The organism is Streptomyces sp. CT34 (genome assembly GCF_000805335.1).
Lineage (GTDB): Bacteria > Actinomycetota > Actinomycetes > Streptomycetales > Streptomycetaceae > Streptomyces.
Window position 1 is genome coordinate 643,591 of the sequence record NZ_KN708638.1, and the last position, 52,322, is coordinate 695,912.

General features: G+C 71.3%; 46 protein-coding genes and 1 pseudogene. 29 read left to right on the plus strand and 18 right to left on the minus strand.

Going from position 1 to position 52,322, the window contains the following annotated elements; translation table 11 throughout:
* Positions 1 to 264: pseudogene (locus tag RZ84_RS40470) on the minus strand (DNA-binding response regulator); the annotation flags it as partial.
* A 288-nt stretch (positions 265 to 552) separates the two neighbouring features.
* Between RZ84_RS40470 and RZ84_RS02830 the strand changes: the two are divergent.
* Complete coding sequence (locus tag RZ84_RS02830; RefSeq protein WP_043262960.1) at positions 553 to 1,191, plus strand: choice-of-anchor C family protein; 639 nt, start codon at positions 553 to 555, stop codon at positions 1,189 to 1,191.
* Positions 1,192 to 1,327: 136 nt separating this feature from the next.
* On the opposite strand, the gene RZ84_RS02835 is transcribed toward RZ84_RS02830, so the two are convergent.
* The 5 genes from RZ84_RS02835 to RZ84_RS02855 form a co-directional block, all read right to left on the minus strand.
* Positions 1,328 to 2,242 carry an MOSC domain-containing protein gene (locus RZ84_RS02835; RefSeq protein ID WP_043262961.1) on the minus strand — a complete coding sequence of 305 codons (915 nt, stop codon included), beginning with the start codon at positions 2,240 to 2,242 and terminating at the stop codon, positions 1,328 to 1,330.
* Positions 2,243 to 2,521: 279 nt separating this feature from the next.
* Positions 2,522 to 3,124, minus strand: a complete 603-nt coding sequence (locus tag RZ84_RS02840; protein WP_241777531.1) for a GNAT family N-acetyltransferase — start codon at positions 3,122 to 3,124, stop codon at positions 2,522 to 2,524.
* Positions 3,125 to 3,240: 116 nt separating this feature from the next.
* Positions 3,241 to 4,632, minus strand: a complete 1,392-nt coding sequence (locus tag RZ84_RS02845) for an LLM class flavin-dependent oxidoreductase (protein WP_052229733.1) — start codon at positions 4,630 to 4,632, stop codon at positions 3,241 to 3,243.
* A gap of 439 nt (positions 4,633 to 5,071) precedes the next feature.
* Positions 5,072 to 5,992, minus strand: a complete 921-nt coding sequence (locus tag RZ84_RS02850; protein ID WP_043262963.1) for an NADP-dependent oxidoreductase — start codon at positions 5,990 to 5,992, stop codon at positions 5,072 to 5,074.
* Positions 5,993 to 6,702: 710 nt separating this feature from the next.
* Positions 6,703 to 7,887, minus strand: a complete 1,185-nt coding sequence (locus tag RZ84_RS02855; protein WP_043262964.1) for an erythromycin esterase family protein — start codon at positions 7,885 to 7,887, stop codon at positions 6,703 to 6,705.
* A gap of 77 nt (positions 7,888 to 7,964) precedes the next feature.
* On the opposite strand from RZ84_RS02855, the gene RZ84_RS02860 reads away from it, so the two are divergent.
* Entirely contained in the window at positions 7,965 to 8,663 is a 699-nt protein-coding gene (locus RZ84_RS02860; RefSeq protein ID WP_043262965.1) for a MerR family transcriptional regulator, read from the plus strand.
* A gap of 67 nt (positions 8,664 to 8,730) precedes the next feature.
* Here the strand turns inward: RZ84_RS02860 and RZ84_RS02865 are convergent, their stop codons facing one another.
* Positions 8,731 to 9,492 carry a DeoR/GlpR family DNA-binding transcription regulator gene (locus RZ84_RS02865; protein WP_241777532.1) on the minus strand — a complete coding sequence of 254 codons (762 nt, stop codon included), beginning with the start codon at positions 9,490 to 9,492 and terminating at the stop codon, positions 8,731 to 8,733.
* Between the two features lie 290 nt (positions 9,493 to 9,782).
* Here RZ84_RS02865 and RZ84_RS02870 point away from each other — a divergent pair, with 290 nt between their 5' ends.
* The 8 genes from RZ84_RS02870 (at position 9,783) to RZ84_RS02905 (ending at position 18,651) form a co-directional block, all read left to right on the plus strand.
* The gene (locus RZ84_RS02870) at positions 9,783 to 11,153 is read left to right on the plus strand and encodes an ABC transporter substrate-binding protein (protein WP_107068062.1); all 1,371 of its coding nucleotides are present in this window, start codon (positions 9,783 to 9,785) and stop codon (positions 11,151 to 11,153) included.
* 31 nt (positions 11,154 to 11,184) lie between these two features.
* Positions 11,185 to 12,129, plus strand: a complete 945-nt coding sequence (locus RZ84_RS02875; RefSeq protein WP_107068063.1) for a carbohydrate ABC transporter permease — start codon at positions 11,185 to 11,187, stop codon at positions 12,127 to 12,129.
* Positions 12,129 to 13,007, plus strand: coding sequence for a carbohydrate ABC transporter permease (locus RZ84_RS02880; protein ID WP_043262967.1), 879 nt, complete (start codon positions 12,129 to 12,131; stop codon positions 13,005 to 13,007). The genes RZ84_RS02875 and RZ84_RS02880 overlap by 1 nt, the downstream gene beginning before the upstream one ends.
* Positions 13,008 to 13,062: 55 nt before the next feature.
* Complete coding sequence (ugpC, locus tag RZ84_RS02885) at positions 13,063 to 14,145, plus strand: ABC transporter ATP-binding protein (RefSeq protein ID WP_043262968.1); 1,083 nt, start codon at positions 13,063 to 13,065, stop codon at positions 14,143 to 14,145.
* A gap of 332 nt (positions 14,146 to 14,477) precedes the next feature.
* A complete protein-coding gene (locus RZ84_RS02890) occupies positions 14,478 to 14,948 on the plus strand; it encodes an ATP-binding protein (protein ID WP_052229734.1) in 471 nt (156 codons plus the stop codon).
* A gap of 128 nt (positions 14,949 to 15,076) precedes the next feature.
* A complete protein-coding gene (locus RZ84_RS02895; protein WP_052230405.1) occupies positions 15,077 to 15,982 on the plus strand; it encodes a sugar-binding transcriptional regulator in 906 nt (301 codons plus the stop codon).
* Between the two features lie 272 nt (positions 15,983 to 16,254).
* Positions 16,255 to 17,709: an erythromycin esterase family protein gene (locus RZ84_RS02900; protein ID WP_052229735.1), complete on the plus strand. Its 1,455-nt coding sequence runs from the start codon at positions 16,255 to 16,257 to the stop codon at positions 17,707 to 17,709.
* Between the two features lie 195 nt (positions 17,710 to 17,904).
* Complete coding sequence (locus tag RZ84_RS02905) at positions 17,905 to 18,651, plus strand: helix-turn-helix domain-containing protein (RefSeq protein WP_052229736.1); 747 nt, start codon at positions 17,905 to 17,907, stop codon at positions 18,649 to 18,651.
* Position 18,652: 1 nt separating this feature from the next.
* Here the strand turns inward: RZ84_RS02905 and RZ84_RS02910 are convergent, their stop codons facing one another.
* Positions 18,653 to 19,069, minus strand: a complete 417-nt coding sequence (locus tag RZ84_RS02910; RefSeq protein WP_043262969.1) for a VOC family protein — start codon at positions 19,067 to 19,069, stop codon at positions 18,653 to 18,655.
* A gap of 112 nt (positions 19,070 to 19,181) precedes the next feature.
* Positions 19,182 to 20,552: a hypothetical protein gene (locus RZ84_RS02915; protein WP_043262970.1), complete on the minus strand. Its 1,371-nt coding sequence runs from the start codon at positions 20,550 to 20,552 to the stop codon at positions 19,182 to 19,184.
* 401 nt (positions 20,553 to 20,953) lie between these two features.
* Here RZ84_RS02915 and RZ84_RS36040 point away from each other — a divergent pair, with 401 nt between their 5' ends.
* The 3 genes from RZ84_RS36040 (at position 20,954) to RZ84_RS02930 (ending at position 24,450) form a co-directional block, all read left to right on the plus strand.
* The gene (locus tag RZ84_RS36040) at positions 20,954 to 21,619 is read left to right on the plus strand and encodes a helix-turn-helix domain-containing protein (RefSeq protein ID WP_052229737.1); all 666 of its coding nucleotides are present in this window, start codon (positions 20,954 to 20,956) and stop codon (positions 21,617 to 21,619) included.
* Positions 21,620 to 21,948: 329 nt separating this feature from the next.
* Complete coding sequence (locus RZ84_RS02925) at positions 21,949 to 22,422, plus strand: ATP-binding protein (protein ID WP_063772652.1); 474 nt, start codon at positions 21,949 to 21,951, stop codon at positions 22,420 to 22,422.
* A 96-nt stretch (positions 22,423 to 22,518) separates the two neighbouring features.
* Positions 22,519 to 24,450, plus strand: coding sequence for an AMP-dependent synthetase/ligase (locus RZ84_RS02930; RefSeq protein ID WP_078893540.1), 1,932 nt, complete (start codon positions 22,519 to 22,521; stop codon positions 24,448 to 24,450).
* Positions 24,451 to 24,536: 86 nt separating this feature from the next.
* Here RZ84_RS02930 and asnB read toward each other — a convergent pair whose 3' ends face one another.
* The 7 genes from asnB to RZ84_RS02965 form a co-directional block, all read right to left on the minus strand.
* Positions 24,537 to 26,384, minus strand: coding sequence for an asparagine synthase (glutamine-hydrolyzing) (gene asnB / locus RZ84_RS02935; protein ID WP_043262971.1), 1,848 nt, complete (start codon positions 26,382 to 26,384; stop codon positions 24,537 to 24,539).
* A gap of 43 nt (positions 26,385 to 26,427) precedes the next feature.
* Positions 26,428 to 26,847, minus strand: a complete 420-nt coding sequence (gene panD, locus RZ84_RS02940; RefSeq protein ID WP_043262972.1) for an aspartate 1-decarboxylase — start codon at positions 26,845 to 26,847, stop codon at positions 26,428 to 26,430.
* A 47-nt stretch (positions 26,848 to 26,894) separates the two neighbouring features.
* Positions 26,895 to 28,328, minus strand: a complete 1,434-nt coding sequence (locus RZ84_RS02945) for an aldehyde dehydrogenase family protein (RefSeq protein WP_043262973.1) — start codon at positions 28,326 to 28,328, stop codon at positions 26,895 to 26,897.
* A 61-nt stretch (positions 28,329 to 28,389) separates the two neighbouring features.
* Positions 28,390 to 29,343 (minus strand): alpha/beta hydrolase, encoded by a 954-nt coding sequence (locus RZ84_RS02950; RefSeq protein ID WP_043268981.1) that lies wholly within the window; start codon positions 29,341 to 29,343, stop codon positions 28,390 to 28,392.
* A gap of 26 nt (positions 29,344 to 29,369) precedes the next feature.
* Entirely contained in the window at positions 29,370 to 30,929 is a 1,560-nt protein-coding gene (locus RZ84_RS02955; protein ID WP_206743088.1) for a flavin-containing monooxygenase, read from the minus strand.
* Positions 30,926 to 32,326, minus strand: coding sequence for an FAD-binding oxidoreductase (locus RZ84_RS02960; protein ID WP_043262974.1), 1,401 nt, complete (start codon positions 32,324 to 32,326; stop codon positions 30,926 to 30,928). The genes RZ84_RS02955 and RZ84_RS02960 overlap by 4 nt, the downstream gene beginning before the upstream one ends.
* A gap of 66 nt (positions 32,327 to 32,392) precedes the next feature.
* Entirely contained in the window at positions 32,393 to 32,857 is a 465-nt protein-coding gene (locus RZ84_RS02965; RefSeq protein WP_043262975.1) for an acyl-CoA thioesterase, read from the minus strand.
* A 419-nt stretch (positions 32,858 to 33,276) separates the two neighbouring features.
* On the opposite strand from RZ84_RS02965, the gene RZ84_RS02970 reads away from it, so the two are divergent.
* The 13 genes from RZ84_RS02970 to RZ84_RS03030 all read left to right on the plus strand — a co-directional run bounded on the left by RZ84_RS02970 (position 33,277) and on the right by RZ84_RS03030 (position 44,395).
* Positions 33,277 to 33,738 (plus strand): 4'-phosphopantetheinyl transferase superfamily protein, encoded by a 462-nt coding sequence (locus RZ84_RS02970; RefSeq protein ID WP_043262976.1) that lies wholly within the window; start codon positions 33,277 to 33,279, stop codon positions 33,736 to 33,738.
* Positions 33,735 to 34,763 carry an ACP S-malonyltransferase gene (locus RZ84_RS02975; protein ID WP_063772653.1) on the plus strand — a complete coding sequence of 343 codons (1,029 nt, stop codon included), beginning with the start codon at positions 33,735 to 33,737 and terminating at the stop codon, positions 34,761 to 34,763. The genes RZ84_RS02970 and RZ84_RS02975 overlap by 4 nt, the downstream gene beginning before the upstream one ends.
* Positions 34,760 to 35,506, plus strand: coding sequence for an SDR family NAD(P)-dependent oxidoreductase (gene fabG / locus RZ84_RS02980; protein ID WP_043262977.1), 747 nt, complete (start codon positions 34,760 to 34,762; stop codon positions 35,504 to 35,506). The genes RZ84_RS02975 and fabG overlap by 4 nt, the downstream gene beginning before the upstream one ends.
* A gap of 65 nt (positions 35,507 to 35,571) precedes the next feature.
* Positions 35,572 to 35,859 (plus strand): phosphopantetheine-binding protein, encoded by a 288-nt coding sequence (locus tag RZ84_RS02985; RefSeq protein WP_043262978.1) that lies wholly within the window; start codon positions 35,572 to 35,574, stop codon positions 35,857 to 35,859.
* A complete protein-coding gene (gene fabZ, locus RZ84_RS02990; protein WP_052229739.1) occupies positions 35,856 to 36,350 on the plus strand; it encodes a 3-hydroxyacyl-ACP dehydratase FabZ in 495 nt (164 codons plus the stop codon). Before RZ84_RS02985 ends, fabZ begins: the two co-directional genes overlap by 4 nt.
* 85 nt (positions 36,351 to 36,435) lie before the next feature.
* Entirely contained in the window at positions 36,436 to 37,449 is a 1,014-nt protein-coding gene (locus RZ84_RS02995) for a glycine cleavage T C-terminal barrel domain-containing protein (RefSeq protein WP_043262979.1), read from the plus strand.
* Positions 37,450 to 37,509: 60 nt separating this feature from the next.
* Complete coding sequence (locus RZ84_RS03000; RefSeq protein WP_052229740.1) at positions 37,510 to 40,020, plus strand: beta-ketoacyl-[acyl-carrier-protein] synthase family protein; 2,511 nt, start codon at positions 37,510 to 37,512, stop codon at positions 40,018 to 40,020.
* On the plus strand, positions 40,017 to 40,424 hold the full coding sequence (locus RZ84_RS03005) for a holo-ACP synthase (protein WP_043262980.1): 408 nt from the start codon (positions 40,017 to 40,019) through the stop codon (positions 40,422 to 40,424). Before RZ84_RS03000 ends, RZ84_RS03005 begins: the two co-directional genes overlap by 4 nt.
* A gap of 73 nt (positions 40,425 to 40,497) precedes the next feature.
* On the plus strand, positions 40,498 to 41,253 hold the full coding sequence (locus tag RZ84_RS03010; RefSeq protein WP_043262981.1) for an SDR family NAD(P)-dependent oxidoreductase: 756 nt from the start codon (positions 40,498 to 40,500) through the stop codon (positions 41,251 to 41,253).
* Positions 41,254 to 41,354: 101 nt separating this feature from the next.
* Positions 41,355 to 43,022 (plus strand): DHA2 family efflux MFS transporter permease subunit, encoded by a 1,668-nt coding sequence (locus RZ84_RS03015; RefSeq protein ID WP_052229741.1) that lies wholly within the window; start codon positions 41,355 to 41,357, stop codon positions 43,020 to 43,022.
* On the plus strand, positions 43,019 to 43,213 hold the full coding sequence (locus RZ84_RS03020) for an acyl-CoA carboxylase epsilon subunit (RefSeq protein ID WP_043262982.1): 195 nt from the start codon (positions 43,019 to 43,021) through the stop codon (positions 43,211 to 43,213). The genes RZ84_RS03015 and RZ84_RS03020 overlap by 4 nt, the downstream gene beginning before the upstream one ends.
* Before the next feature lie 248 nt (positions 43,214 to 43,461).
* Positions 43,462 to 43,794, plus strand: coding sequence for a hypothetical protein (locus RZ84_RS03025; RefSeq protein ID WP_043262983.1), 333 nt, complete (start codon positions 43,462 to 43,464; stop codon positions 43,792 to 43,794).
* Positions 43,795 to 44,053: 259 nt separating this feature from the next.
* Positions 44,054 to 44,395, plus strand: coding sequence for a hypothetical protein (locus RZ84_RS03030; protein ID WP_043262984.1), 342 nt, complete (start codon positions 44,054 to 44,056; stop codon positions 44,393 to 44,395).
* Between the two features lie 83 nt (positions 44,396 to 44,478).
* Here RZ84_RS03030 and RZ84_RS03035 read toward each other — a convergent pair whose 3' ends face one another.
* Positions 44,479 to 46,740: an MMPL family transporter gene (locus RZ84_RS03035; protein ID WP_043262985.1), complete on the minus strand. Its 2,262-nt coding sequence runs from the start codon at positions 46,738 to 46,740 to the stop codon at positions 44,479 to 44,481.
* Positions 46,741 to 46,867: 127 nt separating this feature from the next.
* Between RZ84_RS03035 and RZ84_RS03040 the strand changes: the two genes are divergently transcribed.
* The 3 genes from RZ84_RS03040 (at position 46,868) to RZ84_RS03050 (ending at position 50,901) form a co-directional block, all read left to right on the plus strand.
* The gene (locus RZ84_RS03040) at positions 46,868 to 47,551 is read left to right on the plus strand and encodes a TetR/AcrR family transcriptional regulator (protein ID WP_043262986.1); all 684 of its coding nucleotides are present in this window, start codon (positions 46,868 to 46,870) and stop codon (positions 47,549 to 47,551) included.
* Between the two features lie 105 nt (positions 47,552 to 47,656).
* Entirely contained in the window at positions 47,657 to 49,387 is a 1,731-nt protein-coding gene (gene polX, locus RZ84_RS03045) for a DNA polymerase/3'-5' exonuclease PolX (RefSeq protein ID WP_043262987.1), read from the plus strand.
* Between the two features lie 185 nt (positions 49,388 to 49,572).
* On the plus strand, positions 49,573 to 50,901 hold the full coding sequence (locus RZ84_RS03050) for a hypothetical protein (protein WP_043262988.1): 1,329 nt from the start codon (positions 49,573 to 49,575) through the stop codon (positions 50,899 to 50,901).
* Positions 50,902 to 51,046: 145 nt separating this feature from the next.
* Here the strand turns inward: RZ84_RS03050 and RZ84_RS03055 are convergent, their stop codons facing one another.
* Positions 51,047 to 52,273 carry a hypothetical protein gene (locus tag RZ84_RS03055; RefSeq protein ID WP_043262989.1) on the minus strand — a complete coding sequence of 409 codons (1,227 nt, stop codon included), beginning with the start codon at positions 52,271 to 52,273 and terminating at the stop codon, positions 51,047 to 51,049.
* Positions 52,274 to 52,322 lie beyond the last annotated feature (49 nt).

Below are 52,322 nucleotides of genomic sequence, written 5' to 3' on the forward strand. Positions count from 1 at the left end.
CCCCACCTCCGCCGCGGTCACCAGCTCGGATTCGTCGATCTCCGTGGTGACCAGTACCAGCCTCGCCTTGCTCGCCTGGCCGACCGATCGCAGCACCTTCAGGCTGTGTTCGCTCACTCCGGCCGTGACGACAAGCGCCACCTTCGCCTCGTCCAGGTCCGTGTCGGCTACCACCTGCACCTCTGGCCGCGGTCTGAGTGCGCCGACCACGCCGACGTGTGAAATCGGGTCGTCCGCGCGGACACATACCGGAATCCGATCCATCCATGCTCCTCAACGCGCGCCTCGACGCCGACGTTGGTGCGGCGCCCCGTGACACAAGGATCCGGAACCCGCTGACCCACCACTCAACGTGGACTTAACACGCGGTCGCCGCAGCCGGGCCGCACAAAAGTGGGCGCGGATCGCCCAAAGCACCGCCCTGGTAGCCATGTTGGGCGACGATCAACCCGGCCGACCCTTGGGCGAGTGAGCTGGCGCTGTCACCCGGCAGCGGCCATCCGCACCGACGTTCAGGCACATCGCCGCAACGCGATCATCCGAGAGGATCCCATGCGAACCTTGCGCATCCATGTCACCGCCCTGACTGCCGTCGCTCTTCTTGCCGGTACCGGCAGCGCGTTGGCGGCCCCGGCGCACAGCAGCACCCAGGCGAGCCGCCTGCCCGCGCCACCGGCCGCCGTGAGCCACTTCGACGACGGCAGCTTCGAATACCCGACGGTGAAGCCGAAGACCTTCGACGAGTACGCGGCAGGGCAGTTCATCGGCCCGTGGAAGGTCACCAGCGGCACGGTCGACCTGATCGGCGCCGGATACTGGGACGCGGCCGAAGGAGACCAGTCCCTCGACCTCAACGGCAACAACCCGGGGTCCGTGGCCCAGACGTTCGCCACCACCCCCGGCACCACGTACACGGTCAGCTATTCACTCGCCGGCAATCCCCAACTCGACCGCCGCCCGGCCGTGAAGACGGGCAAGGTCCTCATCGACGGACAGGACTTCCAGCACTTCTCCTTCGACGTCACCGGCAAGTCGGAGACGAACATGGGCTACGTGCGGCGGCAGGTGACCTTCGTCGCCCGCGGCAGGTCCACGACCCTGGGCTTCGCCAGCACCACTCGCCACAGCGCGACCGGACCGGTCATCGACGACGTCACGGTCGAGCACTGCAGGCCCTCCTGCTGTAACTGACGTTGAACCGGGCGCCGGGCCTCGCGAGGACCGGCGCCCGCCGTCGACGGGACAGCGGAGTCAGGAGAGGCAGAACAGAGGAGCATCCGCACGACCGTTCAGGACGTGGCAGACCAGTCAATCGCGGTAGCGGCCCCTACAGTTCGGCCTCGCCCCACTCCTCGACGACCACCTCGTCGCCGACCGACAGCTTCCCAGGCCGCACCACGGAGAACTTCGCGCCGAACACCACGCCACCACTCGCCGCCCGCCGGTAGCTCGCGAGCGTACGCAGCGGCTCCTTGCCCTGCCGCGCCCCGGCCTCCTGGTCGACCAGGGTGACCGCACAGCGCACCGCGAGTTTGGCATAGCCCAGTTCGGTCCCGCCGATGCCGATGCGGCGTGCGCGGTCCTCGGCGTGTGGTTCGGCCGCCCAGTCGCCGCCGTCGCCCTCACTGTCGCTGTCGCTGTCATGGCTTTGGCGGGGGCCGGTGTCGACGACGATGTTCGGCCGGAAGCGGTTCATCAACAGGGCCGGGGAGCCCTGCTCAGACATCCGCCGATTGAGGAGGGTGAGGGAGGACCGGGTCAGCAGATGTATGGCGCTGCTGTCGGCGTAGCCGGAGGGGCCGGGGGTCAGACCGTCGGCGATCCGGTCGTGCTCCGGCGGCACGCGGACCAGGCGACTGGGGGTGCCGAGGAACTCCGAGAGCCAGCCGGCGGCGTCATCGCCCTGGTCGATCCCCTGGAAGGCGGCGCCGAACAGATCGACCTCGCGGCGCGGCGCGGACGTGGTGACGTCGAGACGCACCGTGCCGAAACGTCCGCAACATCCGTAACGTCCCGTTGAGTCGGCCGAGTCGAGCGTGAGCCGGCTGCCATCGGAACTGACCGCGGGCCGGATCAGGGCGAGGCGGGGGTGGCGGCGCTGGGTGCGATAGACCCCGTCCTCGCTGATGACCATGAAGCTGCGGTCGTGCGCGAGCCCCGCCGGCGTGAGGAGCGCATCGCTCATGGACGTACCCGCGCATCCCTTGATGGGGTAGCAGATCAGCTCTGCGACATCGGCCATGCGCCGCCTCCTTCGATCAAGGGCCACACTAGGACGTCAGTGCTGAGAACGTGAGGTGATCAGCCCCGAAGTGATCCAACTATCCCGAAGGCCCGTTCGCGGGAGTTCTCATGCGTCAGGAGTTCTCGGTCCAGGGGTTTGCGAACGGCGGCCGGAATGGCCCCGCTGTCGGCGCCGAGACAACGTGTCGCGATCAGTCCTCGCGATCAGTCCTTGTGCCGACCACGTGCTACAAGTCGAGATGAGCCCCTGGCCGACGCAACCGCAACACGCCGCCATTCACCACAACTTGTCGATCTCCCCGGGATACAGCGCAATACGGCTGCCGTGGAACGATGCCTCTGCCTCCCGGGCAACGGACGAGAAGAAGTCGGCCATGGTGACCTTCTCGAAGCCGGGCTGATCGCTGGGAAAGGGATTCTGCGGCGTCCCCCCGATCAGCACAGCCCCGGGCAGAATCCGCCAGCCCGCACTCTCATAGAACGCCTGGAGCGGGCGGTCGCAGGTGTACAACCCCAGGTCCAGTTTCCGCGCGATCATCGCCTCCCGGGCCGCGGCCACCAGACGCCGGCCATGCCCGCGGCCACGGGTCTCGCGCCGTGTGACCACCGTACTCAGCCCGCCGGCGGCAAAACGTCCACCTGCGTGGACGATCTCCTTGGACAGGACCTCCAAGGCGGCCAGCACCGTCCCGTCATCGACGAGCACCATCGACAACGGCCGCAACGCAGGATCGTGGACCGGAGCATCGGGAGAAACGTCCGCCCCAGGCGGGGACGGCCACGCCTGTTCCTGGATCTCCCGCACCTGCACACGCAGTTCGGACGGAATGGCTTCTTCGGGGAAGGACAAGATTTGCACGCGCCGATTCTCTTCATCCACCGCACAAACGCAAGGGAGTTTACCCGGCACTCAGCACCGGCCCGCAGCGACGACGGAGAGGTAAGTCGAGTTCCAATCCCGCTCGGAACTCGCCATGTATGAAGGGGAGTTCACGGTTAGCACGCGGCGGCGCTGCGCGCGCGGAGTTGACCGACGGTCCGGTGTTGACCGACGGTCCGGTCGAGTTGATCCGCCTGTCCTCGTTGGGTACCCATGCCGTACGCCGGCGGCTGCCGGCGGAGGGGCGCAGCGCCCCCCTCGTCGGTGAACTGGGCAGGCCCTGCCGCCGGGCTGCCGCGGTTCAGGACGCCACGACGGCGTTCAGCGGTGGCAGCACCTCCTCCATGAGGAGCTTCACGGAGCGTTGCCAGGTCTCCTGCTGGTCGGCGGTGTCGTAGCAGGTGAGCAAGAGGGTGCCGAAGCCGCCGGTGTCCTGCTGGAGCCGGCTGATCCGGTCGCGGACGGTGTGGGGGGGAGCCGACCAGCCACAGGTGGTCGATCAGGTGGTCGATGTCGATGCGGTCCTCGGGCACGGTGCGGCCGTCCGGGAGGGCGCCCAGGAGCGGGCCGAGTCCCAGGTGCAGGTAGAGCGGGAGCAGGAACTCCTGCCAGCATCGGGCCATCGGGCTGTTGCGGGCCAGGTGGCGGGCTTCGTCGTCGGTGGGGGCGATCAGTACGTCCCGGATGATCCGCCAGGTGGCGCGGTCGGCGGTGCGGCCGGAGCCGGCGGCGCCTTCGGCCACGGTCGTGAAGTGCTGGGCCAGTTGGGTGTGGTCCGGGGTGACGCAGAGGCTGACGGGCAGGTAGCCGCGCGCACCGGCGAGGCGGTGGTTGGCCGAACCGGCGGTGAGGCCCGCGAGGGCGATGGGCGGGTGCGGCTGCTGATACGGCCGCAGGTGGTAGCCGAGACCGGGCAACGGGCTGTCGGGCACGCCGTGGGTCCAGAAGCGGCCTGTGTGAGGTTGCGGGCCCCGGGTCCACAGGCGGTCGATGATGTCGAGTGCTTCGAAGGTCATCTCGCGGTTGAGGCCGGGTTCACCGTCGATCGCGAAGAGCCGGCGATCGGTGGGCAGGGCGCTGATGGCGGCACCGAACTGGTAGCGGCCACCGCTGAGGTGGTCGAGGTGGGCGGCGCGGTGGGCCAGTTCGACGGGGTGGTGGTAGGGCAGCAGATGGCCCAGCGGGCCCAGCCTGATCCGCGAGGTCTGCGGCAACGCCTGGGCGATGAGCAGCACGTCCGCCAGGGCCAGCACGTCCCGCACGCTCAGCCCGGACTCGTGGGGCAGTGTCATCCGCGCCCCGCGGGAGAACACCAGATGGGTCGGTACACCCGCCGCGCGCAGCGCCTGGAGTATCCGGATCCCGTAGACGATCCCGGTGCCGCCGCTGATGCCCACCACGACCGGTTCCGTTGCGGCGCCGGGATGCGGACGCAGGGCCCTGCCGGTGCCCGCGAGCACGCCGTCCGGTGACGGTGCGTGCTCTCCCGCCACGGCGTCATCGGCCATGCGCGTCTCCCGCCGCGGCGGACCGGGTGCGGGGCGTGCCATGGGCCGAGGCTGGTTGCCCGTCGTGCCACAGCTCCAGCACTCGCCGCTGGACATCGGCGGAGAAGTTCTCGGTGAACGCGGTGCTGCGGGGACGGTGGCCGGTCCGCGGCCACGGCAACCGACGCTGCGCGGTGGACAGCAGGAGCCCTCGGCAGCCCGGCAGGCTGCGATGGACACCAGCCGCCGGCTGCCGGCAGCCGGCAGCAGTCGTACCGGTCATGCGGGCGCATCCCCGCGGAGCGTGGCCGGGCCGACCTGACACCTCCAGACTGAGGGTGCGTCGGCACTGACGAAAGATGCGTATGGGCCGACCTTTCGTGCACCGGTTCCCGCCCGACGGGGCAGCGCGTGCGGCGCCGCGGTCACGCTGCCCCCGCGCACATCACCGCGGGCGATGTCAGACCGTCAGGACGATCTTTCCGCGGGTGCGGCCCGCCTGGCTGAGGCGCCATGCTTCGGCCGCCTCGGCCAGCGGCAGCGTGTGCTCCACGGACACCGTGAACTTCCCCGCGTCCGCGAGGTCGGCGAGGGCCGCCAGATCGGCCGTGTCCGGGCGTACCCACACATAGTGGCCGCCCTTCGCCGCCACCTCGGCGTCGGTGATCGACGCGACCCGGTCGCGCTGTTTCAGCAGCTGCTGCGACACGTCGACCGCTCCCTGGCCGACGAAGTCGAGAGCCGCGTCCACACCGTCGGGCGCCAGTTCCCGCACCCGGTCGACGAGCCCGTCCCCGTAGGTCACCGGCTCCGCGCCGAGCTCGCGGAGGAAGCCGTGGTTGCGTTCGCTGGCGGTGCCGATCACCCGCGCGCCGAGCGCGACGGCGATCTGCACACCGAGCGAGCCGACACCACCCGCCGCGGCGTGGATCAGCACCGTCTCGCCCTTCCTGAGGCCGACCCGCTTGATGCTCTGGTAGGCGGTGAGCCCGGCGAGCGGCGCCCCCGCGGCCTGCTCCCAGGTGAGCGCGGCGGGCTTCTTGGCCAGGGTGCGGACGGGAGCGGAGACCATCTCGGCATACGCCCCGTTCTGCGCCCAGTCCTTGCGGACGTAGCCGAAGACCTCGTCCCCCACGGCGAACTCTCCGGCGTCGAACCCCACCCGTTCCACGACGCCTGCCACGTCCCAGCCGGAGATCAGCGGGAAGCGGACCTCCATGATCGGATCCAGGTAGCCGGCGGCGAGCTTCCAGTCGACCGGATTGACCCCGGCCGCCTTCACCCGGACCAGGACCTCACCGGGCGCCACCTTGGGTTCGGGCAGGTCCATCAGTCGCAGGTCGTCGGGCGAGCCGTACTTTTCGAGCGCGATTGCCTTCATGATTCACGACAACTTTCCGGACGGTGAGCGCCTGCCGGCGCAGTGGGCGGGAGGTCCAGCACGTGTGGGGTCGGATGCGGCCGGTACTGGGCCCAGGATCCACACGGATGCGCGAGGCGGGCAACTCCAGGACACGGGGGAGCCAGTCCGCGTGGGGCGGACTTCGGGCCTTTCGCAGGGTGGGCGTTCGCCGTCGAGGCGGCGCCAGGTACGGACGGGACCTGAGCCGTCCGTGCCTTTCGGACGCAATCCGGCGCGTGGGGCCATGGCGGCGACTCCTCGCCCCTGCGGCTGCCGACCGCGCACGGCAGAAGGGAGTGCGGACGCCTCCGAAGCGAGCGTGTGCGGGCCGGCCTCATGGCAGCCGGAGACCGGCTGCGCCAGTGCGGCGGGCTCGCGCGCATCCGCAAGTGCCTCGGCTCGGACAAACCGTTCCCATGCTGCGCCGAGTCGGCCGGGCATCAGTTCGCAGCGCGCCATGTGACACACGAACCAGGCCGCCGCTCTGAAGTGCGTCCACCTCGCGGTGAGGTCCTTGAACCCGACCGGGAAGGGGCGGAAACGCTGGACCATGCGCTGGAAGCGGGCCCCGCCAGGCATGTGGCATCGCCTTCGACGCAGGGGCCGTGAAGAGCGGAGGCGGGAGCCGGAGCACGCAAACCTGCCGGTGCAGCCGACACCCGCCTCGCCCCGGGTGGTTCAGCTCAGGCTCAGATGTCCCTGACGAAGACGATGGCGTCGATCCGGTCGGTGGTGGCCGGGTCAAGGGGGAAGTACGTGTGGTCGGCGGGGACGCGCGGTGTCGGCTTGGGGTCGAGGGCCGTGGCGAGACGGGCGGGGTCGATGACGGCGCGGGCGTCCGGAAGGGTCGACAGCAGCCCTTCGAGGGTGTCGGGGCCGGGGGCGTCGGAGCCGCGGGTGCCGAAGGTGGAGGCGGCGAAGGCGTACCGGTCGCCGAGGCGGGTGCCGATGATGGCGCCCGCGCTCCACCACCGGAGCGGGCGGCCGGCGAACCGCACCTCGCTCTCGTCCCGTTGGAGGTGGCGGTTGTGGGCGAAGGCGAGGGTGGGGCCGCGCCGGGCCTCGCGGCGGAGGATGGCGTCGAGGTTGTCGGCCATCATCGCGTCGCGCAGGCCCATGAGGGCGCTGACACGGGTGGACGCGGTGTCGGCCATGCCGGCGTGGTAGCGCAGGAGCCCGGTGGCGGTGCGGGCGTGCAGGTCGGCATGCCAGTGGTCGTCGGGGGACGAGACGGTCATCAAGTGAGGTGCCTGCATGGTGAGTTGTGCGCGCAGGTCGTCGGCGATCAGGCGCAGCTTCCCGGCCTCGGGGGTGCGGCCGACGGACCGGCTGGGGTCCAGCATGGCCGCCGGGTTGGTCCAGTGCTCGTCGGGGCCGAGTAGTTCGTCGAGGGTCTCGCGGCTCCAGGGCAGGTCGAGGTGGGCGGCCAGGTAGTCGTGCAGTGCGGTCAGGGACGGGCGGGGGCCGGCGGCGCCGGTTATCTCCAGGGGGCCGTCGAAGCCGTAGAAGCGGAGCCGCTCGCGCGGGGGACGCTGTTCGTTGTAGTCGCGCATCCAGCGCAGGAGTTCGCGGTTGGCGGCTGAGGCGCCGAAGCCGTGACTGAAGCCGCGGCTCATGACGTCGTCGAGGGTCCCGATGCCGTGGGTGACGTACGCGTCGGCGGTCAGGGCCATCAGGCAGTCGCTCTCGATAGTGATCGAGCGGTAGCCCTCGTGTGCGACGAGGTGGTGGAAGAACTCGTTGCGCAGTTCCAGGAAGGCTTCGACGCCGTGGGTGGGCTCGCCGAGGCCGAGCAGGCGGGTGGAGGGGGACAGGAGCGCGGTGAGGGCGCCGCCGGTGAAGGGGCGGGCGGCGTCCTGGATCGAGGCCGTCATGCATTCAACCGTATCGTTGAACCTTCGATGTAAACTTTTTCGGCATTCTCTCCCTGTAGACGAGGACGTACCTTCAAATGCGGTTGCGGCCCATCGATCTGGCGCGTGAGCACGGCCTGTCCACGCAGGCGGTGCGCAACTACGAGGAGGCGGGGATTCTGCCGCCGGCCGAGCGCTCGCCGCACGGCTACCGCGCCTACGCGCCGCGCCATGCGGCGGCGTTGCGGACGTTCCTGGCGTTGATCCCCGCGCACGGCCACGCGACCGCGGGGGCGATCATGCGGGCGGTGAACGGCGGCGCGGTCGAGGAGGCGCTGCGGCTGATCGACCAGAGCCACGCACAACTGGCCGGCGACCGGGGCACGTTGGAGGCCGTGGAAGGGGCGCTGCGCGACCTGGTGGTGCCGCGTGTGCCCGAGCCGGAGCCGGAGCCGGGTGTGACGCTCATCGGGCCGTTGGCGCACCGGCTCGGCATCCGCCCGGCGACCCTGCGCAAGTGGGAGCGCGCCGGGCTGATCGTGCCCCGGCGCGACCCGCGCACCGGCTACCGCGTCTATACCTCCGCCGACGTGCGCGATGTGCTGCTGGCCCACCAGTTGCGGCGCGGCGGCCACGGGCTGGAGCACATCGCGCGAGTACTGGAGCAGGTCCGGACGGCGGGCGGGCCGGAGCCGCTCCAGGCGACGCTGCGGGAGTGGCATGACCGGCTCACGGCGCGGGGCCTGGCGATGCTGGCGGGCGCGGCTGCACTCGACACCTATCTGGGGACGCCGTAGTCACCGACGGCGAGTTCACCGACTCCGGCGGCTTATGACGGTGGGCGGCGACCGCGGTCGGGGCGGCTCACCCGCGCAGGTCGACCGTACGCACCTCGACGCCGAGGTCGGCGATGCTGCGCACCTCGTCGGCGGGCGCGGCGGAGTCGGTGACCAGGAGGTCGTAGCCGCTCACATCGCCGTACGCGTAGGTGGCGGTGCGGCCGAACTTGCTGTGGTCGACGGCGAGGACGACGCGCTCGGCCGCCCGCACGTACGCCTCCTTGTTGTCGGCGTACTCGCGGATGGGGTGGAACAGGCGCCCCTCGCTGACGGAGGTGGCGGTCAGGAAGGCGGTGTCGGCACGTACCCGCTCCAGCTGCCGCAGTGTCTCCGGTCCCGCGCAGGACTCGAAGTCCGGGTAGTAGCGGTCGCCCAGCAGCGTCACCTGCACGTCCGACCCGTTCAGCAGGTACGCCACGCGCAGCGAGTTGGTGATCAGCCGCAGCCCCTCGACCTCGCGGAGGCGGTGGACGAGCGGGAAGAGGGTGGAGCCGCAGTCGACCAGCACCGTACTGCCCGGGGTGACCTGGTCAGCGAGCGCCTCGGCCATGGCCTCCTTGATCTCCATGTTGGAGTGCTCGCGGAAGCGCAGCGCGCTCTCCACGGTGACGGTGGGAAAGGCCGACGCCACCCCGCGCCGTTTGCGCAGCAGCTGCCGCTCCTGGAGGTTGTCCAGGTCGCGGTGCATGGTCATCAGGCTCACGCCGAGGCGTTCGGCGAGATCGCTGATCCGGACCTCGCCCTCGGCCGTCACGTGGCGCAGGACCAGCTGACGGCGCTCCTCCACTTCCGCCTCTGAACCCCGGCTCGGTCGCATCCGGAACCCCCTCGCTTCTGCTGTGCGGCCCACGCCGCCGCACCACAATCATCACACACTCTCTGAGAAGTTATTGAAATTATCCGTGATGCGATTCAAGATGCTGACCATCAGGCCGCCGGCTACCCGAAGACGCTCCTCACAGCCGCGGCTACCAGGAGGTCCCCACCCACCACCCCGATCAGCGCGCGATCGCCAGCGCGCATGATCTTCCCCCTCCCCGTGCGGCCCCCATAGGGGGCGACAGCAAGGAGCAACGGATGCGAATCCGACAAGCAAGGCGACGTGCCGTGGCCGCGGTCGCGTCGATCGCCGCAGTGCTGCTGTCGGCCACGGCGTGCGCAGGAGCCGGCGCGACGAGCGGCGGCTCGTCGTCGGGCACCACCATCACCGTGGCGATCGTCGCCAACCCGCAGATGCAGGACGTGGAGACCCTGACCTCGTCCTTCGAGCACTCCCACCCGGGCGTCCACGTCCACTACGTCACCCTCCCGGAGAACGAGGCACGACAGAAGATCACCGAGTCGGTGGCCACCGGCAGCCACGAGTTCGACGTGGTGATGATCAGCAACTACGAGACGCCGATGTGGGCCCGCAACGGCTGGCTGGCCGACCTCCAGCCGTACGCCGACCGCACACCGGGCTACGACCCCCACGACTTCATCGGCCCCGTCCGCGCATCCCTGTCCTCCCACGGCGACCTGTACTCGGTGCCCTTCTACGGCGAGTCGTCGTTCCTGATGTACCGCAAGGACCTCTTCGCCGCCCACCACCTGACCATGCCCGACCGTCCGACCTGGACCCAAGTGGCCGCTCTGGCGGACAAGTTGAACGACCCGGCCCACCACATGGCCGGCATCTGCCTGCGCGGCGTCCCCGGCTGGGGCGAGAACCTGGCACCGCTGAACACCGTGATCAACACCTTCGGTGGCCGCTGGTACGACCCGCGGTGGAACGCCCAGCTCACCTCTCCCCCGGTGCACAAGGCGGTCGGCTTCTACACCGACCTGCTGCGCCGCGACGGCGAACCGGGCGCCCCCACCGCCGGGTTCACCGAGTGCGGTACGGACATGGCACAGGGCACCGCGGCGATGTGGTACGACGCCACCTCGGCGGCCGGGTCGCTGGAGGACCCCACCAGCAGCAAGGTCGTCGGCAAGATCGGATACGTACCCGCCCCGGTCGAGAAGACGGCGTCCTCGGGCTGGCTGTACACCTGGTCGCTGGCCATCCCGAAGACCAGCACGCACCAGCGGGCCGCCTGGCAGTTCATGTCCTGGGCGACCTCCAAGGACTACATCAAGCTGGTCGGCGAAAAGCTGGGCTGGTCGCGGGTACCGCCGGGCAGCCGGAGCTCCACCTACCAGCTCCCGCAGTACCGGAAGGCAGCCGCCGCCTTCGCCGGACCGACCCTGAAGGCCATCAGCGGCACCGACCCGGCGCACCCCACGGTGGAACCCGTTCCGTACACCGGCGTGCAGTTCCTGGACATCCCCGAGTTCGAGGACCTGGGCACCCGCGTCAGCCAGCAGATCACCGCCGCCATCGCCGGACAGCAATCCGTATCCGCCGCGCTGGCGCAGTCCCAGCAGTACGCCCGGACCGTCGGCCGTACGTACCAGCACCCCTGACCGGACCGTCCACCATCAGAAGGGAGGCGTCATGGCGACCCTCGCCCCATCCCGCCCCGGGCCGATGATGCCCGGAGCGCGACCGTCCGCGACGGCACGCCGGGAGGCATGGCAGCGCCGTCTGCCACTGGCACCGGCACTGCTCTTCATGATCGTCGTCACGCAGATCCCGTTCGTCTTCACGGTGATCTTCTCGTTCCAGTCCTGGAACCTGGTACGCCCCGGATCCCAGCACTGGGTCGGACTGGGCAACTACGCCAACGTCTTCACCGACAGCGCGTTCCGCGGCGCGCTGTTCACCGAGATCGAGATGACCCTGCTCGCCGTCGCGCTCTCCATGGTGCTCGGCATCGGCCTCGCGGTGCTGCTGGACCGCAAGTTCCCCGGCCGGGGCATCGTCCGCACGCTGCTGATCGCCCCGTTCCTGATCATGCCGACCGTCGCCGGGCTGCTGTGGAAGACCACCATGCTCGACCCGGTCTACGGCATCGCCAACTACCTGCTCCGACTGGTCGGCGCCGCGCCCGTCGACTTCGTCAGCCGCTTCCCGATGGCCTCGATCGTCACCGTACTGGTGTGGCAGTGGACGCCGTTCATGATGCTGATCGTGCTCGCCGGACTGCAGAGTCAGTCGGGCGAGGTCCTGGAGGCCGCACGCGTCGACGGGGCCGGACCCTGGACGACCTTCCGCGCGATCACCGTGCCGCACCTGCGCGCCTACATCGAACTGGGCGTGCTCCTCGGAGCGATCTACCTGGTCAACACCTTCGACGTCATCTTCATGACGACACAGGGCGGCCCGGGGACGGCCACCACCAACCTCCCCTACTACCTCTACCAGCGCGCGTTCCTCGGCTTCGACGTCGGGCAGGCATCCGCCCTCGGCGTGGTGACCGTCGTCGGCACCATCGTCGTCGCCTCGGTCGCCCTGCGCATGCTGTTCACGGTGTTCGCCACGACCGAAGGGAGGGCGTGATGACCACCGCCCCCGCCTCGCCCGCCGACACGGCAACCCCACGCACCGCGGTACGCGGCCCACGACGACGCCTGTTGGGTACGGCGTCCTGGACCGCGGGCGCGTGGCTGGCCGGGCTGGTCTTCTTCTTCCCCGTGCTGTGGATGGCCCTCACGGCGTTCAAGCAGGAGTCCGACGCCTACACCACCACCCCACACCTCGTGTTCTCGCCGACACTCGGCCAGTTCAAGGCGGTGTTCGACAGCGGCATCGGTCCGTACCTGGCCAATTCGGCGCTGGCGACCGTGCTCTCCACCATCCTGGTGCTGGCGCTGGGCGTTCCGGCCGCCTATGCCCTGTCGATCAGGTCCATCCGCAAGTGGCGGGACGCACTGTTCTTCTTCATCTCCACGAAGATGCTGCCGGTGGTCGCGGCGATCATCCCGATCTACCTCGCGGTGCGCGATCTCGGCGCGCTGGACAACGTCGGCACCCTGATCGTGCTCTACACGGCGATGAACCTGCCGATCGCGGTGTGGATGCTGCGCTCGTTCTTCCTGGAGGTCCCCCGCGAGGTCCTGGAGGCCGCCCGGGTGGACGGGGTCACCCTCCGCCAGGAGATCACCCGGATCATGCTGCCCATCGTCGCCCCGGGCATCGCGGCCACCGCGCTGATCTGCGTGATCTTCTCCTGGAACGAGTTCTTCTTCGCACTCAACCTGACGTCGGTGCGGGCGGCGACCATGCCCGTCTTCCTCGTCGGCTTCATGACCAGCGAGGGCCTGTACTGGGCGAAGCTCGCCGCTGCCGCCACCCTGGCCTGCCTGCCCGTGCTGCTGGCCGGCTGGATCGCCCAGAAGCAACTCGTCCGCGGCCTGTCGATGGGAGCGGTCAAGTAGGGCCCTGCCGTCCGTGTCCCGGTGACTCCAATGGAAATGGGAAGAGTGAGAAAACATGGCTGAGGTTCGGTACGAGCAGGCATCCCGGATCTACCCGGGGACACCGCCCGTGATGGCGGTGGACCGGCTGGATCTGGCGATCGCCGACGGCGAGTTCCTGGTACTCGTCGGCCCTTCGGGGTCGGGGAAGACCACCGCGCTGCGCATGCTCGCCGGTCTGGAGGAAATCGACTCCGGCCGCATATCGATCGGCGATCGCGACGTGACCCACGCGCCGCCGAAGGAACGGGACATCGCGATGGTCTTCCAGTCGTATGCGCTGTACCCGCACATGACCGTGGCGCAGAACATGGGCTTCGCACTGAAACTCCGCGACGTGCCCAAGGAAACCATCACCGCAAAGGTGAAAGAGGCCGCGCGGTTGCTGGACCTGGAGAAGTACCTCGACCGCAAACCCAAGGCGCTCTCGGGCGGGCAGCGCCAGCGGGTGGCCATGGGCCGGGCGATCGTACGGGAACCCTCCGTATTCCTCATGGACGAGCCGCTGTCCAACCTGGACGCGAAACTGCGGGTGGAAACCCGCGCCAACATCGCGGCCTTGCAGGCACGGCTCGGCACCACGACCGTCTACGTCACCCACGACCAGGTCGAAGCGATGACCATGGGCCACCGGGTCGCCGTGCTCAAGGACGGAGTCCTCCAGCAGTGCGACACCCCGCGAACCCTGTACGAGCGGCCGGCGAACGCCTTCGTCGCCGGCTTCATCGGCTCGCCTGCGATGAATCTGCACAGCGTGCCCGTGAGCGAGAGGGGTGCACACCTGGGCGAGGTGGTCCTCCCCCTGCCGGGCTCCGTCACCGCCGACCTCACCGAGGTCACACTCGGAATCCGCCCGGAGGCCCTGAAACTGGTCGGCCCGGATCAGGAAGGCTTCAAGCTCACCGTCGAACTCGTGGAGGAACTCGGCGCCGACGCCTATCTCCACGGCAGGACGCTCCTCGGCGCCCCGGGCCAGCGGTTCGTTCTTCGCGTCGACAGCCGCACCCCGCCGGCCATCGGGCAGACCGTCAACGCCGGACTCCGCGACTCCGGCGAAATCCACCTCTTCCACCCCACCACCGGCAAACGCCTGGACTGAACGTTCCCGAATTGCTGCGCACCGTCACCGATATCGGGGCCATCTCCGCTCATTTGGGCACCGCGTGCTCAATTCTCGAAAAATTTCCTCTGGAGTCCCCTTGACCTATTGACTTCGCCCAACGGCGAGCTCTAATAGAAGAGCAAGTGAACATATGAGTCCCAATCGCTCTTTTGAGTACACATCGTTGCAGCGCGGATATCCGAGTCTTCCGTCATCCATGACGCACACGATCCTTGATCACCCGCATTGCAGCAGGAATCCCGCCTCGAGGACACGGCATCCTCGAAGCGGATCGCGGATTTTCTTGAAGGGTCAAGGAAATGTCTGCTGTGGCCGAATGCACCAGGCCCCCTCATACCGAAGTCGCCTCCGCCTCACTCGAATTGAGAGCAGTCCTGCCCGCCGCGCGGCAGGCACGGACGTTCACCAGGCAGTGCCTGCGCCTGTGGGACGAGGGCGAGGAACTCATCGATGCGGCGGTGCTGATCGTCTGCGAGCTGGCGACGAACGCCATCCGCCACGGGGCGGCACTGCTGCTGGCCGAACGCGGAGTCGGGCACGGGCCGGACGCCATGATCACTCTCACCCTGGCACTGCAGCCTGACGTACTGCACATCGAGATGCGTGACGGATCGGCGGTCCTGCCCGTACAGCGCACCGCCGGCCAGGGCGACGACTGCGGACGCGGACTCATGATCATCGCGGCACTGGCCGAGTCCTGGACCGCCGGGAGGGATCCCGGCGGCGGCAAGTGGGTTCGGGCCCGCCTGCCCCGCACGACCGGCGCCGACACGGTCTGAGGTGTTCGTCGTGAGTCCGAGGTGTTCGTCATGAGGCTGAGGTGTTGGTCGTGAGGACGCGGGACAAGGCGAAGGCCGGGGCCCGCCCGCACCACGCGGGCCCGGAAGAGCTGGTGCAGACGGCCGCCATGGCCCGGAGGTTCTACCTCGAAGGCAAATCCAAGATCGAGATCGCCGAGGAATTCGGCATCAGCCGCTTCAAGGTGGCCCGGATACTGGAGACCGCTCTCCGCGACGGCCTGATCCGGCTGGACATCCGGCTGCCCCCGGAACTGGACGCCGAACGATCCGACGCCCTGCGCACCCGGTACGGCCTGCGCCACACCATCGTCTTCACCTCCCAAGTACAGGACCCGGGCGGTGCAGCGCTGGTCACCCGCCGCCTCGGCGCCGTGGCCGCGGGCCTGCTTGCCGAAATCGTCACGGAGGACGATGTCCTCGGGCTCGTCTGGGGCCCCGAGATCGAGGCGCTCAGCCCCGAACTGACCTCCCTGCCCCGGTGCACCGTGGTGCAACTGTGCGGGGTGACCCCACTGCGGCCGGTCGACGCGAACGCCGTGGAAGCCGTGCGCCGCACCGCGGCCATATCGAGAGGCGTCGCCTACCCCATCTACGCACCGCTGCTGCTGCCCGACGGCGCGACAGCCCGGATGCTGCGCCGGCAACCCGGCATCGTCGAAGCAGTCAGCCGGTTCGGCCAGGTCACCAAGGCGGTCACCACGGTCGGCGCCTGGGGGCCGGGGCTGTCCACCGTTTACGACGCACTCAGCGACGCGGAGCGTGCGAACTACCGGAGCCGGGGAGCGTGCGCCGAGGTGTCCGGCAACCTGCTCGACGGCGAGGGCCACAACATCGCCCCCGAACTGACCGAGCGGATCATCGCCATCAGCTTCGAGGAACTGCGCCACGTGCCCGACGTGATCCTCCTGGCCGACGGCGCCCAACGGGCCGCGGCCACCGCGGCAGCTCTCAAGACCGGCCTCTTCAACGGACTCGTCACGGACACGGGCGTGGCCGAGTACCTCCTCGCGTAGGGCTGTGCGGTTGCGGGGAACCGGTGCCGGAGGCTGCCGACCGGCATCCGTACGCCCGCCGGAAAATGGTGATGCCCGCGGTGACCGCGCTTGATACGGTTCCCGGCATGTTCCTGTGCACCGGCCAGAGTTGGTTCATCAAGCCCCGCAGCGCCGCCTAGCGGCAAGCTGCGTTCAGTATTCCGACAGCTTCGCCGCACGCCGGTTTCCCGCCGGTGCGGTGCTCGACGCTGCCCGGCTCCGACGACGACTCACACCGCGGAGCACACTTCATGAACGACCGGAACCACCACGGCCAGAACCACCATGACCACGACCACCGCGCCCGCGCACACCACAGCGATCTGCGCGAACTCCTTCCACCGGCCGAACCGACCCTGACCACCGCCCCCGCCGAACTGACGCAGTGGGTCACCGCCCACTCCTCCCGACTGGCCGATCTCGGCCCCGGAGCGGACCTGGCAGCCCCGCTCGACGACCTGGAGCCGCTGCGCGACCTCGTCGGCGACGCCCGTGTGGTCGCCCTCGGCGAAAGCTCCCACCAGATCCGCGAGTTCGCCCTGCTGCGCCACCGCATGCTGCGGTTCCTCGTCGAGCAACTGGGCTTCACCGTCTACGCGATGGAGTACGGAGCAGCCGAGGGCCGCGCCGTGGACGCCTGGGTGCAGGGCGGGCCGGGCGACATCGACGACCTCCTGGCACCCTGGGGCGCCCAGCCCCAGGGCCACGGCACCGAAGGCGGGGGCACTCCCCTCAGGGGCCTGGGGCAGCCCGTCGAATGCCGGGACACCCTGCGGTGGCTGCGCCACCACAACGCCGGGGCCACGCACCCGGTGCGCTTCGTCGGCTGCGACGTCCCCATGGCGGGCGGCTCGCTCGCGCCCGTACTGGAGCCGGTCGCCGCCTACCTGGCCACCGTGGACCCCGGTGCGCTGCGCTTCCTGCACACCGCACTGGAGATCTCCGAGCCGATCGCGGGCGGGACGGTCGTGCTGCCCGCCTACGCCAGGCTCGACCTGGACCCGGTGGAGCAGGACCGCCTCACCACCGCGCTCGCCCGGCTGCTGGGCCGCCTCACCGACCTGCGTGAGATCTACACCGAGCGCAGTGGGCCCGCGGCCTACGCGACCGCGCTGTCGGACGTGCGCGCGGCGGTGACGACCGACCGGGCCCAGCGCGCCATGGCCGAAGCCCTCGCGGGCGCGCCGGACGGCATGGACTTCGCCTCCCGGGAGCGCTATCTGGCCGACACGCTGCTGGAGTTCCTGGAGCGGTCCGCACCCGGCACCCGCGTCGTCCTGGTCGGGCACAACGCCCACATCCAGCGCTCGGCCAACCAGGCCGACGGCTCCTTGGCGGTGACAAGCATGGGCAATCTGCTCTCCCGGGCGCTGGGTAGGGACTATGTGCCCGTCGCGCTGACCGGCAACGGCGGCCGGACGGTGGAGAACGTGCCCGACCGGGACCATCCGCTCGGGATGCGCTGGGGGCGGGCGGTCACCCCCGAAGCACTGCCGGACAGTGTCGAGGCGCTGTTCGCGGGCGTGCCGGGGCAACCGGCCCTGGTGGACACGCGGGTGCTGCGCGCATACGCGCGACGTCACGGACTGCCGGAGCCCGTCCGCACCCGGCTGGACACCGCGTTCATCGAGATCCCCGCCCTGGAGGCGTTCGACGGGATCGTCTGTGTCCCGGACACCACCGTCAGCGCCGACACACCGCGGTAGACACACGGCAGCAGGCGCCTGACGCGCCAACAGCGGGGGCAGGGCGGGCCGTTCCGTACTTCAACTTCTCACGGGCGGCCCGCTCTTGTTGTCCTGCTGTGACGTCGACCGGGACCCGGCCGCTGGGGCGGTCTCCGCTGCCTGTGGGCCGGTCGGCATGCCGTGGCAGGCCGCGGAGCCCACCGCCCCACCACCATGCCCCGCGCCACCGCACCCCTGCGGCGTAGCATCTGCGACGTGTCGAGCGAGTACGCGGAGCGCGCGTCCAGGCTGCCGGATGCGGTCGTGTGGACGCGACAGGCCGTCCGTCCCGGTGCTCGGAAGGCGGGGGCCGTGCTGCCTGACGGCTGCATGGATCTGGTGTGGACCGAGGGCAGGATCCTCGTTGCCGGGCCCGACACGCGGGCCTACCACTCTGGTCCGGGTGCCGGGGGCCCGTGGGCGGGCGTCCGCTTTTTCCCCGGCACCGCCCCCGCCGTGCTCGGCGTGCCTGCGCACACGTTGCGGGACCAGCGCGTGGACCTGACCGACCTGTGGCCCGGCGCCAGGACTCGCCGCGCGATCGAACGTGTCGACGCAGCACCCGACCCGGCTTCTGCCCTCGAAGACCTGGCACTGCGGCTCGCGGCCGACGCCGGCCCCGCCGACCCGCTGCTGCGGGCGGTCGTGACATCCCTGGCGGCCGGCCGCCCCGTCATCGCGACCGCCGATTCGGTGGGCCTTGGAGCACGGCAGCTCCACCGCCGTTCGCTGGCCGCTTTCGGCTACGGTCCGAAAACCCTGGGTCGCATCCTGCGCCTGCAACGCGCCCTCGCCCTGGCCCGGGCCGGCGTCTCCCTCGCGGAGACGGCGGCCCGGGCGGGTTTCGCCGATCAGCCTCATCTGGCGCGTGATGTACGGGAGTTGACGGGAACGTCCCTGACCGACCTGGTGGGGCGGTGACTCAGGCGGTGGCCTCGGCAAGTGGTGCGTACAAGTCGACGCCGTTGCCGTCCGGGTCGTGCATCACGGCGTAGCGCTGACCCCAGAAGGCGTCCCAGGGCTTCAACTCGCCGTGGTATCCCGCGCCGACCAGATCCTCGTACACCGCATCGACATGCTCGGGGCCGGCACAACGGAACGCCAGTCCCACCCGGCCACCGCCCGTCGGTGGACGCCAAGTCGGGTGGAAGGAGCGGACGGTTGCCTCGGGGTCGAGGGTGAGGCGGAGCCCACCCGGCAGTGCGGCCTCGACGTGCGGCCGGTTCTCGGAGCCTTCGGGGAACTCGATCCCCAGACGCCGGTAGAAGGCGAGCGAAGCGGCCAGGTCGGAGACGACGAGGCCGATGACGTCGAATCGGGGTGTCGGCGCGGAATTCATGGTCGGCAGCGTAGGCGGGCGCGGACGTCGGGTCTTGAAGGAAACGGACACCGAGCCGAACGGAGACGGCCACGGACACCACCAGGGGGATCCGGACCGACGGTCCTCCCGGTCAGGCCGCGCGGCGGGAGAGGAAGACGCCGAGCTCCTGCCATGCGGCGGCCTGGGGGTCGGGGAGTTCCGTGCGCAGGAGCTGCCACTGCTTCTCGACACCGAACGAGGGGGCTTCGGCGAGGAAGGTGACGGTCCGGCGGGCGCGCTCGAGGGCCCCGTCGGTGTCACCGGAGGCGAGGTGCGCCCGTGCGGCGTAGCCGTTCCACACGGCGGTGTTGCGGGCTTCGAGGCGGGTGGCCGTGGGGGCCGGGTCCAGCAGGGGCAGCAGATGGCCGAGGGCGTGGTCCATCTTCCCCAGGTAGAAGTGGGCGGCGCCGACGAAGACTTGCATGACGTCGGAGGTGAGCCAGTTCATGAACGGGGGGTCGTTGTCGTGCGGGGAAGGAGAGTAGAGCGTACCGGCGAAGTGCAATTGGCCGACGGCGGCGGTCCGTTCTCCCTGCATCGCGTACGCGATGGCGCGGACGACGCCGAGCAGTGCGGTCAACCGGGGGCTGTGGCCGGAGCGTTCGCAGGCCCGGTGAGCGGCGTCGAGGAGGGGATGGGCGTTGGCCGGCTCCCCGCAGTACACGTGCTGCATGGCGAGCAGCGTCATCGCCCATCCGCCGAGCAGGCCGTCCTCGGCGACGGCGGCGGTGCGCATGGCGGCCATGTAGGCGGACTGAGCGCGTGCCTGGTCGCCGAGGTCGAAGGCGAGCCAGCCGCTGTAGCAGGCCGCGTTGGCCGTCAGGGCCATGAGGGCGGCTCCCGTCGGCCGGTCATATGAGGCGTTGCGAGCCAGGTCGCACAGCAGGAGAAGTTCGGCGTCGACGAGCGTCCGGGCGCCGAGGGGGCCCAGGTCGTGGTACAGCTTCCGCGTCTTGAGGTGGCGTCGCTCCAGGTCGGCGACGCAGTCCGCGCTGATGCGCAGGCCGCGGCCGGGCGGCTCGAACGGCGCGGCGGTGTCCAGCCAGGCGGTGGTGAGGCTGGCGATGCTCTGTTCGCAGGAGACGAGTCCCTGGCCACCGTGCCCGTCCGTGCGCGGCGCGGTACGGGCGATGGTTTCCAGGGCGTGCAGTGCCTCGTCGCAGCTCCACGGTGTCTGGAGCAGGGATGCCTGTCCGGTGGCCGTGTACAGCCACTCCGGCCAGCCGAGCCGCAGCACCTCGGAGCGGGGCACGTCGTGGAGGTGGGCGAGGGCGAACTGGGCGTTGAGTTCGGGAGTGACCTTGCCGGACTCCCAGCGGGCGATCTTCTCGCGGCGGGCCGCCATGGTCCCGAAGCCGAGTTCGGCATGGGCGTCGGCGATGCGACTGGCGTAGGCGGCGTGTGAGAGGCCCTCCCGTTTGCGCAGCAGCGCGAGGGGATGGCGCACGGGGCGATGGGTCATCTACGGAGAGTGTTTTCGGTGGGGGGACGGGTCGAGTGAGTTACTCACCAGTAATCAGGATAGACATAAGTCTCGAATCGCATCAATAGCCCCAGCGTTGTTGAAAGTCGAACTTCTAGGTTGAATCGGCAATCAGTGCTTCCGTGGGGATGGCAGGCGGACGCCTGTCCGCGCGGCCGAGGGGCCCGAGGCACCGCCGGAGCACACCCGAGGCACGGCCGGGACTCAGCCGAACGCACGCCGAAGGCACGCCCGAACCCCTTGGAATACGCCGTGCCCGGGGATTCCCTTTTCTTGCGCCGCACTTCTGGCCACCGCCGGTTTCTCCGCTTCCGGGCCCGGCACGACACCCGGCGCCCCTGCCCGTACGTACCGGCTGGTCCCCCCCCACGGAGATGCCTGTGTCCTCGTACCCCACGCTGTCACCGCAGTCCGCGCCCCGGCAGTCCGCGCCCCCGCCGTCCGCGGTGCCCGGCCGGCCCCCGATCCCCGCCACGGCGGTCCGGGGCCACCCGGCCGTCGCGGCGCAGCAGCCGCGCAGGTCCGGCGCCGAGCGTGCGGTGCCCGTACTGCGCTGGCCCGAGCAGACCGCGGAGGTCGAGCGGTGCCGTGCGCACGGGATTCCGCGGCTGCTGCTCGTGGAGCCCGCCGCCCCGCCGCCGGTCTGCGTCGACCCGCTGGAGGACTGGGTCCGCGCGCCGGCGGGCGAGCGGGACCTGCAAGCGCGCCGGGCCGCTCTGCGGGCCCGTGCGGAGCGCCGCAAACCGGTGATCGACGAGCACAACGTCCTGCAATACGCCGGGCGGGCCCTGCCGCTCGCGGCCGGCGAGGCGGAACTCGTACGCCTGCTGCTCGACGACTACCGGTCGGTGGTCGGCCGGGCCGAACTGGCCGCACGGATGTGGCCGGGGGGTGCCGAACGCCGCAACGCCCTGGACGTACGGGTGCTCCGGACCCGCCGCCGACTCGCCCCCCTGGGCCTGGTGATCAAGACCGTATGGCGCACCGGCTACATGCTCGACACCCGGAAGGACGGAGATCATCATGACCTCAAGTCGAAGGCGTGACGCCTCGTGACCGGGTCGTACCGCCGCGGAAGCGGCGACGGCCGCTGAGGTCCAGTGGTCGCGATGAGGACCCAGAGCACGGCCCGGAGCACGTCGCGGCGGCGGCCGGCGGATGGCCTGCTGCGGTGCCCGCGCCCGTTCCCACCCGCAGTCACGGCACGGGGACCTCTTGCGTCGTTCCACGGTTCCGTTCCGGCGCCCCGGCAGACGCCCTCGCCGACGTGCCCAGGGAGCGATGCGGTTCCACGGAGCGATGCGGTCCGCGCATCCCCCCGGTGCCCCGACCTCGCACACGACCCGGATCACCCCGCGAAGAAAGGTATGGGCCGATGACCACCGAGCATCACACGACCACCGCCGAGCAAGCAGAGGCCCGGTACCACCGGCAGGCGATGACCGCCGAGCCGGAGGAAATCGGATGCGTACGTCGAAGCGTCACCGCCTTCATGCGGTACTGCGGTTGGGGAGCGCTGACCGGCCCGGCCGTCCTCTGTGTCACGGAGATGCTGACGAACGTGCGCAGACACGCGGACTCCGACGAGTGCGCACTCCTCGTCCACTGCTCGCCGTCCGGCGTGCGCATCGTGGTCAGCGACGGCAGCCCGGATCTCCCCGTCCTGCGCGAACCCGACCCGCTCTCGGAGCGCGGGCGCGGCATGTTCCTGCTCGCCCACACCGCCGACGCCTGGGGCGCCGCCCCCACCGCCACCGGCAAGGACGTCTGGGTCGAGTTCCGGGCGGCTTCCGTGGAAAGCGCCGCGCGTTCCGGCGCCGCGCCTCCGATACGTCGGTGCACTGCGTGACGTCGCCGCCGCGAGCACGGCCGCAGCCGGTACCCCCGGGGCTCCCCATCCCACGAACGACCCGGATGTACCTACGAATTGAGGTGTGGGGACCGCATGAACGAGAGGAAGGGAATGGACGGCATGGAGGGCATGAAGGGGATGCAGGGGATGCAGGGGGTGAAGGGTGAGCATGGTGCGACCGAGCGCGCGGCGGGTCCGGACACCCTCGCCCACCTGGCGCGACGGGGCGCCGAGCGGTGGCCGACGGCTCCGGCCCTGCGATGGCGGGGCGCCGACGGCGACCGGTGCCACATCTCGTACGCCGAGGCCGGGGAGGCCGCCGAGGAGATCGCCCGCGGGCTGATGGGACTCGGTCTCCGGCCGGGCGACCGGGTGGCGATCCAGAGCACGCTGCGCCCGGAGTGGACGTTCGCCCTCCTCGGCGCGGCGGCCTCGGGGCTGGTGCTGGTCTCGTTGCTGCCGACGACGGTCCCGGAGGAGATCGCGCACGTCCTCAACGATTCCGGCGCGACGGCGGTCATCTGCGAGGATGCCGCTCAACTGGCCAAGATACGGGCCGCCGGGCCCCGGCTGCCGAGACTGCGGCACATCGTGCTGATCGACGAGCCGGGGCGGAGCGGGGCCGGCGGCGAACCGGCCGGGAGTGCCGGCGAGCCGCTCCGCGACGACGGAACGATGACGCTGGATCAACTCCGCCGGCTCGGGCAGACGGCCGTTTCCGGTGAAGAGTTGCGGAGGCGCCAGGACGCGGTGCGCCCCGACGATGTGCTGGTCGTCCTCTACACCTCGGGAACGACCGGGCCGAAGAAGGGCTGCGCCCTGTCCCACGGCAACTACGTCAGCGTCCTGCGCGCGCATCCCGCACCGCCGCGCAGGCCCGACGGCGCGGCGACCACCGGCAACGGCACCGTCTTCGTGGTCACCGGCCCGCACACCATCGCCCTGCTGATGCAGCTGCTGACCTGGTGGTCGGGGTACACCCTGGCCTACTTCAGCGGCGGCTCCCCCGAGCGCATACCGTCCGAGGTACGGGAGATCCGTCCCACGATCCTCCCGCTGGTCCCGCTCGTACTGGAGAAGATCCACGGTGCGGTCCTGGCCGGCCGGACGGAGCGGGAGCGGCAGCGGATGGTGGCGGCGGCGCGCACCGGCCTGCGGGTGCGCGAGATGCGCGCCCGGGGAGCAGGCGTCCCGGACGGGCTCCGGCGCTGGTTCGAGGAGGCCGAGCAGGGGCTGTTCGCCGAGGTGCGCGACCACTTCGGTGGCGCGGTGCGGCGGGTGACGGTGTCCGGTGCTCCGGTGTCCCAGGACATCCTCGCGTTTTTCCTCGGCTGCGGCGTGCCGATCGTGGAGAGCTACGGGATGACCGAGACGGCCGCCGCGGTGACCTCCAACACCCCCGACGACTACCGGCTGGGCACGGTCGGCAGGCCGCTCCCGGGAATCGAGGTCGACATCGCGCCGGACGGCGAGGTGCTGGTGCGCGGCGGCAATGTCTTCCGCGGCTACTGGGGTTACGACGAGGGGGAGTTCGGCGCCGTACGGGACGGCTGGCTGCACACCGGAGACCTCGGTGCGATCGATGCGGACGGCTGTCTGCGTCTGACCGGACGCAAGAAGGAGCTGATCCAGCTCTCCAATGGCATGGCGGTCACCCCCCATCCGCTGGAGCGTGAGCTGCGCGCCAGCCCCCTGATCTCCCACGCGGTGCTCTACGGCGAGGGGAAGCCCCACCTCGTCGCGTTGCTCACCCTCGACGAGCGGCAGGCCCGGGCGTGGGCCGCGGAGCGCGGGCTGCCGGCCGCGCTGCCGGACCTGGTCCGCGAGCCGGAACTGCTGCGTGCGCTCGACGAGGTGGTCGGCCGCGCCAATGCCGAACTCCAGGAGTACTTCCGGGCCAAGGCGTTCACGGTCCTGGAGCGTGATCTGTCCGTGAGCGAGGGAGAGTTGACGATTTCCCTGAAAGTGGCCCGTCCGGTCGTGCACGAACACTTCCGTGAGCGGTACGAGGCGCTCTACGACTGACCGTGCGGCCGGGCGGCGGACCGTACCCCGGCTACGGCGAAGTGCCCGGCAGGCTCCCTGCCGGGCACTTCGCCGTACCGGCCGGCTCAGCCGGGGAGCAGCTTCGGCCGGTACAGCTCCAGCCAGACGTGCAGGTCGAGCAGCTTCTCCAGCACCAGGCGGTGGCGCCCGCGGTGCGGGGCACTCTCCGGGGCCGTCTCGACGGCGCGGCGGGCGGCGCCCGCGTCGACCAGGGTGAACACGTCGTGGCCGGGAGTGGCGAGAACCTCGCGCGCCTGGTCCTGGAGTGCGCGCAGGTACCGCGGGTCGTGGGTCATCGGATAGGGGCTCTTGGTGCGCGCGCGGATGGCCTCCGGTACCACCGGCCGCGCGGCTTCCCGCAGCACGCTCTTCTCGCGGCCGTCGAAGACATGGGTGGCCCAGGGGATGTTGAAGGCGTACTCGGCGATCCGGTGGTCGCAGAAGGGGACGCGGACCTCCAGGCCCACGGCCATGCTGAGCCGGTCCTTGCGGTCGAGCATCCCGCCGAGGCTGCGGGTCAGGTGGAGGTGGAGCAGTTCGCGGGCCCGCCGCTGTCCGGGGCTCTCACCGTCGAGCACGGGCGTCTCGGCGACCGCGTCGCGGTAGCGCCGGGCCGCGAACTCCGGTATGTCCAGGGCGGTTCGGAGGTCGTCGGGCAGATAGGGCCGGTCCTGCCGGACGGTACCGAGTGCCGCCGTGAGCCAGGGGAAGCCGGCGGCCTCGCTGACCGTGCGGTCGTGGAACCACCAGTAGCCGCCGAACATCTCGTCGGCGCCCTCGCCGGACAGCGCGACCGTGGAGTGCCCCTTGATCGCCTGGAAGAGCAGATAGAGGGAGTGGTCCAGGTCGCCGCGCCCCACGGGCAGGTCGCGTGCGGTCACGCAGGCGCGGCGCACGTCCGGGTCGGCCGCGGCGGCCGGGTCCAGTACCAGGTCGGTGTGGTCGGTGCGGAGGTGGCCGGCGAGCGCACGGACGTAGGGGGCGTCGGGATTGATGTTGTACGCGTCCGGTACGAAGTGTTCGCTGTGCCCGATGAAGTCCACGGAGAACGAGCGCAGCCGGGCTCCCCGTTCCGCGGGTCCGCCGGACGCGAATCCGGCGATGGCGCTGGAGTCCAGGCCGCCGGAGACCAGTACGCAGCGGGGCACGTCCGCGACCAGCTGTTCGCGCACCGAGTCCCGGAGCAGCTCGCGTACCCGTGCGCAGGTGGTGGCCCGGTCGTCGGTGTGCGGCAGGGCCCGCAGTCGCCAGTAGGTGTGCTCCCGCAGGCCCGCGCGGCCGACGGTGAGCAGGTGACCGGGCAGGAGCTCGCGCATGCCCTGCCACACCGCGGCGCCCGGTGTCTTCACACCGAGCACGATCTCCCGTATGCCGTCGAGGTCCACGGTCCGGGGCACGGCGGGATGGGCCAGCAGGGCCTTGGGCTCAGAGCCGAACAGGACCCCGTCGTCGGTGGGGAGGTAGTACAGCGGTTTGATGCCCAGGCGGTCGCGCACCAGCAGCAGTTGCTCGGTGCGGCCGTCCCAGACGGCGAACGCGTACATGCCGGTCAGCCGGTCGACGAACGATGCGCCCCACTCCAGATAGGCGTACAGCACCACTTCGGTGTCGCTGGAGGTGTGGAAGCGGTGCCCGCGCCGGCGCAACTCGCCCCGCAGCTCCGCGAAGTTGTAGACCTCGCCGCTGTAGGTCAGGGCCACGGTGCCGTCGGGTGTGGTGGCGGTCATCGGCTGGGCGCCGCCCGCGAGGTCGATGATCGACAGCCGTCGGTGGCCCAGCGCCGCGTGGCGGTCGCACCAGGTGCCGGCGCCGTCGGGGCCGCGGGCCGCCATGGCCCGGGTCATGGATTCCAGTACGTCGGCTTCTTCGGTGAGGTCCCGCTCGAACGACACCCAGCCCGTGATTCCGCACATTGCGCCTCTCCTTCGGGGTCTTTTCCGCCGGTCGTGGGGTCGGTCAGTCGACGTAGAGGTGATCGCCGCGGAAGGTCTCCCCGTCGGCGAGCGGTTCGGCGGGGTCCGAGCCGAGGGAGGTGATCTTGTTGTGGGCGTCCACGAAGACGACCTTGGGCCGGATCGTGGCCGCGTCGGCGTCCGCGACGATGCCGTAGCCGATGATGATGACCAGGTCGCCGGGGTTGATCAGGCGCGCGGCGGCGCCGTTGATGCCGACCACGCCGGTGCCCCGCGGGCCCTCGATGACGTAGGTCGACAGGCGGTTGCCGTTGTTGATGTCGACGATGTCGACCTTCTCGCCGGGCAGCAGGCCGGCGGCGTCCATCAGGTCGGCGCAGAGGGTGAGCGAGCCGACGTAGTGCAGGTCGGCCTGGGTGACGGTGGCGCGGTGGATCTTGGCGGTGAGCATGGTGCGGAACATGTCCGTGCTTCCTTTCGGTGGTGGTGGCGGGTCGCCCCGGGCGGCGGTCAGGGCTGCCAGGGCTTGATCTGCAGGGACTTGACTTCCAGGAATTCCTCCAGGCCGAAGACGCCGTGCTCGCGGCCGTTCCCGGACTGCTTGTAGCCGCCGAACGGGGCGGTGGGGTTCGGGCCGGCGCCGTTGATCTCGATCTGTCCGGCGCGGATCTGCCGGGCCACGGTGAGCGCCCGGTCGCGGTGCTCGGACCACACCGCGGCGGCCAGCCCGTAGTCGGTGTCGTTGGCCAGCCGCACGGCCTCGGCCACGGTGTCGTACGGCTCGATGGCCAGCACCGGCCCGAACACCTCCGCGTGGTGCACGGCCATCCACGGGGTGACGTCCGAGAGGACGGTGGGCCGGACGAAGTAGCCCCGTGACAGGCCGTCCGGCGGCTCGGTGCCGCCGGTGACGAGCCGGGCGCCTTCCTTCAGGGCCTGGGTGAGATGCCGGCGGACCCGGTCGCGCTGGGCCCGGGACACCAGAGGACCGAGTCCGGTGTCGAAGTGGATGGGGTCGCCGACGGCCACGGTCGCTGCCGCCCGTTGCGCCACCCGTTCCACCTCGGCCAGCCGGGAGCGGGGCACGACGAGCCGGGTCAGCGCACAGCAGGTCTGGCCGTTGTTGAGGAAGGCACTGGCGACCGCGTGCGGTACCGCCCGGTCCGGGTCGGCGTCGGGGAGCAGCACCGAGGGACTCTTGCCGCCCAGTTCCAGGGCGACCCGTTTGACGGTGTCCGCGGCGAGCCGGCCGATCCGCCTGCCCACCTCGGTGGAGCCGGTGAAGGACAGCACATCGACGCCGGGGTGCGCGGCGAGGGCCTCGCCGACCACCGGCCCGGTGCCGCTGACCATGTTGAACACCCCGGGCGGCAGGCCGATGTCGTCGAATATCGCGGCCAGCGCCCAGGCACCGAGCGGTGCCACCTCGCTGGGCTTGAGGACGACGGTGTTGCCCGCGGCCAGTGCGTAGGCGACCTTCGCGGCGATCTGGTGCAGCGGGTAGTTCCACGGCGTGATCGCGCCGACGACGCCGAACGGCTCCCGGACGATCACCGACGGGCCTGCGGTGCGCTCGTAGGGGAACTCCACGGCGATCCGGGCCGCTTGATGGAACGTCAGGACGGGAAGCGGGATCTGTGCCTCGTGGGAGAACGCTATCGGAGTACCGACGTCGCGGGTGATCAGCTCGGCCAGCTCCAGGCTGTCCGCCCGCAGCCGTTCGCCGACCCGGTCGAGGTACGAGGCCCGGCGGGCGGGCGGGGTGCCGGCCCAGCCCGGGAAGGCCCGGCGGGCAGCGGTGACCGCGGCGTCGACGTCCTCGGGCGTGCCTCGGGGGACGGAGCCGATCACCTCCTCCGTCGTCGGGTTGACGACGTCGATGGCCTCCCTGCCGTACGAGCGCGTCCATGAGCCGTCGATGTAGATCTTCCGGTGGTGGAGCATGGTCTCTCCCTTGTGGGGTGGGGATTTCCGGATGGCCGGGGCCGGTCCGGCGGGTCGGGCGCTAGTCGTTCTCCTGCGGGGCCGGCCACCGCTCCCGCAGGGCCCGGCCGGTCTCGTCGGCGGCTTCCTGGAAGGCGGTCAGCCGGCAGAGGAGGAAGAAGACGTGGAGCATGCCGTCGTACCGGCGGAGGGTCACCGGCACCCCGGCGGTGCGGAGCCGGCGGCCGTACTCCTCCGCCTCGTCCCGCAGCGGGTCGCACTCGGCGGTGAGGATCAGCGCCGGCGGCAGGCCGGCGAGGTCCGCGGCGAGCAGGGGCGCCGCCAAGGGATGTGCGGCGTCCTCGGGGGTGGCCAGGTAGAGGTCCCAGAAGTGCTCCATCGCGGCACGGGTGTTGAGATGCCCGTGTGCATAGGCGTCGTAGGAGGGGAACGCGGAGCCGCGCGGCGGCGCCAGGGGCGGGCAGATCAGGATCTGCAGGCCGATGCGGGGGCCGCCGCGGTCCCGGGCCAGCCGGCAGACGGCGGCGGCCAGGTTGCCGCCCGCGCTCTCCCCCGCCACGACCAGCCGGTCCGGTTCCGCCCCGAACTCGTCGGCCCGCGCGGACAGGGCCCGGACGGCGGCGTCGGCGTCATGGACCGGCCCGGGGAATCGGGTCTCCGGAGCGAGCCGGTAGGCGACACTGGCCACCACGGCCCCGGTGGCGTTGGCGAGCCGGCGCAGCGGGCGGTCGACGAGTTCCAGGTCCCCGGCGACCCAGCCGCCGCCGTGGAAGAACACCATCAACGGCCGTGGCCCGGTGGCCGGTTCCGGCATGTAGACGCGGACCGGGAGGGCACCGTCCGGACCGGGGACCGTGGTCTCGATGATCCGCGCCAGCGGTTCCGGTGGCCCCTGGGCCGGTATGAGTCCGCGCATCAGCTCGCGGACGGTCCGGACTCCCACCTGCTCGAAGGGCGGGAAACCCTGCGCCGCCAAGGTGCGCAGGACGCGCTCGGAATCGGGGTGGAGAGGCATGGACGCTCCTTCGGTCGCTTCGCGGCTCACCGGCGGCGGGGTGCGGGCCGGAAGTCCGTCCACGTCGGCCGGGAGGTCCGCCGGCGGTACTCGGCCGTCTGTCCGGGCCAGTTGTTGGTCACCCGGCCGCTGTCGTGGCGGTACCAGCTCGTGCAGGAGGACCAGACCGTGCGGCGCAGCCGCCGCTGCATCTCCCGGTCGAAGGCGTCGGCGACATCGCGGCGCACCTCCAGGAAGTCCCGCCGCCCCCGGGCGAGTTCGGACACCGCGGCGGTGATGTAGCGGATCTGGCTCTCGATCATGTAGAGGGCGGAGCCCGCGCCGATGTTGGTGTTGGGGCCGTAGACCAGGAACATGTTCGGGAAGTCCGGGACGGTCATGCCCAGATGGGCCCGCGCCCCGCCGCGCCACACCTCGGACAGCTCCCGGCCGCCGCGGCCGAGCACCCGCATCGGGGCGAGGAAGTCGGTGGCGGCGAAGCCGGTCGCGTAGACGATGGTGTCGACGGGGTGCTCGGCGCCGTCCGCGGTACGGATGCCGGTCCCGGTGATCTCGGTGATCGGCTCGGTGACGAGCGCGACATCGGGACGGTTGAACGCCGGGTAGTACGCGCTGGAGACCGCCACCCGCTTGCAGCCCACCTCGCCGCGGGGGGTGAGCTTCGCGCGCAGTTCGGGATCCTGGAGCTGGGTGCGCAGCTGCACCTCGCTGCCGCGCAGGGTGAGGCGGGACGTCGGCCACCGCCGGGTCAGCCCGGAGACCAGGGACTCGTTGAACAGCCACCAGCCGAGCCGGGCCGCCTTCTGTTTCACCAGCGGCAGCCGGCGCGCCCGACGGGACGGCGGCGGGTAGACCCGGTCCCACCGGGGCACGACGTACGGCGCCGAGCGCTGGAAGACCGTCAGGTGTGCGGTCAGCGGGGCGATCGCGGGGACGATCTGGATCGCGCTGGCGCCGGTGCCGATCACCGCGACCCGACGGCCCGTCAGGTCGTGGTCGTGGTCCCAGCGCGCGGAGTGGAAGGCGCGGCCGGTGAACCGGTCGGCGCCGGGGATCGGCGGCACCCGCGGAGTGCTCAACTGGCCGCAGGCCGGCACCAGGACGTCGGCCTCGACGATCTCCCCGGTGCCCGTCCGCAGCCGCCATCGCAGGTCGGTCTCGTCGAACGCGGCGGACTCGACCTCGGTGTCCAGCCGCAGGTGCGCGCGCAGTCCGTACTTCTCCACGCACCCGCGCAGGTATCGCAGGATCTCTGCCTGGGAGGCGTAGCGGCGGGACCAGTCGCGGCGCGGCTCGAAGGAGTAGGAGTACAGGTGCGAGGGAATGTCGCAGGCCGCGCCGGGATAGGTGTTGTCCCGCCACACCCCGCCGACGTCCGCCGCCCGCTCCAGCACCACGAAGTCGTGGTGGCCGGCGCGTTTGAGCGCGATGGCCAGGCCGATCCCGCCGAAGCCGGCGCCGATGATCGCGACGCGGGGCAGCGCAGGCCGCCGGCGGTCGCGTGCGGCGGACTTCGGCGTAGCGGCGGTGAGCAGCCGCAGCGTACGTGCCCGCGCCGCGCACGCCGCCCTCGTCCGCGCGCTCACCGGTCCGCCTCCGGCGGCGCGGGCGGAATGTTGTGGTTGAAGCGCAGCAGGTTCTCGGGGTCGTACTGTGCCTTGACCTTCGCCAGCCGCCGCAGCCGTTTCTCGTCCCAGAACGCCCTGACCCGGTCGGTGTCGTCCTCCTCGCTCAGGAGGTTGAGATAGGCCGCGCCCGATCCGAAGGCCCGCAGGTCGGCCCCTGCCTTCTTCACCCAGGCCCGGCACCGGTCGTTCTGCGCCGGGTCGTACCACTGGCCGACGACATGGATCAGCCAGCTCTCCTCGCGGTGCGAGAACGCGGTGGCGTCCGGTGCGACGCGGGTGGGCTGGGCGTCGAACGGGATGACCTGGAGGACCGTCTCCGGTGACGGGAGGTCACCGCCGATCCGGGCGACCGTCTCGATCTCCGCGCGTCCGAAGCGGGGCAGGAACTCACTGGTCCAGTACTGCTGGTGACCTGGCGGATTGGCCGGATCGAGCATCGACTGCACCTGGACCAGCGGTATCGGCTCGACGAAGTCGACCAGCGGATCGCCGAACTCGCGGATCGGCCGCACGACCTCCCAGCCGTCCTCGACCGGCCCCGCGTAGCGCAGGAAGAAGCCGACGACGGGGCGTCCGCGGTGTTCCGGGGGGAAGAACTCCAGGCTGGGCACGCGGAGGAAGACGACGTCCAGGCTCAGCTCGTCGGGAGTGGCGCCGACGTGGTCCCGGAGGAATTCCAGGACCTCGACCGCCCGCTCCACCGGGTGGGCGACCATGCCGGCCAGCATCATCGGTCCCACGGGGTGCGCCCGGTACTCGAAGGAGGTGACCACCCCGAAGTTCCCGCCGCCACCGCGCAGGGCCCAGAACAGCTCGGGGTTCTGCTCGGCGCTCGCGACCACGAGTTCCCCGTCCAGGGTGACCATGTCCGCGGACAGCAGGTTGTCGCACGTCAGGCCGTACTTGCGTTGGAGCATCCCCATGCCGCCGTTGAGGGTGAGGCCGGCGATGCCGGTCTGGGAGACCTGTCCGGAGGGGACCGCGAGGCCGTACAGCTGCGTTTCGCGGTCGACGTCGGCCAGCGTCGCCCCGGCCTGGACACGGGCCGTCCGCCGTTCCGGGTCGACGTGCACGCCCCGCATCGACGACAGGTCGACGACCAGGCCGTCGTCGCAGGTGCCGTGGCCGGCGATGCTGTGGCCGCCGCCGCGTACGGCGAGCGGCAGGCGGTGCTCCCGGGCGAAGGCGATGGCGGTGATGACGTCGGAGGTGCCGTGGCAGCGGGCGATGAGCGCGGGCCGCCGGTCGATCATGGCGTTGAAGACGCCTCGCGCCGTGTCGTATTCGGGATCGGTGGGCGCTATCACCTCGCCGAGCAGTGCGCCGCGGAGCTTTTCGATGTCCGCAGGATTCATGGATGTCCTCCAGGAGCGAGCAGAGCCACAGGGGCCGGAAGGGAGCGGGCGGGGAGCGGGCACAGGTCAGCGGCGGAGCGCCGCCGCTTCGGCGCGCCGGCGCGCCATGAACTCCTCGAACATGTCGTGCAGTTCATCGGTGGCGCGCATGAGGCGGCCGGTTTCCGGGTCGACCAGGGAGTGCACGGACTGTGCCTCCGCGAGGAGGCGGTTGCCGTTCGTCCGGTAGATCTCGTAGTGGCACTCCAGGTGCCTGCGGGGGGTGGTGGCCCACGTCCGGACGGTGAGATCGTCCAGGTACATGGCGGGCTCGTGAAAGCGGGCACGGAAATTCGTGGTGGTGATCCGGTAGTTCCAGAAATCGACCCCGACGGCCAGCGCGAAAGCCTCCCGGCCCAGGTCGAACCAGGGGATGTAGCTCGCGTAGTACGCGTGCCCCTGTAGGTCGCATTCACCCCAGCGGACCCGCACCGTGGTCTCGATATGGTTCCAGCCCTCGATGTTCCGTGCGGATTCAACCCAACGCGGCATGGCGCCTCGTTTCTCTCGTGACCGATCCGAAGATTTCTGCCCGGAGTAATGAATCCGGCTCGACGGGCAGTGCGTTATGCGCTTTGTCAGCGCGTGACGGCGGCAGGCTAGGCACGGTTCGAAGTGCACGTCAAGGCATCAATGGACGACATGACAAAGCGCATTCACCGGGCACGTTGAGTGGCTGCATCTTGCGCGCATCTTTCATTTGTTTCACCGCCGTGGAGAATCTTTCCGGGTACTTACAGGAAGGGCCGACGAATTGACCGGAGGCAGTTGACACGGCTTCTTCACCGCGCTTAGCGTTCCCGGCGAACCAGGAAATCACGGCGGTTCACTCTCGCCTCACTTTCCTCTGTTCATTCATTTTTCGGTCGCCATGCATTTCGCGGATCTCAGAAAATCGGCGGTGTTTCTCGATGGACGTTTCGGATTTCCTCAGGGGCTCGGTGCCGGCCGCGGTGCACTCGGCGGGCGTCGATCTGGTGGACCTGCGCCGCTGGGAGCTGGCCGTCGCCCGTACCCGAGGGCAGCTGCTGCGGCGGGTCTTCGACGCCTCGGAGCGCGAGGCCGCCGAGCGCGCGGCGGATGGCACCTGGACACCGGAACGGATCCTGGGCCATGCGTTCGGGGTCAAGGAGGGGGTGGTGAAGGCCCTCGGCGGCCTGCCCCCCGGCGCCCGCCTCTGCGACATCCGCGTGGCCATCGCGGCGGACCGGCCGGAGCCTTCCGGCCGGCAGGTGCAGCTGCACGGCGAACCGGCCCGGTGGGCCGCGCGCCATCGGGTCGAACTGACCGCCGGCACCCGGGACCTGGGCGATGACATGGCAATGGCCTGGGTCGTGGCCCACCCCGCAGCTACGACGGAGACCGCGCGATGAGCCCCGCCGCGACCGCCGCCCGCCCCCCGTACGGCCCGACGGCCTTCGTCTTCCCCGGCCAGGGCAGCCAGTTCCCGGGCATGGGGCGGGAGTTGAGCGGCTTCGGGCCCGCGGCCCGCGCCCTGGTCACCCGCGCCGAGCGCATCACCGGGCTCCCCGTCGCCGACCTCATGGCCACGGCCGACGCCGAGACCCTCGCGGACCCCGAGATCGCCCAGGTCCTGGTCTTCGTCTGGTCCGCGGCGGCACTGGAGCGGCTGCGCGAACAGGGCCTGCGGCCCGCCGCCGTCGCCGGGCACAGCCTCGGCGAGTACACCGCGCTCTTCGCCAGCGGCGCCCTCGACCTGGACACCGCGCTGTCCCTGGTCTCCTGCCGCGGCCGGGCGATGCATACGGCCGCCCGGCAGACCCCGGGCGCCATGGCCGCGATCGCGGGTCTGCCGCCGGACACGGTGCGCGGCCTGTGCCGGGACGCCTGCGACGACTCCGGTGTCGTGGTCGTCGCCAACCTCAACTCGCCCCGGCAGACCGTGGTGTCGGGCACCGTCGCCGCGGTGCGCCGGGTGGTCGGCGCGGCCCGCGAGGCCGGCGCGCTGCGGGCCGTCCGGCTGCCCGTCGGAGGGGCCTACCACTCACCGCTGATGGCCGGCGCGCCCGTCGCGCTGGCCGTGCGGCTCCGCGACGTCCGCCTGGCGCCACCCGGCATTCCGCTGGTCTCCAGCGCCACCGGGCGGCTGGTGACCGATATCGAGGAGTACCGCGACGAGCTGCTCCGGCAGATGCTCGCCCCGGTGCGCTGGCAGGAAACGGTGCACACGCTGCTCGCCCTCGGCGTCCGCAGCTTCGTCGAGGCCGGACCGGGGCGGGTGCTGAGCGGGCTGGGCCGGGAGATGGCCCGCGACGCCCGGCACCTGACCGTCCGGGAGGCCCTGGGCGCCGTGCCCCGGGCTCGCTCCCATCCGGCCGGGCCCACCGCTCAGGGGGCTTGTGATCACTCCACCGCACACGCAAGGGAACGCAGATGACCGACTTCGACGGACGGGTCGCACTGGTCACCGGGGCCACCAAGGGCATCGGACTGGCCGTGGCCACCGACCTCGCCCGGGCCGGCGCCACGGTCCTGATCAACTACCGCAGAAACCCCGACCGGGCCCAGGAGGCGCTGCACGCCGTACGGCAGCTGCGGCCGGACGCCGAACTGCTGCAGGGGGACATCGCCGAACCCGCGGACGTGGACCGCATGTTCCGGCACATCCGTTCCCGGCACGGCGGCCTCGACGCCCTGGTGCACAACGCCGGCATCACCCAGGACGGCTATGCCGTGATGATGGGGGACGCGAAGTGGCGGAGGGTGATCGACACCAACCTCACCGGGGCGTTCCTGTGCACCCGCGCCGCCGGGCGGATGATGGCCGCCCGCCGGCGGGGCTCCATCGTCACCATCGGCTCCACCCGCGCCCTCAACCCCCCTGCGGGACAGGCCAATTACGCGGCGTCCAAGGCGGGGGTGCTGGCCATGGTGAAGGCCCTCGCCAAGGAACTCGGCGGCTACGGCGTACGCGTCAACGCCGTCGTCCCCGGTTTCGTCGACACCGCGATGACCCGGCAGATGCCGCCCGCGCAGCTGGCGGAGAACCTCCGGCGCGTTCCGCTCGGCCGGATCGGCCGGCCCGCGGAGGTGAGCGCGGTCGTGCGCTTCCTGCTCAGTGACGAGGCGGCGTACGTCACCGGGACCTCCGTCGTCGTCGACGGCGGACTCATCAGCTGACCACCCGCACACCGCGGAGCCCACACGCCCCGCACGCACCACCCACACCACACAAGGAGACGGTCATGACGATGACACTCGAAGAGGCCACCCGGCGCGCCGGTACCCGTCGGCAACTCGCCGACGACGTCAAGGAGTTGCTGGTGGACCGGCTGTCGCTGGACGTCGACCCGGCGGCCATCGGGGACGACCAGCCGCTGTTCGGCCGCGGCCTGGAACTGGACTCCATCGACACGCTGGAGCTGGCGATGGCCGTCGAGGACGTCTTCGGTGTCACCATCACCGATGACGACACCCACAGCCTGCTCTCGCTGAACCGGCTCGCCGCCCACATCGAGGCGGCCCGGTCATGACACCGGACCGCCCCCGCGCCGCGGCACAGACGCTGAGCGCCGACGACATCGCCCGGCTGCTGCCGCACCGCCACCCCTTCTTCCTGCTCGACCGGGTCACCGCGCTGAATCCCGGGGTGAGCGCCGAAGCGGTCAAGAACGTCACCGCGTCCGACGCGGTGCTGGCCGGCCACTTCCCCGGCCGGATGCTCTACCCCGGAGTGCTGCTCGTCGAGTGCGTCGCCCAGCTCGCGGCCGTGATCTACGGCAGCGCGGGGGCTCTGCGCGCGACCGGCGAGGTCGTCGGCGATGTGGCGGACCGGGTGGGGTACCTGGCGGAGATCCGCCAGGCGAAGTTCCTGCGGCCGGTGTACCCGGGTGACCAGGTGGTGCTCCGGGCGGAGAGCGGCCCCCGGCTCGGCGGGCTGATCTCCGTGACCGGACAGGCGTCGGTCGGCCGGGATCCGGTGATGACCGTACGCCTCGCCGTCACCGAGCGCGAGGACACCTGACGGTCCGGCCCGGACCACCCGGTTCCCCCTCGCCCCTTCTCCCCACTCCCCTCTCCCACCCCGTTCATCCATCGAGGAGTTACTGATGAAGGCCAGCTACACGGACACCACCGAGGAGTACACGGCACTGCGCGAGGCGTGCGGGCTCATCGACTACGAGGGCATCGGCCTGGTGCGGGTCTCCGGGCCCGCCGCGGCCGACTACCTCGGCCAAGTCGCCACGCGCGGCGTCGACTTCCTGCTGGAGGGCCAGGCCATGGCCGCCCTCCTGCTGCGCGAGAACGGCACGGTCATCGCCGAGGTGCTGATCCACTGCCATGCCGCCCACTACCTGGTCGAGATCTGGCCGGCCCAGGCGAAGGAGGCGACCGGCCATCTGATCGCCGCTGCCGCGGCCTACGAGGGCGTGACCGTCCAGGACGTCGGCGCCGAGTACACCGTGCTCGCCCTCGAAGGGCCGGAGTCGTTCCAACTCGCCCGGAAGTACCTGCCGTTCCCGGTGGCCTCCATGGCCTACCGCAGCTTCGCCACCGCCGACTGGGGCGACGGCCGTGACCTGGTCGTCTCCCGTACCGGAGTCACCGGCGAGTACGGCTACAAGTTCTTCACGCCGGTCGCGAACGGCGCGGAGCTGCGGGCCGAGCTCCTCGCGCTCGGTGCGCGGGAGTGCGGCAAGGACGCGCTCGACGTGTGCCGGATGGAGGTCCGGTTCGCCAGCCTGGAGCAGGAGAGCGCCGGCGGCCAGGTGACACCGTTCGAGGTGGGCCTGCAGTGGATGGTCGACCCGGGTCACGAGTCCGCCGGGCGCCCGGCGGAGGACGGCGGGAGCGGCCGTACCCCGGTGTGCTGGATCGCCCGGGAGGCTACGGCCGGCCGGCCGGAACCGGGCACGGCCATCGCGGTCCGCGACGCCGAGGTCGGCATCGTCACGCACGCGGTGTGGTCCCCCAGGCTGGGCCGGATCATCGGCACCGGCCGGGTCGACGCCGAAGTGGCCGCCTCCGGCCAGGAGTTCCTGCTCGCCGGACCGGGCGACGCGATCCGCACGGTCTCCGCCCCGTTCCTGACCGCCACCAGCCTCGACGTGTCCCTGGACTGACGGCCCACGGCGCACGCCAGGCAGTGCGCGGGGCCGCCGGAAGGGGCGGAAGGAGAACAGATGAACCCCAACAAGAGCGGCCGGGAACGCGTCGCGGTCACCGGTATCGGGCTGAGCTGCGCCCTGGGCAACGGAGTTCAGCAGGTGTGGCGGGGAATCCGCGAGGGGCGCAGCGGCATCGGCGAGACCGGACGGATCGACGTGTCGACGCTCAGCTGCCGGTACTCCGGCGAGGTTTCCTCGGTGCCCGCGTCCCGGCACCGGCTGCGCGGTCGGCTCGACCGCGCCACGACCCTGGCGCTGAACGCGGCCGAAGAAGCGCTCAACGGCGCGGGCCTCGGCCTCGCGGGCGGCGACGGCCACGACCGCAGTGGCCACGACCCCTACCGTATGGGGGTCGCCGTCGGCACCTCGGTGGGCGGGCTGGAACGCGGCGAGGAGTTCCACTGGGAGCTGCTGCGCAACGGACCGCAGGCACCACGCCGCGATCTGCTGTTCCACTACCCGCTCTACACCTCCGCCGACGCGCTGAGCATCGCCTTCCAGCTCCGGGGGCCGAAGGTGGTGATCTCCAACGCCTGTGCGGCCGGGGCCAATTCCATCGGATTCGCGACGGACGCCATCCGGGAGGGACGCGCCGATGTGATGCTCGCCGGCGGGGTGGACGTCCTGGACATCCTCTCCCTGGCCGGGTTCGACAGCCTCAACGCGCTCGACCCGGAGCCGTGTGCGCCCTACTCGCGCAGTACCGGGCTCAACATCGGCGAGGGCGCGGCGATCCTGGTGCTGGAGTCGGAGTCGTCCGCCCGGCGCCGCGGCGCCGAGATCCTGGGCTATGTCCTGGGCTACGCGCTGACCAGCGACGCGTACCACGCCACCGCCCCGGACCCGGCCGGCAGCGGTGCCCTCCGTGCCATGCGGAGGGGGCTGTCGCAGGCCGGTCTGACGGCGGCTCAGGTGGATTACGTCAACGGACACGGTACCGGCACGCCCACCAACGACAGCGCCGAGACCAAGGCCGTCGCCGCCCTGTTCGCGGACCTGGCGCCGGCCCCGATGAGCAGTACGAAGTCCCAGGTCGGGCACATGCTCGGCGCTGCCGGTGCCCTGGAGGCCGCGGCCTGCGTGCTCGCGCTGCGGGACGGTGTACTGCCCCCGACGGTCAATGCGGACGAGAGCCGCGAACCGGTCCGCGACATCGTGCCGAACCGGGCACGCGCACAGGAACTGGACGTCGTGGTGTCCAACTCCTTCGCCTTCGGCGGCAACAACTGCTCGCTCGTCCTGGGGCGGCGGCCCCTGCCGGCCGCCCCGCCCCGGCCCGACCACCGCGTCGTGATCACCGGGGCGGGCCCCGTCTCGGCGGTGGGCAGCGGGCGGGAGGTCTTCCTCGCCGCGCTCCGGGACGGGAGGACGGGCGTCGGCCCGGCCCGCCTGGCCGACCTCGGTCTCTCCCGGACCGGGCAGGCCGCCGAGATCGACACCGCCGAGTGCCGGCGCCACGTCGACCGCGGCTACGCCCGCCGGCTCGACCAGATCGGGCTGCTGACGCTCGCCGCCAGCCGGCTCGCTCTCGACGACGCCGCGCTGCGTGTCGGCACGTCCGACGCGGACCGGGTCGGCATGGTCTTCGGCACCTTCAACGGACCGGTGCAGACGGTGGAGCAGCTCAGCGAGACCATCGGCACCGACGGCCCGCACCGGGTCAATCCCCGGCTGTTCCCCAACTCCGTGATGAACGCGGCCGCCGGGCACGCCTGCCTGGCCCTGCGGATCCGGGGCCCGCTGTCCACCCTGGCCACCGGCTGTGTGTCCGGACTCAGCGCGCTGGGCTATGCCGCGGACCTGGTCCGGCGTGGGGAGGCCGAGGTGATGCTCGCGGTGAGCGCCGACGAGCTGACCCCCCTGGTGCACTACGGATTCGACCGGCTCGGTCTGCTCTCGCCGGACACCGTCCGCCCCTACAGCACCACCCCCAGCGGAACGGTGCTCGGCGCGGGCAGTACCGCGCTGGTCGTGGAGTCGCTGGAGCACGCGCTGGCCCGCGGCGCCACGATCCTGGCCGAGGTCCGGGGCCATGCGATCACCTCCGACGGCTATCGCATCGCCGGCAACGACCCGTCAGGGCGGGCCTGGGCGGAGAGCTTCCGGCGCGCGCTGGACGACGCCGGGATGGACCCGGACGGCATCGGGACGGTATACGGTGACGCGCGCGGCACCGCCGCGATCGACCGGGCCGAGGCCCGCGCGCTCGCCCGGGTGTGGCGGCCGGGCACGGTGCGGCTCAGCAACCTCACCGGATACGTCGGCCATGTGCCCAGCACCACCTCGCTGATGTCGGCGGTGTGCGCCACCGAGACGCTGCGCACCGGCTGGAGTCCGGACATCCCCGGGCTGTCGGACCCGCTCGACGGGCTGGCCGGCTACCTCGCACCGACGGCCCGGACCGGGCAGGCCTGCCTGCTCACCGCGGCCAACTGGGGCGGTACCTACGCCTCTCTCGTGCTGAGCCCGTGGCACCCCGACGCACCGGGCACGCAGGAGACGGCGACACCGGGGAGGCCGTCATGAGCCATCGCGCCCGACCGCGCCTGGCCCTGCGTCTGGCGACTCCGCAGCAGACGCCGGCGGCCGGCGACCCCCGGTGGGCCCACTGGCTCACCGAGGCCGAACTGGCCTACGCACACGGCCTGTTGCGGGCCGAGGAACACCTCTCCGCACGCAAGCTGGCCAAGGAGGTGGGCTGGGACCTGCTGGGGTGGCCGTACGAACCGCCGTGGCAGGACATGGAGATACGGCGGCGGCCCGGCGCGGCGCCCGTCCTGCACCTCGGCGGTGAGCCGGCCCCCGGGACGCGCGGGCACGGAACAGCCCGGCCGGGTGTGTCGCTGGCGCACGCCCGCGGATACGCCGCGGCGCTCGCCTGGCTGCCCTCCGCCGGGGCCGGGCCCCACTTCCCCGGAGCCGCGACATGAGTGAGCGGAGCGAGCCCATCATCCAGCGGTGCGCGGCTCGCGCAGGCGAGGCCGGGCGAAGCGAGGTGCCGGCATGAACGGCCGCCTCGACGGCCGGGTGGCCGTGGTGACCGGGGCGCTCGGCGGGATCGGGCACGCCGTGGCCCGCCTGCTCATGGAGCAGGGCGCCGCGGTCGTGGTCACCGATCTGGACGGTGAGGCGTGCCGGGCCGCCGCCGACACGCTGAGCCACGGCCGGCCCTCCGGCCGGGCCGTCGGCCACCCGCTCGACGTCACCGATCCCGCGGACTGGGAACGGGTGACCCGGTTCGCCCGCCGCCGCTTCGGCCGCCTCCACGTGCTCGTCAACAACGCGGGAACGCTGGGGATCAGCGGCCTGGAACACCTCGACGCGCCGGAGTGGGAACGGGTGGTGGACACCTGCCAGCGCGGCACCTGGCTCGGCATGCGGGCGGCCGTGCCCTGCCTCCGCTCGGCCGGCGGCGGAGCGATCGTCAACATCGCCTCGGTCTACGGCATGGTCGGCTCCGGTGCCTCCTTCGCCTACCACGCGGCCAAGGGGGCGATCCGCGCCATGACCACGGCCGCCGCGGTCGAGCTGGCCCCCTTCGGTATCCGCGTCAATGCGGTCTACCCCGGCATGGTCGACACCCCGATGACCGGAACGGCACCCCAGGGCTTCATCGCGGACGTCGTCGCGGCGACGCCGCTGGCGCGCCTGGCCCAGCCGTCCGAGGTCGCCGCCGCCGTGGGGTTCCTGGCCTCCGACGCGGCGTCCTACATCACCGGCGCCGAACTCGTCGTGGACGGCGGCTACACGGCGCGGTGACCACCGCACGCGTGCCACAGCCGCGTCCCGCGCCGAACGCACGATCCGGGCCGTACGGACGATCGATCCGGGCCCTACGGCCTCGCACGAAGGGAAATGCGATGGCGACCCACGCCCGCCCCCGGCCCCCCTGGGGCATCCTCGGCGTCATCTGCCCCGCCCTCTTCATGATCGTGCTGGACACCTCGATCGTGCACATGGCGATCCCGGTGATGATGAAGGACCTGGCCACCGGGCTCGACCAGGTGCTGTGGATCGTCAACGCGTATGTCCTCAGCTACGCGATCCTCATGATCACCGCGGGGCGGCTCGGTGACCGCTTCGGTCCCAAACGGGTCTACCTGGCCGGACTTCTGCTGTTCACCCTCGCCTCCGCGCTGTGCGGACTGGCCGGCGGCGCGGGGGAGCTGATCGCGCTGCGCGCCGTGCAGGGCGTGGGCGCGGCCCTGCTCACGCCCCAGACGGGCGCCCTCGTCACCGCACTGTTCCCCCCGCAGCGGCGCGGTGCCGCATTCGGCGTGCTCACCAGCGTCATCGGCCTGTCCATCGTGGCCGGGCCGCTCCTGGGCGGGCTCCTGGTGAGCCGCGCCGGATGGCAGTGGATCTTCTTCGTCAACGTACCGGTGGGCATCGTCGCGCTGGTCGCGGCGGCCGTGTTCGTCCCGGAACCGGGGCCGAGGGGGCACCGCGGCTGGGATCCGGCCGGCCTCGCCCTGGTGACGGGTGGTCTGACGGCGCTCACCTTCGGCCTGCTGGAGAGCGGACACTACGGGTCCGGTGCGATCGCCGGACCGGTCACCGTCCCCTGGGTGCTCGGCACGGGCATCGCGCTCCTGGTGCTCTTCGCGATCCAGCAGTGGCGCCGCGGGACGGCGAAGGGTCGGCCGGCGTGGTGTCCGCGCCGGCAAACCCTGCTGCCCCGGTCCCTGTTCGCACACCGTGACTTCGGGCTGGCCAATGTCATCGGCGCCGGCGTCCACTTCGCGGTGATCGGCAGCGTGCTGCCGATCACCCTGTTCCTGCAGCAGGTCCTCGGCTGCTCCGCCCTGCGGGCGGGGCTGGGCACCGCGCCGACCCCGCTGGCCGCTGCCGCCGTCGCCCAGGTGGCCGGGCGCCACGCCGACCGGGTGGGCGGCAAGTCCCTTCTGCTGGGCGGGCTGTTGACCTACGCCCTCGGCCTCGCGCTGATCGCCTTGGGCGCCCGACCGGGCATGAACCCCTGGCACCTCCTGCCCGCCATGCTGGTCGCGGACATCGGCATCGGCTGCGTACTGGCACCGGTGACGAAGATCGGCATGGATGCCGTGGACGGGGCGCTGGCCGGGCCCGCCTCCGGCGTGCTGAACACCACGCGGCAGGTCGGCGGGGTTCTCGGCAGCGCGGCCGCCGGGGCACTGCTCCAGAGCAGGACCGCGGCCGCGGTGCACCAACAGGCCCTGGCCAAGGCCGGGTTGCTGCCGGAGGAGGCCCGGCGGCCGTTCGTGGCCGGGCTCGACCACGGAGTGGCCCGGGGCCTGACGGCCGGCGCCGGGACCGACACCCCGGTGCCCGGTTTCCTCGACCCGCACTCCGCGGGACTGTTCCGCGCACTGGCCGCGGAGGCGTACCGGCACGGCTTCGTCGCGGCCATGCGGGACACCGCGCTGCTGCCGATCGGCGTACTCCTGCTCGGCGCCGTGTGCTGCCTGGCCGTGGCCGGCGCGGGCGGCACCAGACGGGAACCGGTGCGCGGGGGCGGGCCACGTCATGCGCGCGGGCGGACGCCGTGATCACGGTGGTGCGCGGGCGGCCGAGCGAGGCGGAACTCGCCGCGCTGGTGGCCGCGTTCGTGGCGCTCTCCCGCGCCCGCGCCGCGGACCGGGCCCGCGGTGTCGGCATCGCTCCCCCGTGCGCGACCGGCCGCGCGCACTGGACCCGGCCCGGGGAGTGCTACCGCGCCCCTCATTCCTGGCGGTCCTGACCGCTGCCCGCACGGGCCCTGGCCGGCCTTCCGTCCGCGCCCGGCCGTTCCCGCCGCGGGCGCCCGGCGTTTCCGTCCGCGCCTGCCGCCAGATTCCACTGCAAGAACCGAGAAATATTATTCGACGCCAATTTTCCGCGGTGTTACCTTTTCACACGCCGGAGAATTGCCCAGGAATTCATGACCTGCCGGCGCACGCTTCGCATCGAATTCCCGACAGCTGACCGCTGACCGCGAGGAGAGATTCCATGTCCAAGAACACCATCAAGCGGGCGGCCATCGCCGCCGCGCTGGCCGGCGCCGTGGCCTTCACCGCGGCCGGCCCGACCCAGGCGGCTCCGGCGCAGGCTTCGGCCAGCCCGCAGGCGGCCGTCACGGCGGACGACGCCAAGTGGTACCAGGGCACGATCGCGCGCTTCACCGACAACTTCCTCGAAGTCAACGTCAACGGGACGATCGCGAAGTTCGACCTCACCAAGGGGACCGACTGGTACGGCCACATGAAGATCGGCGCCTGGGCGTATGTCAAGGCCAGGATCGTCGACGGGAATTACATCCCGGAAGCGGTCATGGCCCGATAGCCACCCCCGTCGCCCGCACTTCGTCCCGCCGAGCAGCAGCCCGGCGGGACGAAGTGCGTGCAGGTGCCGCTCGCGTCCCGGGTGCGGCGGGCCATTTCCGCCCGAAATCCAGGAAATCCTGAAAGAGCTGCGCAAGGAAAATCGCCACCGGTTGGGATCGTTGTTATTTTTTCGACGGCCCCAAAAAGGGCCGGAATTCATGTCCGACCGAATGCGGTTCCGGACCGGTTCCCGAACCGGCGAAACAAGGAGAGAAATCATGTCCAAGCGCAAGCACCTCATCAAGCGGACGGCCATAGCCGTCGCACTCGTGGGCGCCGCGGGATTCGCCGCGTCCACGCCGGCACAGGCGGCCCCGACGTCCCAGGACGCCCAGGCCCCGTACTCCGCCCCGGCTGGCACCGGGTGGCACGCCACCAACTTCCAGGGCTCGGTGAAGGCCGTGCACGCGGGCTCCATCGATGTCGACGTGAAGGGTTCGGTCAAGAGCGTGGACACCGCGAACGCGATGGTAATCGGCAACCTGGCGCCCGGAGTTGCGGTCAACGTGACGAACTGGGGAACCGGCACGGTCGTCGTCGCGCTGAACAACTGGGGCTGAGGTCCACCGGACCTCACACAGGACTTCGTCCCGTCGGGTATCCACCCGGCGGGACGAAGTCCTGTGCGGCTGTGGCGGTTCCGCTACCGCGCCGCCACCTCCACGGTGCCGCGCTCCGCCACCTCGGCGGCCCCCTCCGTCAGGCCGATCCGCCGGTGCACCCGGCGCAGCGGGCCCGGTGCGTACCAGCCGTACCTGCCCAGCAAACGCAGACAGGCCGGTACGAGCACCCCGCGGATGAGCGTGGCGTCCACCAGCACGGCCAGGCCGCTGCCGAGGCCGAACATCTGCATAAAGCTCACATGGCTCGTGGTGAAGGCGAACAGGCTCACCGCGAGCAGCGCCGCGGCGGCCGACACCAGGGCGCCGCTGCGGGCCAGGCCCCGCGGTACCGCCTCGGCCGGGGACAGGCCCCGGTCGTGGAGTTCCTTGATCCGGCTCAGCACGAACACCTCGTAATCCATGGACAGTCCGAAGACGATGCAGAACATCAGCAGCGTCATCGCCGTGTCCATCGGCATCGGTGTGAACCCGAGCACCGAGGAGAAGTGCCCCGACTGGAAGATCCACACCATCGCGCCGAGGACCGCGCCGAGCCCGAGTGCGTTGAGCAGCAGCGCCCGCAGCGGCTGGAGCACGCTCCCGGTGAACAGGAACAACAGGACGAAGGTGCTCGCCACGATCATCGCCAGCGCGACGGGCAGTCGCTCCTGGATCGCCCGCCGGGTGTCGACCGCCTGCGCCGCCGGCCCACCCACCAGCGCCTTGCCGGGGCCGGGGAGGGCCACCGCGCGGATCTGCCCGACCAGCCGCCGCGCCGCATCGGAGGAGGCGTCGTAGCCGGTGCGCACGGTCAGATGGCGCAGGCCGGACGCGGCACGGCCGGGGTCGCCGGGGCCGGTGGGCGACGCGGCGCCCGCCGTGAACGTACCCGCGTCGGTCTGGACCGCGTCGACTCCCGGGAGGGCGGCGAGCGTCCGCGCATAGCCGTCGAGCCGGACGTCTCGCGCGCCCGCCCCGGACACCACGATCTCGACCGGCCCGCCGCCCCCGCCGGGGAAGTCCCTGTGCAGGGCGGTGGCCACGGACCGGCTCGCCGCGTCCTCGGGCAGGACGCGCTCGTCCGGAACGCCAAACCGGGCTCCGAGCAGCGGCGTGGCGGCGAGCAACAGCACGGCGACGGCCGGCAGAGCGGTACGCAGCGGGTGGCGGAACACGGTACGCGCGATCCCGCCCCACACCGCGCTGCCACCACCCGGCGCGGCCGGACGCCGCCGTGCCGCCTTGCCCGGGCGGGCCACGCGGTGGCCGAGCACGGTCAGCAGGGCCGGTGTGACGACGAGCGCGCAGAGCGCCGCGGTGACGACGACACCGATCCCGGCGTAGGCGAAGGACCGCAGGAAATAAAGGGGGAAGACCAGCGGTGCGGTGAGCGCGGCCGTGACGGTGGCCGCGGAGAACAGGATCGTGCGGCCCGCCGTCGCCACCGTCCGTGCCACCGCCTCGGGTACGCCCTGGCCCGCCGCCGTCTGCTCGCGGAACCGGCTGACCATCAGCAGCCCGTAGTCGATGGCGAGACCGAGCCCGAGCGCGGTGGTGAGGTTGACGGCGAAGACCGAGACATCGGTGAGGCGGGCGATCAGGTGCAGCTCGGCGAAGGTCCCCAGGATCGCCGTCGCGCCGATGGCCAGCGGGACCAGCGCGGGCACCAGGCCGCGGAAGACGAGGACGAGCAGGGCGAGGGTGACCGGGACGGCGATGCCCTCGGCCAGTCCCAGGTCCTTGGCCACCTGGGTGGTGATGTCGCGGTTGGTGCCGGAGGGCCCCCCGGCCAGGACGGTGAGCTCCCGGCCGACCGGATCGGCGGTCCCGGCGGCCGTGGGGGCACCGCCGTCCCGCCCACCCGCGTAGTCGGCGATCAGCGCATCGGCCCGCCGGGTGACCTGCTCCCGGTCACCGTCGAGCCGTACCAGCACGAGGGCGGCGCGGCCGTCCTCGGCCTTGAGTGCGCCGACCGGTGTCCGCCAGTACGAGTCGACCCCCGCGACACCGGCTCGCGCGGCCACCCGGTCGGTGAGGGCACGGCCGGCGGCCAGCGCGGCGGGTGAGTCGACGGTGCCGTGCCGTGGCCGTACCAGCAGGGCGAGGTCGGCGGTGCCGCCGGATTTCTGGTGCAGCAGCCTCGTCACGGCGGTGGAGGGCGCGGCGGGGTCCTCGAACCCGCCGCCCTTGAGCTGGCCGAAGACGCCGACGCCGGCGGCGCCCGCGGCAAGTGTCAGCAGCCCTGCCAGCACGAGGACCGTACGGGCCTTTCGGGAGAGAAGGGCTCCCAGTCGTTGCAGCATCGCATGCTCCCGGGGTTCAAGGGCCTCCCGGGGAACCGGACGGGGCGGCGCCGGAATGGGAGTGGAGACCCGACGATGTTTACGTCGTTAACTTTGCATCGGATGTGCACGCTGTCAACATAGGGGGGTGAACACACCCGGCACGCCGCGCAGCGGCTACCACCACGGAGATCTGCGCAACGCCCTGGTCAGGGCCGGAGTCGCGCTGGCCGCGCAGGGCGGGCCGCAAGCGGTGGTGCTACGGGCCGCCGCCAGGGAGGTCGGCGTCTCCGCCACGGCCGCGTACCGGCACTTCGCAGACCGTGACGACCTGCTGCACGCGGTCAAGCTGGCGGCCCTGGGGCGGCTCGCCGGGGCGATGGAACAAGAAGTGCTCGCCGGGAAGCGCCGGCGCGACCCGGTGGAGGAAGCGGTCCGCCGGCTGCGGGCGCTGGGCACCGGCTATCTCCGCTTCGCACTGGCCGAGCCCGGCCTGTTCCGGATGGCCTGCTGCGAAACCACCGACCAGAAAGGGGACTTCGCCCTGGTGGCGGACTCCCGCGCGTTCGCCATGCTCACCGAGGTGGTCGACACCCTCGCCGGCCACGGACTGATCGAGGACCGGCGCCGGCCGTTCAGCGAGATGGCCGTCTGGGCACCGGTGCACGGCCTGGCGAACCTGCTGCTCGACGGTCTGCTGGCCGGTCTTCCCGCTCCGCAGCGGCAGGCCGCGGTGGACCGCGTCATCGAGGTCACGATCGAAGGGCTGTGCGGCACGGGCGCGGCACCGGACGCCGGACGGCGCTGGACGCGCCGGCTGTGGTCCCGGTAGCCGTGGAGGCCGACGCCCCTGCGGAGTCCGGCCCTGCCCCTGGCCGCCGTCGCCCGTCCGCGCGCTTCGCGTGCCGGGCCGGAGGGGCGGGGGCACCCTGGAGATATGGTCCGCGCCAATGAGGAGGTCGAGGCGCTGCTCCAGGAGTACGCCGACCTCATCGCGATCAGTGGTGGAGACGCCTTCAAGGCCCGGGCGTACGAGAAGGCCGCCCGGGCCGTCGGCGGGCACCCCGCCGACGTCGCGAAGCTGGACGTCAAGGGGCTGCGGGAGATTCCGCACGTCGGCGCGTCCATCGCGGAGAAGGTCGTGGAGTATCTGCGCTCCGGCCGGGTGTCGGTGATCGAGGAGACCAGGGCGTCGATCCCCGCGGGGGTGCGGGAACTGATCACCATCCCCACGCTCGGGCCGAAGAAGGCCATGGTGCTCTACGAGGATCTGGGCATCACCTCCGTGGACCAGCTGCTGGAGGCCGTCCACGAGGAGCGGCTGCGGGACCTGAAGGGGTTCGGTGAGAAGACCGAGGAGAACATCCTCCACGGGATCTCGCTGCTGCAGAAGGCCGGCGGCGGACGGATCCTGATCAGCGCCGCGATGGACGTCGCCGAGCAGATCACCGGCGAGCTGTCCGGGATCACCGGATGCGAGCGGTGCAGCTACGCGGGGTCGCTGCGCCGGATGCGGGAGACGATCGGGGACATCGACATCCTGGTGGCGGCGGAGAAGTCGGCGCCGTTCATGACGGCCCTCGCGGAGCTGCCGTACACCGCCGAGGTCATCGCGCACGGCGCGAAGAAGACCTCGATCCGCACCACCAAGGGGCTCCAGGTGGACCTTCGGGTGCTGCCGCCCGAAGCCTGGGGCGCGGGGCTCCAGTACTTCACCGGGGCCAAGGCCCACAACATCCGCACCCGCGCGATCGCGGTCCGAGGCGGCCTCAAGCTCTCCGAGTACGGCCTCTTCGACAGCGAGAGCGGGGAGTTGATCACCTCGGAGACGGAGGAGGAGATCTACGAGCGGCTGGGGCTGCCCTGGATCGCCCCGCCGCTGCGGGAGGACCGGGGCGAGGTCGCCGCCGGGCTCCACGGCGAACTGCCGGAGCTGGTGGCCGAGGATGACATCAGGGGCGATCTGCACACCCACACCGACCTCACCGACGGCCTCTCCTCCCTGGAGGACATGGTCACCGCAGCCGCCGCCCGGGGCTATGCGTACTACGCCGTCACCGATCACGCCCCGAATCTGTATATGCAGCGGATGACGGACGAGAAGATGCTCGCCCAGCGCGAGCAGGTGCGCGCCCTCGACCGCAAACACCGCAAGATGCGGGTGCTGCACGGCACCGAACTCAACATCGGCCCGGACGGGGACGTCGACTGGCCCGACGACTTCCTGGCCGGTTTCGACCTGTGCGTGGCCTCCGTCCACTCGCATTTCAACCAGAGCCGCAAGGACCTCACCCGGCGCATCGTCCGGGCCTGTGAGAACCCGCATGTCGCGATCATCGGGCATCCCACCACCCGGCTGATCGGCAAACGCCCGGGTATCGACGCCGACTTCGACGCGGTCTTCGAAACCTGCGCCCGGACGGGCACCGCACTGGAGATCAACGCCCACCCCGAGCGGCTGGACCTCTGCGACGAGGACATCCTGCGCGCCAAGAGCTACGGCGTGAAGTTCGCGGTGAACTCCGACGCCCACTCCACCACGCATCTGCCCTACATGCGCTACGGAGTGGGCACGGCACAACGCGGCTGGCTCACCAAGGACGACATCATCAACACCTGGCCGCTGACCAAGCTGCGCCGCTTCGTGCGCGGCGGCACCCGGCCGTAACGGCCGCCGCCTCCCCCGGTGCCGGCTCCCCCTCGGGCACCTCCACGATCGCCAACGAGCCCTGGCTGCCCGGCCGGACGGCATGCCGGCGCGTGCCGCGTCAGGGGAGGGGATGGCGAACGGACGCCGGCGGAGAGCACGACCGCTGACGGAACCGGGGGCGCCCGGACACCGTCGACTGATCTGTGAGAACGAAACCGGTCAAGACAGTCGTCGGAGGTCTGGCGCTCCTCTGCGTACTCGGCACCGCGATCGCCCTCGGCAGTGCGCTGACGGGACCAGGCGGCGGCAAAGAGGCCGGCGCGAACGCCCCGACAACCACCGGCCCGGCCAAGGGGCAAGCGCCCGACAACGCGCCTGGCGGCGGCCCGGCGATGCGTATCGACGGTCCGGACGGCCCGGTGACGCCGAACGAGATCACGTCGTTCACCGCACACCTCCAGACCCTCGCCCCGGCCCCCGACAACATCGGCAACAACTGGGCCCAGGGCCACAGCGGGCAAGCGGCCAAAGCCATGGGAAGGGTCTACGAGATCTCCCACGACCCGGCGATTCTCGACCGGATGATTGGCTTCTGCGACGCCCTGCTCGCCGAGCGCAACGACCTCGCCCCCAGCCCGGTCGGACAACACACCCTGTGGACCGGCAAGATCGACCCCGCCTGGCCGAACAACGTCACCACTCACCCCATCGGCACCGGCGGCGAGCAAGGCGACCCGGTCGGCCACCTCGGCAACTGCGCCCGGCAGATCCTCCGGACGCCCGCCATCTGGCACCACCGTGTGCCGACCGGCGACCCGCACCGATACGGCGCCACCTACCTCGACCGGGCCAAGAAGTACGTCGCGGAAGCCGACGTCGCCGTCGACACACACATCCTGGCGCGGCTGCTGGACGTCTCCCACGGCAACCGCCAGTACTTCGCGGCGGATTCGCCCTACCAGGGCGGCAAACCGGTGCCCTGGAACCAGCAGATGATGTTCGACTACGGCTTCTCCAACCTGGCGATCGCCCACCAGATCCTGGGCGACGACGCCCAGCGCGTGGCCCGCTACGACCAGTTGGTCAAGGCCAGCGCGAACTGGTTCTTCTCCACCACCCGCAAGTACACCGATCCCGCCGGCAAGCCCGCCTACGACTGGGGCTACTCCCCATCCCGGTCGACCGGCGAGGACTCCAACCACGGCAGCCTGGACTGCGCAGGCATGTACCAGCTGTACCTCACCGGCAGATACGGCATCACCCCGGCCATGATGACCCCGCTCGCGGACATGTTCGTCGACGTGATGACCAAGGGACCGCACCAGTACGCCGGACGCGTCAACGGAACGAACGGCCGGGGCCACGGCTCCCCCACCGGCTACCTCCGCGACGGCTTCCTCCCCCTCGCCGAGTTCCGCCCCGACGCCTACCACGCCATGCTGACCAACGCTCTCCCCGGCGGCGGCACCACGAACATCGGCTCCTTCTCGGAAGCCCTGATGCTGAAGGGCCGCCGTAGCCACCACCATTGACCGTTCCCAACCGACCAGTTCGCCGGCTCACCCGATCACTGCCCGCCGGGGAACGGGCCGTCCCGGAGCCCGCTCCCATTCCCCACCTGGACGCCTCGACGCTTACCGTCAGGAACTTCGGACCGCTCCTCTTCGGACCCTTCTGTCAGGCCCCGGGCAGGCCGTCGAGCCGCGCCAATATCTTCTCGATGGATTTGGTAGCGGTACGTCGCCCTCCCGGCACCCGGCTGCGAAGGGCGAGCAGTTGGGGTGCGAGCGCACGGGCGTCGACGGCGTCGCGCAACTGCATCCACTGGTGGTGGGCTCCATCCACGGCGGTCTCGACGTCTTGGGCGGTGGGTGCCTGTTCCAGGACATCGAGGCGGGCTTCGGCAGCCTGGAGCCACAACTGGCAGCTGAGGCACGGATCCTGGGCGACCAACGCGAGGAACGCCCGGACCTCGACCCAGTGGACGGCGGCGAAGGAGGTCGCACCGTACGTCTGCACCGCACGCCGTTCGGCGGCGGTTGCGAGTTCGGCCGCCTCGCGGTGCCGGCCGGCCTTCGAGAGGGCGGCGATCCGTTCGTGCGGGTCTGCCTCGATGGGCACCAGGGCGTCGCCGGGTATGGAGACGGGCGAGATGGCCTGTGGTGCCGTCGGCGGGGCTACCGGAACGGGGGCGGCTGGTGCTGGATTCCCGGGCGGCACCGGGACGTTGACGGCAACGGGAGCGGGCACCGGCCCGGCGTCGAGAACGAGTGTGGCCTCGGCGACCTCTGCGGCGCGGAGGGCCTCGCAGTGCAGCGCGTGGGGGCCGGAGCGCCGTCCGGAGCGCAGGATCTGGGCCAGGGCCTGCATGTAGTGGGGCTGGGCGTGCTGCCGGCGGGGCGGGGGCGGGGTGATGACGCCGTAGACGCGGGTGCCGCCGGGAAGGGCAAGCGGCGGCCCGTCCTTGAGCAGCTGCCAGACGGCGGCGTCGGCGACCAGGTCCACGTACAACGTGGTGACGGTGTCAGGGCGACGCTGTCGCAGCTCTTGGACGAGCCAGGCCCACGGCAGGGCCGTATAACGGACCGTAGAGGGCGTGGCGCGGGCCAGTGCAAGGTGGACGGCGCGCTGCTTGCGGTCGAGTTGCAGCTGGCCCGCGATCACGACGGTGAGCGGCCCCTCCGCGGCGGCGGCGCCTCGGATGTGGGTGAGGACGGCCTGGGGGTCGACGGGGTCGGCCAGTTCGATCAGCGTGGCAGTCGTCGTGCCCGCCCACGCGGCCGGGGGCACGGCGGCGAGCGTGGGCAGCACGCTGCTCGCGTCGGCGAACTTGCCTTTGCCCGCCGGGGCGGCTGCCAGTAGCAGCACGGTCCCGGGCCGTTCCTGCGCCCCGTTGATCTGCACATCCGCACCGTATCTGTCGACCGGTCGGCGGCGGCAGGCAGGGCGGCGC

Excerpts from the sequence above, each read along its gene's own strand:
- RZ84_RS02830 (WP_043262960.1), top strand. The coding sequence starts at position 553 with ATGCGAACCTTGCGCATCCATGTCACCGCCCTGACTGCCGTCGCTCTT.
- RZ84_RS02835 (WP_043262961.1), bottom strand. The coding sequence starts at position 2,242 with ATGGCCGATGTCGCAGAGCTGATCTGCTACCCCATCAAGGGATGCGCG.
- RZ84_RS02845 (WP_052229733.1), bottom strand. The coding sequence starts at position 4,632 with ATGGCCGATGACGCCGTGGCGGGAGAGCACGCACCGTCACCGGACGGC.
- RZ84_RS02850 (WP_043262963.1), bottom strand. The coding sequence starts at position 5,992 with ATGAAGGCAATCGCGCTCGAAAAGTACGGCTCGCCCGACGACCTGCGA.
- RZ84_RS02855 (WP_043262964.1), bottom strand. The coding sequence starts at position 7,887 with ATGACGGCCTCGATCCAGGACGCCGCCCGCCCCTTCACCGGCGGCGCC.
- RZ84_RS02860 (WP_043262965.1), top strand. The coding sequence starts at position 7,965 with ATGCGGTTGCGGCCCATCGATCTGGCGCGTGAGCACGGCCTGTCCACG.
- RZ84_RS02870 (WP_107068062.1), top strand. The coding sequence starts at position 9,783 with ATGCGAATCCGACAAGCAAGGCGACGTGCCGTGGCCGCGGTCGCGTCG.
- RZ84_RS02875 (WP_107068063.1), top strand. The coding sequence starts at position 11,185 with ATGGCGACCCTCGCCCCATCCCGCCCCGGGCCGATGATGCCCGGAGCG.
- RZ84_RS02880 (WP_043262967.1), top strand. The coding sequence starts at position 12,129 with ATGACCACCGCCCCCGCCTCGCCCGCCGACACGGCAACCCCACGCACC.
- ugpC (WP_043262968.1), top strand. The coding sequence starts at position 13,063 with ATGGCTGAGGTTCGGTACGAGCAGGCATCCCGGATCTACCCGGGGACA.
- RZ84_RS02895 (WP_052230405.1), top strand. The coding sequence starts at position 15,077 with ATGGCCCGGAGGTTCTACCTCGAAGGCAAATCCAAGATCGAGATCGCC.
- RZ84_RS02900 (WP_052229735.1), top strand. The coding sequence starts at position 16,255 with ATGAACGACCGGAACCACCACGGCCAGAACCACCATGACCACGACCAC.
- RZ84_RS02905 (WP_052229736.1), top strand. The coding sequence starts at position 17,905 with ATGCCCCGCGCCACCGCACCCCTGCGGCGTAGCATCTGCGACGTGTCG.
- RZ84_RS02910 (WP_043262969.1), bottom strand. The coding sequence starts at position 19,069 with ATGAATTCCGCGCCGACACCCCGATTCGACGTCATCGGCCTCGTCGTC.
- RZ84_RS02915 (WP_043262970.1), bottom strand. The coding sequence starts at position 20,552 with ATGACCCATCGCCCCGTGCGCCATCCCCTCGCGCTGCTGCGCAAACGG.
- RZ84_RS02925 (WP_063772652.1), top strand. The coding sequence starts at position 21,949 with ATGACCACCGAGCATCACACGACCACCGCCGAGCAAGCAGAGGCCCGG.
- RZ84_RS02930 (WP_078893540.1), top strand. The coding sequence starts at position 22,519 with ATGAACGAGAGGAAGGGAATGGACGGCATGGAGGGCATGAAGGGGATG.
- asnB (WP_043262971.1), bottom strand. The coding sequence starts at position 26,384 with ATGTGCGGAATCACGGGCTGGGTGTCGTTCGAGCGGGACCTCACCGAA.
- panD (WP_043262972.1), bottom strand. The coding sequence starts at position 26,847 with ATGTTCCGCACCATGCTCACCGCCAAGATCCACCGCGCCACCGTCACC.
- RZ84_RS02945 (WP_043262973.1), bottom strand. The coding sequence starts at position 28,328 with ATGCTCCACCACCGGAAGATCTACATCGACGGCTCATGGACGCGCTCG.
- RZ84_RS02950 (WP_043268981.1), bottom strand. The coding sequence starts at position 29,343 with ATGCCTCTCCACCCCGATTCCGAGCGCGTCCTGCGCACCTTGGCGGCG.
- RZ84_RS02960 (WP_043262974.1), bottom strand. The coding sequence starts at position 32,326 with ATGAATCCTGCGGACATCGAAAAGCTCCGCGGCGCACTGCTCGGCGAG.
- RZ84_RS02965 (WP_043262975.1), bottom strand. The coding sequence starts at position 32,857 with ATGCCGCGTTGGGTTGAATCCGCACGGAACATCGAGGGCTGGAACCAT.
- RZ84_RS02970 (WP_043262976.1), top strand. The coding sequence starts at position 33,277 with ATGGACGTTTCGGATTTCCTCAGGGGCTCGGTGCCGGCCGCGGTGCAC.
- RZ84_RS02975 (WP_063772653.1), top strand. The coding sequence starts at position 33,735 with ATGAGCCCCGCCGCGACCGCCGCCCGCCCCCCGTACGGCCCGACGGCC.
- fabG (WP_043262977.1), top strand. The coding sequence starts at position 34,760 with ATGACCGACTTCGACGGACGGGTCGCACTGGTCACCGGGGCCACCAAG.
- RZ84_RS02985 (WP_043262978.1), top strand. The coding sequence starts at position 35,572 with ATGACGATGACACTCGAAGAGGCCACCCGGCGCGCCGGTACCCGTCGG.
- fabZ (WP_052229739.1), top strand. The coding sequence starts at position 35,856 with ATGACACCGGACCGCCCCCGCGCCGCGGCACAGACGCTGAGCGCCGAC.
- RZ84_RS02995 (WP_043262979.1), top strand. The coding sequence starts at position 36,436 with ATGAAGGCCAGCTACACGGACACCACCGAGGAGTACACGGCACTGCGC.
- RZ84_RS03000 (WP_052229740.1), top strand. The coding sequence starts at position 37,510 with ATGAACCCCAACAAGAGCGGCCGGGAACGCGTCGCGGTCACCGGTATC.
- RZ84_RS03005 (WP_043262980.1), top strand. The coding sequence starts at position 40,017 with ATGAGCCATCGCGCCCGACCGCGCCTGGCCCTGCGTCTGGCGACTCCG.
- RZ84_RS03010 (WP_043262981.1), top strand. The coding sequence starts at position 40,498 with ATGAACGGCCGCCTCGACGGCCGGGTGGCCGTGGTGACCGGGGCGCTC.
- RZ84_RS03015 (WP_052229741.1), top strand. The coding sequence starts at position 41,355 with ATGGCGACCCACGCCCGCCCCCGGCCCCCCTGGGGCATCCTCGGCGTC.
- RZ84_RS03025 (WP_043262983.1), top strand. The coding sequence starts at position 43,462 with ATGTCCAAGAACACCATCAAGCGGGCGGCCATCGCCGCCGCGCTGGCC.
- RZ84_RS03030 (WP_043262984.1), top strand. The coding sequence starts at position 44,054 with ATGTCCAAGCGCAAGCACCTCATCAAGCGGACGGCCATAGCCGTCGCA.
- RZ84_RS03035 (WP_043262985.1), bottom strand. The coding sequence starts at position 46,740 with ATGCTGCAACGACTGGGAGCCCTTCTCTCCCGAAAGGCCCGTACGGTC.
- polX (WP_043262987.1), top strand. The coding sequence starts at position 47,657 with ATGGTCCGCGCCAATGAGGAGGTCGAGGCGCTGCTCCAGGAGTACGCC.